The sequence below is a fragment of the Streptomyces sp. NPDC005566 genome, from assembly GCF_040605575.1.
GTDB lineage: Bacteria > Actinomycetota > Actinomycetes > Streptomycetales > Streptomycetaceae > Streptomyces.
Map to the genome: position 1 here is coordinate 167,076 of NZ_JBEXDB010000016.1, position 44,698 is coordinate 211,773.

General features: G+C 72.0%; 41 protein-coding genes (1 of these 41 running past the window's edge). 21 read left to right on the plus strand and 20 right to left on the minus strand.

Annotated features, from left to right (window positions below):
- The 3 genes in view from trpC to trpA are tightly spaced (each overlapping or abutting the next) and all read left to right on the plus strand, a layout consistent with a single transcriptional unit that may run on beyond the window.
- A protein-coding gene (gene trpC / locus ABZS61_RS25070; protein ID WP_356425376.1) for an indole-3-glycerol phosphate synthase TrpC crosses the window boundary here: on the plus strand, nt 1-724 show its 3' portion. The gene continues 104 nt to the left of window position 1, outside the view; the window shows 724 of its 828 coding nt (coding positions 105-828); the start codon falls outside the window, past its left edge; it ends in the stop codon at nt 722-724.
- Nucleotides 721-1,980, plus strand: a complete 1,260-nt coding sequence (trpB, locus tag ABZS61_RS25075) for a tryptophan synthase subunit beta (RefSeq protein ID WP_356425379.1) — start codon at nt 721-723, stop codon at nt 1,978-1,980. The genes trpC and trpB overlap by 4 nt, the downstream gene beginning before the upstream one ends.
- The gene (trpA, locus tag ABZS61_RS25080) at nt 1,977-2,807 is read left to right on the plus strand and encodes a tryptophan synthase subunit alpha (protein ID WP_356425383.1); all 831 of its coding nucleotides are present in this window, start codon (nt 1,977-1,979) and stop codon (nt 2,805-2,807) included. The genes trpB and trpA overlap by 4 nt, the downstream gene beginning before the upstream one ends.
- 175 nt (nt 2,808-2,982) lie before the next feature.
- On the opposite strand, the gene thpR is transcribed toward trpA, so the two are convergent.
- The 3 genes from thpR to ABZS61_RS25095 form a co-directional block, all read right to left on the minus strand.
- Nucleotides 2,983-3,555 carry an RNA 2',3'-cyclic phosphodiesterase gene (gene thpR / locus ABZS61_RS25085; RefSeq protein ID WP_356425386.1) on the minus strand — a complete coding sequence of 191 codons (573 nt, stop codon included), beginning with the start codon at nt 3,553-3,555 and terminating at the stop codon, nt 2,983-2,985.
- 151 nt (nt 3,556-3,706) lie between these two features.
- Nucleotides 3,707-5,041, minus strand: a complete 1,335-nt coding sequence (locus ABZS61_RS25090) for an MFS transporter (protein WP_356425389.1) — start codon at nt 5,039-5,041, stop codon at nt 3,707-3,709.
- 95 nt (nt 5,042-5,136) lie between these two features.
- Nucleotides 5,137-5,577 (minus strand): MarR family transcriptional regulator, encoded by a 441-nt coding sequence (locus ABZS61_RS25095; RefSeq protein ID WP_031093273.1) that lies wholly within the window; start codon nt 5,575-5,577, stop codon nt 5,137-5,139.
- A 134-nt stretch (nt 5,578-5,711) separates the two neighbouring features.
- Between ABZS61_RS25095 and ABZS61_RS25100 the strand changes: the two genes are divergently transcribed.
- Nucleotides 5,712-5,927, plus strand: a complete 216-nt coding sequence (locus ABZS61_RS25100; protein WP_356425393.1) for a hypothetical protein — start codon at nt 5,712-5,714, stop codon at nt 5,925-5,927.
- Nucleotides 5,928-5,967: 40 nt separating this feature from the next.
- Here the strand turns inward: ABZS61_RS25100 and ABZS61_RS25105 are convergent, their stop codons facing one another.
- On the minus strand, nt 5,968-7,425 hold the full coding sequence (locus tag ABZS61_RS25105; RefSeq protein ID WP_356425396.1) for an NCS2 family permease: 1,458 nt from the start codon (nt 7,423-7,425) through the stop codon (nt 5,968-5,970).
- Between the two features lie 221 nt (nt 7,426-7,646).
- Here ABZS61_RS25105 and ABZS61_RS25110 point away from each other — a divergent pair, with 221 nt between their 5' ends.
- Nucleotides 7,647-7,943, plus strand: a complete 297-nt coding sequence (locus ABZS61_RS25110; protein WP_356425399.1) for a DUF2530 domain-containing protein — start codon at nt 7,647-7,649, stop codon at nt 7,941-7,943.
- 115 nt (nt 7,944-8,058) lie between these two features.
- The gene (locus ABZS61_RS25115) at nt 8,059-10,464 is read left to right on the plus strand and encodes an HAD-IC family P-type ATPase (protein ID WP_356425402.1); all 2,406 of its coding nucleotides are present in this window, start codon (nt 8,059-8,061) and stop codon (nt 10,462-10,464) included.
- Nucleotides 10,465-10,488: 24 nt separating this feature from the next.
- On the opposite strand, the gene ABZS61_RS25120 is transcribed toward ABZS61_RS25115, so the two are convergent.
- The 3 genes from ABZS61_RS25120 to ABZS61_RS25130 all read right to left on the minus strand — a co-directional run bounded on the left by ABZS61_RS25120 (nt 10,489) and on the right by ABZS61_RS25130 (nt 16,240).
- Entirely contained in the window at nt 10,489-11,340 is an 852-nt protein-coding gene (locus ABZS61_RS25120) for a DUF5707 domain-containing protein (RefSeq protein WP_356425405.1), read from the minus strand.
- Between the two features lie 148 nt (nt 11,341-11,488).
- Nucleotides 11,489-14,680 carry a molecular chaperone Hsp90 gene (locus tag ABZS61_RS25125; RefSeq protein WP_356425408.1) on the minus strand — a complete coding sequence of 1,064 codons (3,192 nt, stop codon included), beginning with the start codon at nt 14,678-14,680 and terminating at the stop codon, nt 11,489-11,491.
- Nucleotides 14,681-15,304: 624 nt separating this feature from the next.
- Nucleotides 15,305-16,240, minus strand: a complete 936-nt coding sequence (locus ABZS61_RS25130) for a DUF3027 domain-containing protein (RefSeq protein ID WP_356425411.1) — start codon at nt 16,238-16,240, stop codon at nt 15,305-15,307.
- Between the two features lie 448 nt (nt 16,241-16,688).
- Here ABZS61_RS25130 and ABZS61_RS25135 point away from each other — a divergent pair, with 448 nt between their 5' ends.
- Genes ABZS61_RS25135 through ABZS61_RS25150 form a run of 4 tightly spaced genes read left to right on the plus strand, consistent with a single transcriptional unit; the run spans nt 16,689 to nt 20,243 of the window.
- Nucleotides 16,689-18,113: an MFS transporter gene (locus ABZS61_RS25135; RefSeq protein ID WP_356425414.1), complete on the plus strand. Its 1,425-nt coding sequence runs from the start codon at nt 16,689-16,691 to the stop codon at nt 18,111-18,113.
- 27 nt (nt 18,114-18,140) lie between these two features.
- Nucleotides 18,141-18,623, plus strand: a complete 483-nt coding sequence (locus tag ABZS61_RS25140) for a DUF2771 domain-containing protein (protein WP_356425417.1) — start codon at nt 18,141-18,143, stop codon at nt 18,621-18,623.
- A 38-nt stretch (nt 18,624-18,661) separates the two neighbouring features.
- The gene (locus ABZS61_RS25145) at nt 18,662-19,375 is read left to right on the plus strand and encodes a futalosine hydrolase (RefSeq protein ID WP_356425419.1); all 714 of its coding nucleotides are present in this window, start codon (nt 18,662-18,664) and stop codon (nt 19,373-19,375) included.
- Entirely contained in the window at nt 19,356-20,243 is an 888-nt protein-coding gene (locus ABZS61_RS25150; RefSeq protein WP_356425422.1) for a 1,4-dihydroxy-6-naphthoate synthase, read from the plus strand. The genes ABZS61_RS25145 and ABZS61_RS25150 overlap by 20 nt, the downstream gene beginning before the upstream one ends.
- A 37-nt stretch (nt 20,244-20,280) precedes the next feature.
- Here ABZS61_RS25150 and ABZS61_RS25155 read toward each other — a convergent pair whose 3' ends face one another.
- Complete coding sequence (locus ABZS61_RS25155; protein WP_329208578.1) at nt 20,281-20,664, minus strand: cold-shock protein; 384 nt, start codon at nt 20,662-20,664, stop codon at nt 20,281-20,283.
- 167 nt (nt 20,665-20,831) lie between these two features.
- On the opposite strand from ABZS61_RS25155, the gene ABZS61_RS25160 reads away from it, so the two are divergent.
- On the plus strand, nt 20,832-21,068 hold the full coding sequence (locus ABZS61_RS25160) for a hypothetical protein (RefSeq protein WP_356425426.1): 237 nt from the start codon (nt 20,832-20,834) through the stop codon (nt 21,066-21,068).
- Here ABZS61_RS25160 and ABZS61_RS25165 read toward each other — a convergent pair.
- Together ABZS61_RS25165 and ABZS61_RS25170 are read right to left on the minus strand one after the other, a co-directional pair.
- Nucleotides 21,065-21,697 (minus strand): HAD family hydrolase, encoded by a 633-nt coding sequence (locus ABZS61_RS25165; protein ID WP_356425429.1) that lies wholly within the window; start codon nt 21,695-21,697, stop codon nt 21,065-21,067. The two genes, ABZS61_RS25160 and ABZS61_RS25165, sit on opposite strands and share 4 nt — an antisense overlap.
- Nucleotides 21,698-22,065: 368 nt before the next feature.
- Nucleotides 22,066-23,136 carry a hypothetical protein gene (locus ABZS61_RS25170; protein WP_356425432.1) on the minus strand — a complete coding sequence of 357 codons (1,071 nt, stop codon included), beginning with the start codon at nt 23,134-23,136 and terminating at the stop codon, nt 22,066-22,068.
- A gap of 64 nt (nt 23,137-23,200) precedes the next feature.
- Here ABZS61_RS25170 and ABZS61_RS25175 point away from each other — a divergent pair, with 64 nt between their 5' ends.
- Nucleotides 23,201-25,666, plus strand: a complete 2,466-nt coding sequence (locus ABZS61_RS25175) for a helicase-associated domain-containing protein (RefSeq protein WP_356425435.1) — start codon at nt 23,201-23,203, stop codon at nt 25,664-25,666.
- A gap of 168 nt (nt 25,667-25,834) precedes the next feature.
- Complete coding sequence (locus tag ABZS61_RS25180; protein ID WP_356425438.1) at nt 25,835-27,478, plus strand: DNA repair helicase XPB; 1,644 nt, start codon at nt 25,835-25,837, stop codon at nt 27,476-27,478.
- A 1-nt stretch (nt 27,479) separates the two neighbouring features.
- Here ABZS61_RS25180 and ABZS61_RS25185 read toward each other — a convergent pair whose 3' ends face one another.
- Entirely contained in the window at nt 27,480-27,668 is a 189-nt protein-coding gene (locus tag ABZS61_RS25185) for a hypothetical protein (protein WP_356425443.1), read from the minus strand.
- A 360-nt stretch (nt 27,669-28,028) separates the two neighbouring features.
- Here ABZS61_RS25185 and ABZS61_RS25190 point away from each other — a divergent pair, with 360 nt between their 5' ends.
- Entirely contained in the window at nt 28,029-30,113 is a 2,085-nt protein-coding gene (locus ABZS61_RS25190) for a UvrD-helicase domain-containing protein (protein ID WP_356425446.1), read from the plus strand.
- Nucleotides 30,114-30,132: 19 nt separating this feature from the next.
- On the opposite strand, the gene ABZS61_RS25195 is transcribed toward ABZS61_RS25190, so the two are convergent.
- From ABZS61_RS25195 to ABZS61_RS25220, 6 genes are all read right to left on the minus strand, one after another.
- A complete protein-coding gene (locus ABZS61_RS25195) occupies nt 30,133-30,795 on the minus strand; it encodes a GPP34 family phosphoprotein (protein ID WP_356425449.1) in 663 nt (220 codons plus the stop codon).
- A 73-nt stretch (nt 30,796-30,868) separates the two neighbouring features.
- Nucleotides 30,869-33,148, minus strand: a complete 2,280-nt coding sequence (locus ABZS61_RS25200; RefSeq protein WP_356425452.1) for an MMPL family transporter — start codon at nt 33,146-33,148, stop codon at nt 30,869-30,871.
- A 143-nt stretch (nt 33,149-33,291) separates the two neighbouring features.
- A complete protein-coding gene (locus tag ABZS61_RS25205; RefSeq protein WP_356425456.1) occupies nt 33,292-33,987 on the minus strand; it encodes a copper homeostasis protein CutC in 696 nt (231 codons plus the stop codon).
- A gap of 135 nt (nt 33,988-34,122) precedes the next feature.
- Nucleotides 34,123-34,983 carry a biotin-dependent carboxyltransferase family protein gene (locus ABZS61_RS25210; protein WP_356425460.1) on the minus strand — a complete coding sequence of 287 codons (861 nt, stop codon included), beginning with the start codon at nt 34,981-34,983 and terminating at the stop codon, nt 34,123-34,125.
- Nucleotides 34,980-35,615, minus strand: coding sequence for an allophanate hydrolase subunit 1 (locus ABZS61_RS25215; protein WP_356425463.1), 636 nt, complete (start codon nt 35,613-35,615; stop codon nt 34,980-34,982). Before ABZS61_RS25215 ends, ABZS61_RS25210 begins: the two co-directional genes overlap by 4 nt.
- Complete coding sequence (locus tag ABZS61_RS25220; RefSeq protein ID WP_356425506.1) at nt 35,612-36,361, minus strand: 5-oxoprolinase subunit PxpA; 750 nt, start codon at nt 36,359-36,361, stop codon at nt 35,612-35,614. The genes ABZS61_RS25215 and ABZS61_RS25220 overlap by 4 nt, the downstream gene beginning before the upstream one ends.
- Nucleotides 36,362-36,457: 96 nt before the next feature.
- Here ABZS61_RS25220 and ABZS61_RS25225 point away from each other — a divergent pair, with 96 nt between their 5' ends.
- On the plus strand, nt 36,458-37,105 hold the full coding sequence (locus tag ABZS61_RS25225) for a hypothetical protein (RefSeq protein ID WP_356425466.1): 648 nt from the start codon (nt 36,458-36,460) through the stop codon (nt 37,103-37,105).
- A gap of 72 nt (nt 37,106-37,177) precedes the next feature.
- Nucleotides 37,178-38,449: a Cmx/CmrA family chloramphenicol efflux MFS transporter gene (locus ABZS61_RS25230; RefSeq protein WP_356425509.1), complete on the plus strand. Its 1,272-nt coding sequence runs from the start codon at nt 37,178-37,180 to the stop codon at nt 38,447-38,449.
- On the opposite strand, the gene ABZS61_RS25235 is transcribed toward ABZS61_RS25230, so the two are convergent.
- The gene (locus ABZS61_RS25235) at nt 38,391-38,672 is read right to left on the minus strand and encodes a DUF4031 domain-containing protein (protein ID WP_356425469.1); all 282 of its coding nucleotides are present in this window, start codon (nt 38,670-38,672) and stop codon (nt 38,391-38,393) included. The genes ABZS61_RS25230 and ABZS61_RS25235 overlap by 59 nt on opposite strands.
- Nucleotides 38,669-39,037 (minus strand): hypothetical protein, encoded by a 369-nt coding sequence (locus ABZS61_RS25240; protein WP_329208595.1) that lies wholly within the window; start codon nt 39,035-39,037, stop codon nt 38,669-38,671. The genes ABZS61_RS25235 and ABZS61_RS25240 overlap by 4 nt, the downstream gene beginning before the upstream one ends.
- A gap of 103 nt (nt 39,038-39,140) precedes the next feature.
- Here ABZS61_RS25240 and ABZS61_RS25245 point away from each other — a divergent pair, with 103 nt between their 5' ends.
- The 3 genes from ABZS61_RS25245 to ABZS61_RS25255 are packed head-to-tail and all read left to right on the plus strand — an operon-like array spanning nt 39,141 to nt 42,657.
- Nucleotides 39,141-40,058, plus strand: a complete 918-nt coding sequence (locus ABZS61_RS25245) for a MurR/RpiR family transcriptional regulator (RefSeq protein ID WP_329208596.1) — start codon at nt 39,141-39,143, stop codon at nt 40,056-40,058.
- Between the two features lie 54 nt (nt 40,059-40,112).
- On the plus strand, nt 40,113-41,087 hold the full coding sequence (gene murQ, locus ABZS61_RS25250) for an N-acetylmuramic acid 6-phosphate etherase (RefSeq protein WP_356425512.1): 975 nt from the start codon (nt 40,113-40,115) through the stop codon (nt 41,085-41,087).
- A 46-nt stretch (nt 41,088-41,133) separates the two neighbouring features.
- Nucleotides 41,134-42,657 (plus strand): PTS transporter subunit EIIC, encoded by a 1,524-nt coding sequence (locus ABZS61_RS25255; protein ID WP_356425473.1) that lies wholly within the window; start codon nt 41,134-41,136, stop codon nt 42,655-42,657.
- 73 nt (nt 42,658-42,730) lie between these two features.
- On the opposite strand, the gene ABZS61_RS25260 is transcribed toward ABZS61_RS25255, so the two are convergent.
- Nucleotides 42,731-43,498, minus strand: coding sequence for a helix-turn-helix domain-containing protein (locus ABZS61_RS25260; protein WP_356425476.1), 768 nt, complete (start codon nt 43,496-43,498; stop codon nt 42,731-42,733).
- A 223-nt stretch (nt 43,499-43,721) separates the two neighbouring features.
- Between ABZS61_RS25260 and ABZS61_RS25265 the strand changes: the two genes are divergently transcribed.
- Together ABZS61_RS25265 and ABZS61_RS25270 are read left to right on the plus strand one after the other, a co-directional pair.
- Entirely contained in the window at nt 43,722-44,390 is a 669-nt protein-coding gene (locus ABZS61_RS25265; protein WP_356425479.1) for a DUF4097 family beta strand repeat-containing protein, read from the plus strand.
- A gap of 12 nt (nt 44,391-44,402) precedes the next feature.
- The coding region (locus tag ABZS61_RS25270) for an ATP-binding cassette domain-containing protein (protein WP_356425481.1) at nt 44,403-44,698 on the plus strand (296 nt) is incomplete at its 3' end.

Below are 44,698 nucleotides of genomic sequence, written 5' to 3' on the forward strand. Positions count from 1 at the left end.
GAGCAGGGCCCGGACCGCCCCCGCCGTACGGGACTTCGGTGCGGCCCTGCGGGCCCCGGGCCTGGGCGTCATCGCCGAGCTCAAGCCCCGCAGCCCCCTTAAGGGCCCGCTCACCGACGACTACCGGCCCGCCGAACTGGCCCGGTCCTACGAGGTCGGCGGCGCCTGCGCGCTCTCCGTCCTCGCGCACACCGAGGGCTTCGGCGGCCGGCCGGAGGACCTCGCGACCGTACGGGAGGCAGTGGACCTGCCCGTCATGCGCAAGGACTTCATCGTCGACGAGTACCAGATCGCCGAGGCCCGCGCGTACGGGGCGGACGCCGTCCTGCTCGTGGTCGCCGCCCTCACCGAGCAGCGGCTGGCCGAGCTGTACGCGTACGCGCAGGGCCAGGGCCTGCACATCCTGGTGGAGGTGCACAGCGAGGCGGAGGCGCACGCCGCGCTCGCCCTGGGCGCCCTCAACATCGGGGTCAACCACCGCGATCTGCGGGACTTCCGGATCGACCTGTCCCTCACCGGCCGGCTCCGCGCACAGGTCCCGGCGGACCGGGTGCTGGTCGCGGAGAGCGGCGTACGAAGCCCGGCGGACGCCCGGCGGTTGCGGGCCGACGGGGCGGACGCGGTGCTGGTGGGAGAGACCCTGATGCGATCGGCCGACCCGGCGGCGGCGGTGGCGGAACTGAAGAACTCGCACGCCCACGGAACCACTCAGGAGAGGTCATGACGACCACGACCGGTACGCCGGCCACCTCGTTCATCCCCGCCCCGAAGGGGCACGTCCCCAGCGACGAGGGCTACTTCGGCGCGTACGGCGGCAAGTTCATCCCCGAGGCGCTCGTCGCCGCGGTCGACGAGGTCGCCGTCGAGTACGACAAGGCCAGGTCGGACCCGGCGTTCGCCGCCGAGCTGAACGACCTGCTGGTCAACTACACGGGGCGGCCGAATCCGCTCACCGAGGTGTCGCGGTTCGCCGAACACGCGGGCGGGGCACGGATCTTCCTCAAGCGGGAGGACCTGAACCACACCGGCTCACACAAGATCAACAACGTGCTGGGCCAGGCGCTCCTCACCAGGCGCATGGGCAAGACCCGGGTCATCGCGGAGACCGGCGCCGGCCAGCACGGTGTCGCGACCGCCACCGCGTGCGCCCTCTTCGGCCTCGAATGCACCATCTACATGGGCGAGATCGACACGCAGCGCCAGGCGCTCAACGTGGCCCGGATGCGGATGCTCGGCGCCGAGGTCATCGCCGTGAAGTCGGGCAGCCGGACGCTGAAGGACGCCATCAACGAGGCGTTCCGCGACTGGGTCGCCAACGTCGACCGTACGCACTACCTCTTCGGCACGGTCGCAGGCCCGCACCCCTTCCCCGCCATGGTCCGCGACTTCCACAGGGTCATCGGGGTCGAGGCGCGCCGTCAGATCCTGCAGCACGCGGGCCGGCTGCCCGACGCGGCCGTGGCCTGCGTGGGCGGCGGGTCGAACGCCATCGGCCTCTTCCACGCCTTCATCCCGGACGCGGGCGTCCGTCTGGTCGGCTGCGAGCCGGCCGGGCACGGAATCGAGACCGGCGAACACGCGGCCACCCTGTCCGCGGGCGAGCCCGGAATCCTGCACGGCTCACGGTCGTACGTCCTCCAGGACGAGGAGGGCCAGATCACCGAGCCCTACTCGATCTCGGCGGGCCTCGACTACCCGGGCATCGGCCCCGAGCACGCGTACCTCAAGGACATCGGGCGCGGCGAGTACCGGGCGATCACCGACGACCAGGCGATGCAGGCCCTGCTCCTGCTGTCGCGCACCGAGGGCATCATCCCGGCGATCGAGTCCGCGCACGCCCTGGCCGGCGCCCTCGACCTGGGCAGGGAACTGGGCAAGGACGGCCTGATCGTGGTCAACCTGTCCGGCCGCGGCGACAAGGACATGGACACGGCCGCCCGCTACTTCGGCCTGTACGACTCCGAGGGGGAGACCAAGTGAGCACGGCCGGCACCACCACGGGACGCATCCAGCTGCTGAGCGACACACTCGCCAAGGCGAGGTCCGAGGACCGGGCAGCCCTCATCGCCTACCTCCCGGCGGGCTTCCCGACCGTCGACGGCGGTATCGAGGCGGTCAAGGCGGTCATCGCGGGCGGCGCGGACGTGGTCGAGGTCGGCCTGCCGCACAGCGACCCGGTGCTCGACGGCCCGGTCATCCAGACCGCCGACGACATCGCGCTGCGGGGTGGGGTGAAGATCGCCGACGTGATGCGTACGGTCCGCGAGGCGCACGGCGCGACGGGGGCCCCGGTACTCGTCATGACGTACTGGAACCCGATCGACCGGTACGGCGTCGAGCGCTTCACGGAGGAGCTGGCCGAGGCCGGCGGCGCAGGCTGCATCCTGCCCGACCTGCCGGTCCAGGAGTCCGCGCTGTGGCGTGCGTGCGCGGAGAAGCACGGTCTCGCGACCGTCTTCGTCGTGGCTCCCAGCAGCAAGGACGAACGTCTGGCGACCATCACCGAGGCCGGTTCCGGCTTCGTGTACGCCGCCTCGCTGATGGGCGTCACGGGCACGCGCGCGTCCGTGGGCGCGCAGGCCCAGGAGCTGGTGCGGCGCACCCGGGCCACCACCGAGCTGCCCGTCTGCGTCGGTCTCGGCGTATCCGACGCCGTCCAGGCCAAGGAGGTCGCGGGCTTCGCGGACGGAGTGATCGTCGGCTCGGCGTTCGTGAAGCTGCTGCTCGACGCGCCGGATCTGCCGTCCGGTCTGGCCGCAGTGCGGTCGCTGGCCGGCGAGCTCGCGGAAGGGGTGCGCAGGGGCTGACGCAGGTGCGTCGACGACCGGAGGGGGCGCGGCGCAGCTCCCGTACGGCCGTCCTCGCCGGGCTCAGCCCCCGAGGGCGGCCGCCGCCGCGACAACGACGAACATCAATACGAGCACGGCTGCCATGATGCGGTTTCTGGTCTTCGGGTCCACCCGAAGAGCGTAACCGGCCCGCTCACCTCCCCAGCGGCCAGGCCTGGACCACCTCGTACCTGGGCTGCTCCCCCACCACCCCGTCCACGGGCAGGTTGCTGCGTACGAGACTGAGCTCACCGGCCTCCCAGTGAACGCCCTCGAAACCGTCGAGCGCCCCGGTGAACGGAGTCAGGTCGGCCTGGACGCGGCTGCGGGCGAGGGTGAGGTGCGGGGTGTAGCGCCGGTGCTCCTCCATCGACACCCCGGCCCGACGGGCGGCGGCGTCGGCCCGTTCGGCCAGCAGCCGCAGCGTGTCGAGCCCGCCCGCGGCCCCGGCCCACAGGGCCCGCCCGTCGAACCTGCCGCCGCTGTGGATGCGCAGCGGGAAGGGCTCGGTCCGGTGCGCGGCACGCTCCAGCCGGGTGTACAGCTCCGGCAGCAGCTCCTCGTCCACGTGGCCGAGGAAGGCGAGGGTGTAGTGCCAGCCCTCCACGGCCGTCCAGCGCAGGTTCACGGCGCCGGGCAGGGCGTGCAGAGCGGCGACCGCGGTTGCCAGCTCCCGCACGGCGGGCGCGGGCGGCAGGACGGCGGCGAAGAGTCTCTGGCTGCTCATGCGGTGAGTGTCCCAGCGTCCAGGCGTGTCCCGGGTGCCGGGCCCGTCGAGGAACCGTCCGGGTACCGGCCCGTCGAGGAACGGCCCGGGTGCCGGGCCGAACGAAGAACGCCGCCCTCCCGGCAAGGGAGGGCGGCGTGTCCGGGGCGGTTCAGGCCGCCGTGGCCAACTGCTCGCGGGGGACGAACCGCACATGCGGGTGCCCAGGGCGCAGGTCGACCTTCAGGCGCAGGCCGCCGACCCGGGCCAGCATGATGCCGACCCCGATCGCGGCCGTCATCGAGAGTGCCCCGCCGGCCATCATGCCGGTCCTGACACCGTGCACGTCGCTGATCCAGCCGACGATCGGGGCGCCCACCGGCGTACCACCGGCGAAGACCATCATGTAGAGGCTCATCACCCGGCCCCGCATCTCCGGGTCGGCGGCCATCTGGACGCTGGTGTTGGCGATGATGTTGGTCGTCAGACCGATCATGCCGATCGGGACCAGCAGCAGGGCGAACAGCCAGACGGACGGCGAGAGCGCTGCCGCGATCTCCAGGAGGCCGAACGCCGTGCCCGCGGCGACCAGCATCCGCAGCCGCGAGGAGCGGCGGCGGGCGGCGAGCAGCGCCCCTGCCAGGGAGCCGGCCGCCATCAGGATGTTGAAGAACGAGTACATCCCCGCACCGCCGTGGAAGATCTCGTCCGCGAAGGCGGTCAGGAAGATCGGGAAGTTGAAACCGAACGTGCCGACGAAACCGACCAGGACGATGGGCCAGACCAGGTCGGGGCGGCCCGAGACGTAGCGCAGACCTTCGCGCAGCTGGCCCTTGGCACGCTTCACGGTCACCGACGCGTGCATCTCGCTCGTCCGCATCATCAGCAGGCCGACGAGCGGGGCGAGGAACGACAGTCCGTTGAACATGAAGGCCCAGCCGCTGCCGACCGTGGTGATCAGGACACCGGCGACGGCGGGACCGATCAGCCGGGCGGACTGGAAGTTCGCCGAGTTCAGACTGACCGCGTTGCGCAGCTGCGCGGGGCCGACCATCTCGGAGACGAACGACTGGCGCGCCGGGTTGTCGACGACGGTCACCATGCCGAGCAGGAACGCGATCAGGTAGACGTGCCAGACCTGGACGACGCCCGAGAGGGTCAGCACGGCGAGTGCGACACCGCACAGCCCGAGCGCGGCCTGGCTGATGAGCAGCAGACGCCGCTTCGGGAGCCGGTCGGCGATGACGCCGCCGTACAGGCCGAAGAGCAGCATCGGAAGGAACTGGAGGGCCGTGGTGATACCGACGGCGGCGGCGGACCCGGTGAGGCTCAGGACGAGCCAGTCCTGCGTGATGCGGGACATCCAGGTACCGGTGTTGGAGATCACGGCGCCCGTGGCGAACAGGCGGTAGTTGCGGATCTTCAGCGACGAGAAGGTCCCGCCGGTCTTGCTCTCGTGGGTGGACGTCGGTGCGGGGGCGGAGTCTGCTCCGGATCCCGTACTCAAAAGGGTTCGCCTCCTCGGGCGTATACGACGTACGGACTGACGGGGACGTGACAGCGGGCGCGCGGGACTGCCGGTCTCTGCGCGCCCGGTCGGGGTCAGAGGTGGGCGAGCTTCTCCAGCACGGGCGCGGCGGCCCGCAGCTTCTCCCACTCGTCCTCGTCCAGGCCCTCGGCGAGGTTGGCCAGCCAGGCGTTCCGCTTGGAGCGGCTCTCGGCGAGCATGGCTTCCGCCTGCTCGGTCCGGCTGACCATCTTCTGCCGACGGTCATCGGGGTGCGGTTCCAGTCTGACCAGTCCCTTCGCTTCCAGCAGGGCGACGATGCGGGTCATCGACGGCGGCTGCACGTGCTCCTTGCGGGCCAGCTCACCGGGGGTGGCCGAGCCGCAACGGGCGAGAGTGCCGAGCACCGACATCTCGGTGGGGCTCAGCGACTCGTCGACGCGCTGGTGCTTGAGGCGCCGGCCCAGCAGCATCACGGCGGAACGGAGGGAGCTCACGGCGGCGGCACTGTCGCCGTCGTGGATCAGGTCAGGCATGTTTATTAGCCTAACTCATTAGCTACACTAAAGACCACTCGGTGGTACGCGCGCGAGAAATTGATCACCCAAACGAGTGAGTATGGGGCGGAAAGCACCTCGAAAAGGCCACACGTGCCGCGACCCTGCTTGGCATGGGATCGACAGTGCTCAGCCTGCGCATAGACGGTGAGCTGCTCGACCGGCTCCGCCAGCACGCCGCCAGACGCGGAATGAGCGTCCAGGACTACGTGGTCCAGACGCTCATCCGCAACGATTTCGACGAGCGCTTCGACGCGGCCGTCGACGAGACGCAAAAGTTCTACGGGGCGGATCTCCGTCACGCGGACCCGGCCGACCGGGTCACATGACGGAGATCCGCCCCGTAGGGGTGGTCACTCCCGCTGAGGGCTACGTGAGGCCGAGCGCCGGCATCGCGTAGTAGAAGACGAAGACCGCCGAGACCACGTACATGGCCACCGGGACCTCACGGCCGCGGCCGGCCACCAGGCGCAGCACGCAGAACGTGATGAAGCCGATGCCGATGCCGTTGGTGATCGAGTAGGTGAGCGGCATCATCAGCATCGCGAGGAAGGCCGGGATCGCGAGCGTGTAGTCGTTCCAGTCGATGTCCCGGACCGAGCCCGCGAGGATCAGGAACCCGACCGCGACCAGTGCCGGGGTGGCGGCCTGCGAGGGAACCATCGTCGCCAGGGGCGTGAGGAACAGCGCCACCGTGAAGAGCAGACCGCTCACCACGCTCGCGAGTCCGGTGCGGGCTCCCTCACCGACGCCCGCCGTGGACTCCACGAAGCAGGTCGACGCGGAGGAGGAGCTCACACCGCCCGCGGCGACGGCGACGCCGTCGATGAACAGCACCTTGTTGATGCCCGGGAAGTGGCCGTCCTTGTCCATCAGCTTCGCCTCGTCGCCGACGCCGAGGATGGTGCCCATCGCGTCGAAGAAGCAGGACAGCAGCACGGTGAAGACGAAGAGGATGCCGGTCAGGTAGCCGACCTTCTCGAAGCCGCCGAACAGGCTGACCTCACCGATCAGCCCGAAGTCCGGGGAAGCCACCGGATTGCCCGGCCACTCCGGGACGGTCAGCCCCCACGCACCGGCCGGCAGGCCGGCCACGGCGTCGATGAACAGCGCGACGAGGGTCATGGCGACGATCGAGATCAGGATCGCGCCCGGCACCTTGCGGACGATCAGCGCGAGGGTCAGCAGCGTGCCGAGGACGAAGACCAGGACCGGCCAGCCGTTGAGGTGGCCGTCGTTGCCGAGCTGGAGCGGCACGGTGGTGTGCGCGGCGTCCGGGATGCGGGAGACGAAGCCCGAGTCGACCAGGCCGATCAGCAGGATGAACAGGCCGATGCCGATCGCGATGCCCTTGCGGAGCGACTTCGGTACGGCGTTCATGACGCGTTCGCGCAGACCGGTCGCGACGAGCAGCATCACGACGATGCCCGCGAGGACGACCATGCCCATCGCGTCCGCCCAGCTCATCCGGGGGGCGAGCTGGAGGGCGACGACGGTGTTGACGCCGAGACCTGCCGCGAGCGCGATCGGCACATTGCCGATGACGCCCATCAGGAGCGTGGAGAACGCGGCGGTGAGGACGGTGGCGGTGACGAGCTGGCCGCCGTCGAGCTGGTGCCCGTACATGTCCTTCGCGCTGCCGAGGATGATCGGGTTGAGCACGATGATGTACGCCATCGCGAAGAACGTGGCGAATCCGCCACGGATCTCGCGCGCGACCGACGACCCCCGCTCGGAGATCTTGAAATAGCGGTCCAGGCCGCCGTGCGGCTGCTGCGGAGCCGGAGGCTGCTCGGGGTCGACCTGAGCGGTGGCCGAGGGGGACATGTGTGACCTTCAGTCGTGCATCGGGGGATGAGAACCAGGGGGGAAACCAGCCAGACTTGGATGTTCACACGAATAATTCGAGACACCCACAAGCAGATTCAGTATGAATACATAAACGGAATATCGCTATCTCCGCGCGTAGACCCTTGGGCCGACTGCCCGGCCGACTGTCCGGCCGACCGCTCCGACGGGTACGGACGGCTGGGCCCTAGACTGTGGCCATGGCGAAGTGGACACCGAAGCACGAGGCACCCGAACCCCTTGAGGGGCCCGTCGTCGCCACCGTCACCGGGGGCACGATCCTCTGGTTCGTCCTCTTCCTCGTACAGCTCCCCTTCTACGGGTGGTTCGACGACCACGGCACCACCTGGTGGGTGTGGACCTGCCTCGCCGGGGCCGGTCTCGGACTCATCGGCATCTGGTACGTCCGGGGACGGGACGCCGCGATCAGGCGGGCAGCGGCGGAGGCGTCCTCGCCGGCCGCCGGGGACACCCCGGACAGCGGCGTCCAGCACTGACGCACTCCGGCGTTCCGCGCCGGCGTACGACCGGGGGACCATCCGTCTCGTACCCCGGTCGGATCTTCCCGCCCCCGGCGGGTGAATCGCTCCTTCCGCCCGTACGGTCGGAACCATGACTCAGCGGGCACTCGAACCCTCCGGGGAGCAGCCGGAACCCGGCCCCGTACAGCAGCCCCCGCGCCCCGGCGGACTGAGCACCGCCGAGGTCGCCGAACGGGTCGCGCGCGGCGAGGTCAACGACGTGCCGGTGCGCTCGTCCCGCTCCGTCACCGAAATCGTCCGGGCCAACGTCCTCACCCGGTTCAACCTGATCATCGGCGTGCTCTGGGTGATCATGCTGATGGTCGCGCCGATCCAGGACAGCCTCTTCGGCTTCGTGATCATCGCCAACACCGGTATCGGCATCGTCCAGGAATGGCGCGCCAAGAAGACCCTGGACAGCCTCGCCGTCATCGGCGAGGCGAAACCCACGGTCCGGCGGGACGGAGTCGCCGCCGAGGTCTCCGTCTCCGAGATCGTCCTCGGCGACCTGGTCGAGCTGGGCCCCGGGGACAAGGCCGTCGTGGACGGCGTGGTCGCCGAGGCCGACAGCCTGGAGATCGACGAGTCGCTCCTGACGGGCGAGGCCGACCCCGTCGTCAAGCGCCCCGGTGACCCCGTGATGTCCGGCAGCTTCGTCGTCGCGGGCGGCGGGGCCTTCACCGCCACCAAGGTCGGCCGGGAGGCGTACGCCGCGCAGCTCGCCGAGGAGGCGTCCCGCTTCACCCTCGTCCAGTCCGAGCTCCGCAGCGGCATCAGCACCATCCTCAAGTACGTGACCTGGATGATGGTGCCGACCGCGATCGGGCTGATCATCAGCCAGCTCGTCGTGAAGGACAACAACTTCAAGGACTCCGTCGCCCGGACCGTCGGCGGCATCGTCCCGATGATTCCCGAGGGTCTCGTCCTGCTCACGTCGGTGGCCTTCGCCATCGGCGTCATCCGGCTCGGCCGCAAGCAGTGCCTCGTGCAGGAGCTCCCCGCCATCGAAGGGCTGGCCCGCGTCGACGTCGTCTGCCTCGACAAGACCGGCACCCTCACCGAAGGCGGCATGGACGTCACCGGGGTGCGGCCGCTGAACGGCTCCGACGAAGGGTACGTCCACCGCGTCCTCGGCGCCCTGGGCGCCTCCGATCCACGGCCCAACGCGAGCCTCCAGGCGATCATCGACGCGTACCCGGACGGCGAGGGCTGGAAGGTCACCCAGGCGATGCCGTTCTCCTCCGCCCGCAAGTACAGCGGCGCCTCGTTCGCCGAAGGCAACGGGGACGCCTCCGCCTGGCTCCTCGGCGCCCCCGACGTGCTGCTCCCCGCCGACGACCCCGCGCTCGCCGAGACCGGACACCTCAACGAACAGGGCCTGCGCGTCCTGCTCCTGGCCCGGGTGCCCGGCGGGCTGGACGCGGCGGGCGCGGCCGCCGGCGCCGTACCCACCGCGCTGGTCGTCCTGGAACAGCGGCTGCGGCCCGACGCCGGGGAGACCCTCGCCTACTTCGCCGACCAGAGCGTCGCGGCGAAGGTCATCTCCGGCGACAACGCGGTGTCCGTCGGCGCGGTCGCGAAGAAGCTGGGCCTGCCGGGCGCCGAACACGCCCTGGACGCCCGCAGGCTGCCCGCCGACCGGGACGACATGGCCTCCGCCATCGAGCAGAACGCGGTCTTCGGCCGGGTCACCCCGCAGCAGAAGCGGGACATGGTCGCGGCCCTCCAGTCGCGCGGCCACACGGTCGCGATGACGGGCGACGGCGTCAACGACGTCCTCGCGCTGAAGGACGCCGACATCGGGGTCGCCATGGGCTCGGGCTCGGAAGCGACCCGTGCCGTGGCCCAGATCGTGCTGCTCGACAACAGCTTCGCGACCCTGCCGTCCGTGGTGGCCGAGGGCCGCCGGGTCATCGGCAACATCACCCGGGTCGCCACGCTGTTCCTGACGAAGACCGTCTACTCGGTGCTGCTGGCGATCCTGGTGGTCTGCTTCCAGGTGGAGTACCCGTTCCTGCCGCGCCACCTCACGCTGCTCTCCACGCTGACGATCGGCGTCCCGGCGTTCTTCCTGGCGCTCGCGCCCAACAAGGAGCGGGCCCGGCCCCACTTCGTCCGCCGTGTCATGCGGTACGCGATTCCGTCCGGGACCATCGCCGCGGCGGCCACCTTCACCACGTACCTGGTGGCCCGGCACGCGTACACCGGCCAGGGCGCGCTGGACGCCGAGACGAGCGCGGCGACGCTCACGCTGTTCCTCGTCTCGATGTGGGTCCTGGTGATCATCGCCCGCCCCTACACCTGGTGGCGGGTCGCCCTGGTCGCGACGATGGGGCTCTGCTTCCTGATCGTGCTGGTGGTGCCGTGGCTCCAGGACTTCTTCGCGCTGAAGCTGGTGGGAGCGTCGATGCCGTGGACGGCGGTGGGGATCGCGGCGGTGGCGGCGGCCGCCCTGGAGCTGGCCTGGAGGCTGGTCGGCCGCCGCTTCCCCGCGTAGATCCGCGAGGGTGTCGCCCCTCGACTACTTCACGTCGACGAAGTCACCCGCGGCCGTGACGGTCGGGGTGGTGGACGTACCGGCGAAGCTGTAGCGCCAGTAGCCGTCCACGGACGCCTTGACGGTGGTCTTCAGCTCACCGGTGCTGCTCGACTTGATGGTCTTGACGGTGGTGTAGGTGCTGCTGGTCTTCTTGCGGAACTGCAGCTTGACGGCCTGGCCGGCGTAGCCCTTGTACGTTCCGGTCTCCCAGTTGGCGCGCGACAGCTTGCCCGTGACCGTGATGGTGTAGCCCTTCTTGACGGGCTCCGGGGCGGCGTTGACGGTCACCTTGGAGAAGCGCTGGAGATTCGTCCTGCCGAAGGCGTCGTTCTGGACGACCTGGCCGTCCTTGCTGAGTACCGCGGCGCCGACCTTCCAGGTGGTCGAGTCGGAGTTGATCAGCCATGCCGGGTCGACCGTGACCGTGAGCGTGCAGGTGGACGTCGTGGCGTTGGCCGCCACGCACTTGGCGGTCTCCTCGTTCTGCGAGAAGCCGAAGCTGTCCTCGGACTCCAGGTCGGTGCCGATCCACAGGATCGTGCCGGCGTCCGCGATGCCCGAGTCGTCCGTGGCCGTGATGGCGACGGTGACCTTCTTCGGTGCGGTGGTGCCCACGACGATGGGCTTGCCACCGTTCACGACCGCCTTGGTGATCTTGAGGTCGTCGTCGGCGGTGACCGCACGGGCGGCCATGCGCCCGGAGGGCTGCGCCGGGGCGGAGAGCCCGAAGTCGGGCGTCCAGGCGCGGCCGTCGTCGGCCGTCGCGGCCGGGACACCGAGAGCGGACAGGGCCAGGGCGCCGGAGGCAACGGCAACAGTGGCACGAATACGCATGTGTTCCCCAGTGGAGAAGGGGGCCCGTGGCGTGTGTGAGGCCGACGGTCCCCATGTGGTCTGCGAGTCAGGTGACTCAGCAGACCAGACGGGCTCCGCATGTGAATGGTTGTACGACAAGACGACTATTTGGTGAAGATCACATGGCTCAGTCGAACCAGCGGTCCCGGGCCAGCTCCTCCGTGCGGGACGGGTCCTCGATCAGCGCGGCCACCTCGAAGCGTCGCGGCCACTGTCCGGCCGCCCAGGCGAGACCGGCAGCCACGCCCTCCAGCGTCGAGGCGTGGACCACCCCGTCCGGGGTGTGGCGCCAGTCCAGCTCGACGCCGCCCGCACGCAGTTCGCCGTGCTCGACGTACGTGTCCGGAGTCCCCGCACCGAGCAGGATCCGCACCGACTCGGGCACCTGGTGCTCCTCGCCCTCCGTCGTCACCTCCGCCTCGATGCTCTCGCCGAGCCGCCGCACCTGCAGCAGCTCCGCCAGCTCGGCCGCCCGGGCGGGAGCAACCGGGAGCAGCGGAAGCCCCTCGGTCAGCGGCAGCACATCGGGTGCGTCGGCGATCACGGCGTCCGCCGCGTCGACCACCCGCACCTCGTCGTCGACGACGGCCCTCAACTCGTCGGGCAGCGTCACCTGTTCGGGGTCCAGCTCGGCAAGGGCCGTGTAGAGCGAATGCAGCTGTACGGGGCCGACGGGACGCTCCTCCTCCGCCAACCGGCCCAGCAGCTCGGCCGCACCGCCCGGCTCGTCCAGGAGCGCGGCCACCGAGGTCCGTACGCCCAGCGCGCGCAGTACCTGCGCGTCGTCGAAGCCCGTCGCGTCGACGGCGTCGTACAGGCCCGCGAGGCGCGGGTCACCGCCCGCCGCGCGCAGACCCGCCGGCCGACGGCCACCGAGCACGGGGTGGTCGCGCAGCCACCACGCGGTGTAGGGGCGCACGGACTGCGTCGTACCGTCCGGGAGCAGGACGCGCACCGGCTGGGTCAGCGCGTCGCGCAGCGGCGGGCGAGCGAGCATCGCGAGCGCCTGCGGCCAGGCGTCGTCGTCCACGAGGTCCAGATCGCGTACGGCGACGAGTTCGGTGGCGACGGGCGGCACCGGGGTGTCGGGCAGCTGGTCCAGGACGTCCTCGCACCACACGTCGACGGCGTCGAGGAGCCCGGCGTCGTCCGGCTCCGCGAAGTCGCTGTCGCGGGGTTCGAGTTCGTCGGGGTCCAGGACGACGTCGGCGGCCCGTACGAGGGCGAAGGTCGCCAGCACCCCGCAGGCAGTGAGGGGCTGCTCGCCCCAGCGTTCGGCCAGCTCTCCGTCGCACAGGGCCAGTTCACCCTCGCGCATGACCTGGGCGAACGGGCTGCCGGGCAGCACGAGCTCACCGGCGGGCGAGGTCTCGCCGTCCTCGTCGGGCAGGGCGAGAGCCCCCAGCCACGGCTCGTCACCGGGTTCGAGGTCCGCGTCGCGCACCAGCGTGAGGACCGTCTCGACGAGCTCGTCGCCGTCCAGGGCGTCCTCGTCCCAGATCTCGCCCGCGTCCAGCGAACCGGCCACGGCGGCCCGGACCTGCGGGGTCGTCAGGACGGCTCGGGGGGTGGCGGGCAGAGCACCCAGCTTCTCCAGCAGCGGATGGGCGGCGTCCGGGTGGGCGACCTTCAGCCCGAGCCTGGCCAGCCGGGCGAGGACGGGGGCGGTCAGCGCGTCGGGGAGCGGGAGGAGGACCTGGCGGGGGCCGATGGTCGTGCGGGGCGCGTCATCGGTCGAGCCCGCCCCGGCGAGCGGTACCGGAAGGCCGGAGAGCCGGTCGGGGTCCACCCCGGCCAGGCTGTCGTACAGCCGCCGCCACCAGTCCGGGGCGCGTTCCAGCCCGGCCAGGCGGTCGATGGCCTCGGTCAGCGGGACGCGGGCGACACCGAGCGTACGGAGCTCGACGCGGCGCTCGAGCCCGGCGGGCAGCAGACAGGGCAGTACCTCGGCGAGGACCTTCACGGTCTCGGCGCCCACCCCTTCGACCACCTCGGCCTCCATGGGCCGCAGCGCGGTCGTCGCCCTGCCGGGCGCATCCGTGCCGGCGGCCTCCCAGTCCGCCCACCGGTCGGGCTCGGCGGCCGGGTCCCGGGGCGCGGCGGGCTCCAGGAACGCGATCCGGGGCAGCCGCTCCAGAATCGCGGCCCGCAGCGCACCGTCCAGCTGCCCCTTGCCGAGCGGGCCGGGCACCAGGGCGATCGTGGTGACCGACACGGGCTCCCACGCGGCGAGCAGCTCCGCGTACGCGTCGGCCGCGCGCTGCACCAGGAAGTCCGTCAGCGGACCCGGCGCGGGATGCCTGCGGGTGGTGTCGAGCGGCAGCGAGGCGATGAGCAGCGCGGGCACACCCAGGGGCTCGTCCGTGGGCGTCGGCGCGTGCACGACGGGGGCGGTACGGGGGTTCTCCGGCGCCCCGTCCTCACCGACCGGCACCGCCCAGGTGACCGACCAGTGCGGGCGCAGACGCTCCTCGACGGGGCGGTCGGCGAGCAGGGCGGGCTCGACCGGGCCGTGGTGGACGACGGTGCGCCAGCGGTGGGTGCCGTGCACGGAGTCGTCGACGTGGGTGTACGGGCCGTGCTGCGAGCGGCGCAACGTCCGTACGCCGTCCGGGACTTCGATGACGATCTCGTCGAGTCCGGGAAGGGTGAGCAGGAGCGCGTCGTCGACGCCGGTGAGCAGCCGAGCGACGAGGTCCTCGGCGACGCCGTCGCGCAGCGGCAGGACGACGACGGTGTCGTACCCGTCAGGGGCGGCACCCTCGGCGGGCAGCGGCAGCCGGAGCAGCGGTACGTGGCCGTCGCGGCGGCGCAGCTCGTCCCCGAGGCCGGGGCTTCCCACGGCGGCCTGCCGTGCGAGGTCGCGGGCCTCGGCGAGGGACCAGCGGATGCCGCCGTGCCGGCCGATGACCGCGGGCTCGTCGCTGACGGCGAGCACGGCCGCGAACCCCACACCGAACCGCCCGACGGACGACTCGTGGCCCTCGCGCTTGGCGGAGGCCCGCAGCGTGCTCAGGGACTCGACGCCGGTGGCGTCCAGCGGCGCGCCCGTGTTGGCGGCGGCCAGGACGGCCGGGGTGTCCCCACCGGCCGCATGCAGGGTGAGACGGAGCCGGCCGGGCACGCCCGCGCGGGCGGCGGCATCGGCGGCGTTCTGGGCCAGCTCGATGACGAGACGGTCGCGGTAGCCGCCGAGGACGAGGTCCTCCTCGGCGTTGGCGTCCTCCCGGAAGCGGGCGGGGCCCGCCCCCCAGGCGTCGAGCACGCCGCGCCGCAGCCGTGCCGTCCCGAACGGATCGGCCCCCTCGGTCGCATTCATGCCCACGCTCGTAACTCCGCTCTTCCGGTGACCCGTGACGCCCAGTGTGCGCCCGAAGGTACCGCGAGCGGAGCCGCCTCCACGGGCAAGGGTTCCGTCCTCGGACGCCGGACCGGCGGGTTTGCCCACGTGAGCGCGCCGGCCGCGCGGGCCCGCCCCGGAGCAGAGGTTCCGTCCTCGGACGCCGGGCGGGCTGAAATGCGCAGCCCAGGACGTCACTTTCGAGCCGAAGATCCCCACGCCCCGAAACCGCCCGGCCGACCGCACAGGCCCGCCGACCGAGGCCGCCCAACCCCGCCGACCACACGAGGCCGCCCAACCACGCAAGCCGTCCAGCCCTACCAAGCCCGTCCGGCCCACCAAGCCCGTCCGGCGATCGAGGACGAGACCGTGACCCGCACATCCAGGCCGCACGACGACCGACCCCACCGAGCCCGCCCAGCACCACCGAGCCCGTCCGGCGTTTGAGGACGGAACCCACAGCCGGCGAACCCGACGCCGCGGAGCAGGGCAGGGCAGCCACATCAAGCCCGTCCGGCGATTGAGGACAGGCCATGACCGGCACACCCCGCACCGCGCGACGCCCGGGCACCGCAGGCCCGGACCCCGAAGCGGCCCGGAGCGTCAGGAGTGGCCCAGATCCTCCGTGGCGCCGTCCGCCTGGGCCGGGACCGAGCCGGTGTCGTCCGCCGGGCGCAACGGGTAGTCGTCCACCTGCAACGTGTCCAGCGCGTGCGGCGCCGGCTTCGGCGGCTTCGGCATCACCGCGGCCTCGGAGTGGCCTCCGCAGCCGTACGACAGCGAGACCACCCGGCCGTCCGCAGGAGCGAACTCGTTGGCGCACACGCCGAAGGCCTGCCGCAGCGAGCCCGCCATCGGAACGAGGAACGCGCACGTGACACAGGACGCCGGCGCGGCCTGCGCCATCGGTGTCTTCGCGCCGAACTCCTCATCCCACCGGTCGGCGGCCATCCGCAGCCCGTAACGGGACAGCACCCGCGCCCGCCGCGTGCCGAGCTCCTCCGCGACCGAGGCGATCGAGCCGCGGCTCGTCCCCCCGGGACGCGTCATCAGCTCGGCGTCCTCCGCGTCGACGAGGGCCGCCAGCTCCTGGGACACGTCGGAGACCGGGGAGTTCGGCAGGGGCTCGTCCTCGCCGGTGTAACCCGGCTCCAGGCGCGGGTCCTCCGCCTCGGTCGGCAGCAGGTCGCCGGGGCCCATGTCGCCGGGCCGCAGCCGCTCGCTCCACGGCACCCACTCGGGGGCCAGGAGTGCGTCGGAGCCCGGCAGCAGCACCGTTTCGTCAAGGGTGACGTTCTTCGCCCGGGAGGCCCTGGCGACCGTCACCGCCCAGCGCCAGCCCCGGTAACCGGGTTCCTTGCACTCGAAGTAGTGGGTGACGACCCGGTCCCCCTCGGAGACCAGGGACACGTGTTCACCGACCACTCCGGGCGCGGCGGCCTCCTCGGCCGCGGTGCGGGCGAGGTCTACCGCCTCGGCGCACAGACGGTCAGGGGCGGGGGTACGGGCCGTACGGCTTCGCGTCGTCGCAGCACTCACAGGTCTCGCTTCTCTCCATACGCCGTCTCGAGCGCGCCAGCAGCTCCATCGATGTCCGATTTCGGCCATGACAGTTGTGGGCGGAGCGGACCTGGGGGCCGCGTCGACGTCCACACCCGTTGTGCCTGCCTCGGGCGCGCCTTCTGCCACCCATTCTGCGGGATCGCGGACAGGCGCGCGGCCAAGAACAACCGCCGGTGGCGCGTTACGCACGCTACCCTCTCCGCCGCCCCGAGCCCACCTGCCCACCCCAAACAGCACCGGATCCACAGCTGAGCAGGGGCGGAGAGGGACAGATCCCGTGCGAATCCGGCACGGATCGACCGCGACTCCCGGCCAGAATTTTCCCTCGGGGCATGCCGTGGACCACTCACCCGACAGGGCGTCCCGCGCCGCGCCCCTGTCCGATCATGGTTAGCAACGCCGGGGGGTGGGGCACTATGGCCAGGTGGCTGCCGCCAGGTCGTCCGACGGGTCCGGTCCGCTCCGCAGGGCGGGCCGGGTGATGGGTCATGCCCTGCACACCCCGTTCACCGGCACCGCCAAGGGGATCCGGAAGGCGACGCACGCCCATGGAGCCGGGGAGTCCGGTCTCGGCAAGCTGATCGAGCTGCACGCGGTCAACGGCGCGGGCGACGTGATGATCACCATCGCGCTCGCGTCCACGGTGTTCTTCTCCGTTCCCACGGACGAGGCACGCGGCCGTGTCGCCCTCTACCTCGCCGTCACGATGCTTCCTTTCACCCTGCTCGCCCCGGTGATCGGTCCGCTCCTGGACCGGCTGCCGCACGGCCGCCGCGCGGCGATGGCCGGCGCGATGTTCGCGAGGGCGGTGCTCGCGCTGACGATGTCCGGCGCCGTCGCGACGGGCGGCCTGGAGCTCTATCCCGCCGCGCTGGGAGTCCTGGTCTGCTCGAAGGCGTACGGAGTCGTGCGCAGCGCCGTCGTTCCCCGGCTCCTGCCACCCCGTTTCTCGCTGGTGAAGGCCAATTCCCGGGTCACCCTCGCCGGTCTGCTGGCCACGGGCGTGGCGGCCCCGATCGGCGCGGGACTCCAGAGCATCGGGTCCGCGTGGCCGCTCTACGGCGCCTGCACGATCTTCATCGGCGGGACCGTCCTCGCCTTCACCCTCCCGCACAAGGTCGACTCGGCGAAGGGGGAGCGCAAGGCCCGCCTCGTGATCCCTCACGATGAGGAGCGCCCGGCCGACCCGCGCCCCGGGGGGAGCACCAAGAAGAACGGCAGCACGAAGAGCGGCGCCAAGAAGGAGAAACCCCCGGGGCTGCGGTCCGTCGGGCCGTCCGTCCTGCACGGCCTCCAGGCGAACGCCTCGCACCGCGCGCTCTCCGGCTTCCTGATCTTCTTCCTGGCGTTCCTGCTGCGCGAGCAGCCGCTCGCCGGGCAGAGCGCCGCCGTGTCGCTGGGCATCGTGGGCGTGGCGGCCGGTACCGGCAACGCCTGCGGCACGGCGGTGGGCTCCTGGCTCAGGGCACGCGGCCCCGAGGTGATCGTCGCGACCGTGCTGGGGCTGGCCCTCGGAGTCGCCGTGCTCGCCGCGGTGTTCTTCAGCACCCTGATGGTCGCCGCGCTCGGAGCGGTCGCCGGATTCACCCAGGCGCTGTCGAAGCTGTCGCTGGACGCCATGATCCAGCGTGATGTTCCGGAGGAGGTGCGTACGTCGGCCTTCGCCCGGTCCGAGACCCTGCTCCAGATGGCCTGGGTGGTCGGCGGCGCCATCGGTATCGCTCTCCCCCTCAACGGAGTACTCGGCATGTCCGTCGCGGCCGGCATCCTCGCCCTCGGCGCAGGCGCCTCCGTACGGGGTCTCCTGGGCGCCGCGCGGCGCGGCTCGCCGCACCCCCGCGTGGCGTGAGCCGGGGCGACCGATAGCCTTCGGCCCATGACCGTTGCGTTCTTCTCAGGTAAGGGCCGTCGAATCGGCGTCGCTCTTGGTGCCGTGTCCGCGGGACTCCTCGTCCTGTCCGCCTGCGACAAGCCGACGCCGCTCGCGACCGTGACGGTCGGCGACAACTCGGTGAGTTCCGAGGCGGCCTGCTACAACGACGGCAAGCCCCTCAAGGAGTCCGAGATCCAGGGCTGCCTCAACAAGAAGGCGGAGAAGTCCGTCAAGGTCGCGATGGACGACAAGGTCCGCTTCGGCGTCGACCCCGAGATCGCGGACGTCGGCTGGACCCTGTTCATCAACGGCCAGCAGGCCGAGCAGGAGCCGTACAAGAAGACCTACCGGTCCATCCCGGGCAGCGCGTTCTTCGCCAGCCAGACGGGCGAGGCCCCGACGGACAAGACGCAGATCAGCATCGTGGAGGCGAAGGGTCAGAAGCTCACGGGCGTCTGGCACTTCCAGCTCGAGAAGACGTCCTGAACCGCCTGAATCCCCCTGGATCTCCGAGGACCACCGCTGTGCGGGTGCTTGTCGTGACCGCTGTCCCTGCCGAACGGGACGCGGTCACGCGCGCGTTCGGGGGTCCGGCGCAGGTACGTGAGGTGCCGGGCGCCGAGGTGCACCGCGCCGGTCCTTTCGACATCCTGGCGGGCGGTGTCGGTCCGGCCGCCGCGGCCGCCGCCGCGGCCTTCGCCCTGGCCGCCGCGCCCGAGCCGTACGGTCTCGTCGTCTCGGCGGGCATCGGCGGCGGCTTCGCTCCCGCCGCCCCCGTCGGCTCCCTCGTCGTGGCGACCGGCATCGTCGCCGCCGATCTGGGCGCCGAGACCCCGGACGGCTTCGTGCCCGTCACCGGTCTCGGCTTCGGCAGGGACGTCATCCTGCCGCCCGACACCCTGGTACGGGAGGTGGCGGCCGCGACCGGTGCCGTCCCGGGCCCCGTGCTCACCGTCTCCACCGTGACCGGCAGCGCGGACCGCACCGCCGCGCTGCTGGCCACACATCCCGGAGCCGTCGCCGAGGCCATGGAGGGCTTCGGTGTCGCGGAAGCGGCCGACAGGGCCGGCGTACCCGTGCTCGAACTCCGTGCCGTCTCGAACTCCGTGGGACCGCGCGACCGGGATGCCTGGCGCATCGGCGAGGCCCTGGCCGCGCTCACCGAGGCGTTCGGGAAGCTCGCACCCGTAGTGGAAGGTTGGACCCACCATGACCGACATGACCGAAACCGTGACTGACCCCGCCGGCGGGGGGCAGCCCTCGAAGCTGCGCATCGCCTTCTCGCCGTGCCCGAACGACACCTTCGTCTTCGACGCCTGGGCGCACGGAAGGGTCCCCGGCGCGCCCGCCCTCGATGTCACCTTCGCCGACATCGACCTCACCAACGGTATGGCGGAGCGCGGCGAACTGGACGTCCTGAAGGTCTCGTACGCCGTCCTGCCGTGGGTGCTCGAGGAATACGCGCTGCTGCCGTGCGGCGGTGCGCTGGGGCGCGGTTGCGGGCCGCTCGTCCTCACGAAGGAGCCGGGTACCGACCTGACGGGGAAGACCGTCGCCGTCCCGAGCGAGCGCTCCACCGCGTATCTGCTGTTCAGGCTCTGGGCGGCGGAGGTGGTGCCGGCCGGCGTGGGCGAGATCGTCGTGCTGCCGTTCGACGAGATCATGCCCGCGGTGCGCGACGGGCGGGTGGACGCCGGGCTCGTGATCCACGAGGCCCGGTTCACGTACCGGAACTACGGCCTCCACAGCCTGGCCGACATGGGCGAGCACTGGGAGTCGACGACCGGTCTGCCGATCCCGCTCGGCGCGATCATCGCCAAGCGGTCGCTGGGGGAGCGGGCGCTCCAGGAGCTGGCGGACGCGATCCGCACGTCGGTGCGGATGGCCTGGGACGACCCGGAGCAGTCGCGTCCCTACGTCCTGGAGCACGCCCAGGAGATGGACCCGGCCGTGGCCGACCAGCACATCGGCCTCTACGTCAACGAGTTCACGGCCGACCTCGGCGAGAACGGCTACGCGGCGATCCGCGGCCTGCTGACCCGGGCGGCGGCGGAGGGTCTCGTCCCGCCGCTGGCCCCGGACGCACTGTCGTTCGCCGCCCGTTGACGACCACGGGCGGCGCGAGTCGTCCGTCCGTGCCCGCTCAGACGTCGAGCTGGTCGGCCACCGCCCGCAGGAGGCCCGCGATCTGGGCGCCCGCGGCCTTGTCCGGGTAGCGGCCCCGCTCCAGGCTCGGCGTGATGTTCTCGAGCAGGGTCGTCAGATCCTGCACGATCGACGCCAGCTCGTCCGGCTTGCGCCGCTGTGCGGCCGCGACGGACGGGGTGGGGTCAAGGATCACGACGGAGAGCGCCTGGTCACCGCGCTGGCCTGCGACCACGCCGAACTCGACGCGCTGACCCGGCTTGAGGGCATCGACGCCGTCCGGGAGCACCGACGAGTGGACGAAGACGTCGTCGCCGTCGTCGCGCGAAAGAAAGCCGAAGCCCTTTTCCGAATTGAACCATTTGACCTTACCCGTGGGCACGTCTGTCCTCGTCCTCGTACTCGTCGGTGCGCGGGAGAGCCGTGAAAGGGCTCCGGATAGCAGTACAGCGGGTCTCCATGACCCGCCGACTCCAAGGCTAATGGCCCAGGAGCCGGAGACAAGACGTCGCCGAATGGTTCCGCCGAGCTGGGAACTACCCTGGCCGGGTGAGTACTACTCCTTCCGGCGCAGGCGACCGGCTCGTACAGGTCGGCGCGATCGTCTTCTTCATCGGCGCACTGGCCACTCTGGTCACTGTGGCCCCACTGTTCCTGGGTACCGATCCGTTCCCCTCTGTCGCTTATGCCGTGTGCATGCTGATGGGACTGGGCTTCCTGATCGCCGCGGCGGGGGTGGTCCGGTCGGTGTGGGCGAACTCGCCGAAGCGCGCCGCCGCCCGCTAGCGGGACCCCTCGCCTCGTTCCGCGTAGGCCCGCAGCCAGGCCGGGAACTCGGTGAGATTTGGCAGGATCACGTCGGCGCCCGCCCTGCGCAGCTCCTCGGCATCGCACGGGCCGGTGGTGACGCCGACCGCCAGGGCGTTCGCGGCGCGGGCCCCGCGTACGTCTCCGGTGTGGTCGCCGACGTAGATGTGCGCGCCGTGCTCCACCAGCGCCTCCGCCTTGGCCTCGGCCCAGAGCCGGCCGATCACCGCGTCCGGAGCGATCCCCAGGTGTGCGAGGTGCAGCTTGGCGCTCGGTTCGTACTTGGCGGTCACGACGATCGCCCGACCGCCGAGCGCCCGCACCGTGTCGATGGCCTCCCGCGCGCCGGGCATGGCGAACGTCGGCGTGATCGCGTACTGCGGATAGATCTCGCGGTACCGGTCGGCCGTCGCCGCGACGGCATCGGCCGGGAACCAGTGCGCGAGCTCGTCCTCGAGGGGCGGTCCGAGCCGGCTCACCACCAGATCGGCGTCTATGGGAGCCCCGGTCTCGGCCGAGAGGGCCAGGAAAGTGGCCTTGATGCCGGGGCGGGAGTCGATGAGCGTCATATCGAGGTCGAAGCCGACCGTCGGGGCGTGTGCGGGCATGAGGCCATTGTGCCGAGGGGGCCGGGCCGCCCGATGCCCGGCCCGCTCGGACTCGGCTGAGCCTCAAGGCCTCCCTGACAGGACGACCTCGCCGTCCCGCCGCGGCCTCGTGGCCGGTTCACCGGCCGTGACCGCCGCGCTCGCGCTCACCGCGTGCGGCTCCTCCGACAGCCCGGACGCGGGCCCTCCGGCGTCCACGCACACCCGACACGTCCGCCGTGAGGAACGGCAGGGTGTTCCCGGTCGACGACCGGCTGTGGTCCCAGGACATCGGCTGCACGGCGGAGAAGATCCTCGACGCACCCCGGGCCGACCTGGCGACGTAGCCGCCCCGCGACGGGTGCGGCGCGCTCGACCCGCGCCGCACCTCAGCCCGGCAGCCTCCGGGACCGCCACACCAGGTACAGCGCGGAGGCCACCGCCGCCGTACGGACGACCACCGGCCACGCGTCCGACATCGCGTCCTTCATCGCACCCTCCGCGATGGGCTGCCCCCAGCGCCCTTCCATGCGCCCCCACAGCCAGACGAGGGCCCCGGCCGCCACCGCACCCGGCAGCCCCATCGCGACCCACTTCGCCTCCGTGCGCGAGAGCTTGCGCGAGCTGTACGCGAGCAGCCAGCCGCCCGCGAGGGCCACCCAGGACCCCAGTACGGCACCGGTGACCAGCAGCGCGGCGGACAGCAGCAGGAACGGATGCGCGAGCCGGGACGCCCTCGCCGCGACGACGGGCTCCGGGGCGGGAGCCGGCGCGGTCGCCGAGCGGCGGCGGAGCCGAAGGCGCCTCGGCCGGGGTACGGCGGCGGCCTCCTCGGCCGCCTTCCCGGGCGCTTCGGCCGCCTCGGCGGCGCCGGGCTTCTCCTCCTCCGGCCGCGGGGGCCGCAGCAGTTCAGGGCTCTCCAGTCCCCCCACGAACCCCGGCACCGACGTGCCCCCGCCGAACGGTCCCGGCTCGATCCGCCACCAGTCGGGTTCGCCGCCCAGGGGCCCCGCCTCGTTCAGCCCCGTCATGTGCGGCGCGGACGCCGAGGGCCAGCCGGGCACCGGCCCCTCGTCCCCGGCCTCCTCCCGCGCCGCGGGCGCATCCGACGCGCCCTTGCGCAACGCGTCTTTCCTGAGCAGTCCCCGCCGTGGCCGGGGAACCCCGCGCGGCTCCGCGGCGGCGGGCTCCGACCCCGCCCGCGGCGAGGGCAGGGCCACCGCCCCGTCGCCCGACCCGGCTGCCGCGGCGACCAGTTCGGCCGGTGTGCCGAGCCTGCCGATGATGCGCCGCACCACCGCCGGGGAGTCCGATCCGTCCGTGCCGCGCTGCCGGTCGATCTCGCCCCGCAGTGTCGAGACGAGTCTCATCCGGGCACCCGATGGCAGCTGTTGCTGCTGTGCCAGGTCACCGACCCGGCTCAGATAGTCGTAGACAAGCTGGTCGCTCTCGATGCCCACGCGATCGTTCTCCCTCTACCCGCCCTGCCCCGACGGTAGCGTTCCAGGGGCTACCGTGGGACGGATGGGGACGACCACACCACCGCGCACGCTCGCCGAAGCTCTGCGCGCCCGGGGCGACGAATCGCTGGCGGGGCTGCTGCGTGCCCGCCCCGATCTGCTCAGCCCCGTGCCGAACGACATCACCCAGCTGGCGACGCGGGCCGGCACGCGCGCCTCCGTCGTCCGCGCGCTGGAGCACCTCGACCGGTTCGCCCTGCAGACCGCGGAGGCCCTGGCCGTGGCGCCGGACCCGGCCCCGTACGGCACGCTGCTCGCGCTCCTCACCGGTGACGGCGAGGGGGACGGCGAAGGGCGCGAGGACTCCGGCGCCGCGATCACCGCCGCGCTGCCCGCCGCCCTCGCGGCCCTGCGCGAACAGGCCCTCGTCTGGGGCGAGGAGGAGCGGCTGCACCTCGTGCGCACCGCACGCGAGCTGCTCGCCCCGTCGCCGCAGCACGCCTCCCCTACCGGTCTGGGGCCCACCGTTGCCGAGGCGACGGCCGGCATGTCGCCGGGCAGGCTGCAGGAGATCCTGACCGCCGCCGGGCTGCCCGCCACCCACGACCCGGTGTCCGCCGTCGCCTCACTGACCGGCCTGTTCACGGACCGGACCAGGATGGCCGCCCTGCTGGACACCGCCCCCGTCGAGGCGCTGTCCGTGCTGGACCGGCTGGTGTGGGGTCCGCCGTACGGTGAAGTGACCCCGAATCCCACCCCGCCCGTGCGGTGGCTGCGGGACCGGGGGCTGCTGCTGCCCGTGTCGACGCGCACCGTCGTCCTGCCGCGCGAGGCCGCGCTGCACCTGCGGGCCGGGCGCGCCCACCGGGTACCGGAACCCGTGCCCCCGGCCCTGGCCCCTGCCGCCGAGCGCGATCCCCAGGCTGTGGACAGAGCGGCGGCCGGCCAGGCGCACACGGCCCTGTCCACGATCGAGGAGCTGCTGAAGCTCTGGAACAACGGCGGTCCGGCGATCCTCCGGGCCGGTGGCCTGAGCGTGCGCGAGCTGAAGCGGGTCGCGAGCGCACTCGACGTGTCCGAGGCGATCGCCGCCTTCTGGGTCGAACTCGCTTACGCCGCAGGGCTGCTGGCCCCGGACGGTGAGGCCGACGAGCGGTACGCGGCGACACCCGCGTACGACGACTGGATCGAACTCCCTGCGCAGGACCGCTGGACGCACCTCGCCGCCGCCTGGCTAGCCGCCACCCGCACCGCGGGACTGGTCGGCGGTCAGGACGCCAAGGGCCGGGCGCTCTCCGCCCTCGGCCCCGAACTGGACCGCTCGGCCGCGCCCCAGGTACGCCACCGGGTGCTGGCCCTGTTCTCCTCGCTCCCCCCGGGCACCGCCCCCGACCCGCAGACCCTGCTGGCCCGGCTCCGGTGGGAACGGCCGCTGCGTTCGGGCGCGTCCGGCGCGGCACCGGCCCCCTCGGACACCTCCGACCTGCGCTCCCGGATCGCCCTGTGGACGGTCAACGAGGCGGAGCTGCTCGGCATCACCGGCCGCGGGGCGCTCTCCTCCCAGGCACGTGCACTGCTCGAACAGGGCCCGGACGAGGCCGCCGACCGCCTCGCGCCGCTCATCCCCGAGCCCCTCGACCACGTACTGCTCCAGGCCGACCTGACGGCCGTGGCCCCCGGCCCGCTGGAGCGCCCGCTCGCCGAGATGCTCTCGGTGCTCGCGGACATCGAGTCGAAGGGCGGGGCGACGGTCTACCGCTTCACGCCCGGTTCCGTACGCCGCGCCCTGGACGCCGGCCAGGCCGCGTCCGACCTGCACGCCTTCCTCACCACGCACAGCCGCACCCCCGTACCGCAGCCGCTCAGCTATCTCATCGACGACGTGGCCCGCCGCCACGGCCACCTGCGGATCGGCGCCGCCTCCGCGTACGTACGCTGCGACGACGAGGCCGTGCTCAACGAGATCCTCGCCGACAAGCGCTCGGCCACCCTGCGGCTGCGCCGCCTCGCACCGACGGTCCTGGCCGCGCAGACCGATCCGGGCTCGCTGCTGGAGGGACTGCGCGAGATGGGGTACGCCCCGGCCGCCGAATCCGCCGAGGGCGACGTCCTGATCACCCGCGCGGGCGCCCGCCGCACCCCGCCCCGCACCGCACCCGCCCCCGTCCCGGAGGGGCCGCCGGTGCCGGACGCGACCCTGCTGACCGCGGCGGTACGGGCCATCAGGGCCGGTGACTCGGCTGCGCGGGCCGTCCACAAGGACGCCACGGACACCTCCGCGGCCGGTTCCCTCCCCCGCACGACCTCCGCCGAGACCCTCGCCACGGTGCAGGCCGCCGCGATGACCGGGTCCGCGGTCTGGATCGGCTACGTCAACGCGGACGGCGCGGCCAGCCAGCGCGTGATCGCGCCCGTCAAGGTCGAGGGCGGCTTCGTCACGGCGTACGACCACACGGCCGACGAGGTCCGCACGTATCCGCTGCACCGCATCACGGGCGTCGCGGAACTGGCCGACGACGCGACGCCGTAGCCGTCGGGCCCGGTGTGTCGGGCCCGGTGCGGAGGGCGCCCGACTGATCGGTCACACGACTCACCCGCTCACGCCCCGATGCGGCACACTGGACGTTTGGCCGTTCGCGGCCGCCCCGCCGCAGATTCCAGCAGCAGGGCAGAAGCAGAACAGAAAGGGCCGACGCGCGTGACCGGACCCCTCATCGTCCAGAGCGACAAGACGCTGCTCCTCGAAGTCGACCACGACCAGTCCGACGCCTGCCGTCGTGCGATCGCCCCGTTCGCGGAGCTGGAGCGTGCACCCGAGCACATCCACACCTACCGGCTCACCCCGCTCGGCCTGTGGAACGCCCGCGCCGCCGGGCACGACGCCGAGCAGGTCGTCGACGCCCTCGTGGAGTACTCGCGCTACCCCGTGCCGCACGCGCTCCTCGTCGACATCGCCGAGACGATGGCGCGGTACGGCCGCCTCACCCTGTCCAAGCACCCGGTCCACGGGCTGGTGCTGACCTGCAACGACCGGCCGGTCCTGGAGGAGATCCTCCGCTCGAAGAAGGTCCAGCCGCTGGTCGGGGCGCGTCTCGACCCGGACACCGTGGCCGTGCACCCCTCCGAGCGCGGGCAGATCAAGCAGACGCTGCTGAAGCTGGGCTGGCCCGCCGAGGACCTCGCCGGGTACGTCGACGGCGAGGCGCACCCCATCGAGCTCGACCAGAACGGCTGGGCGCTCCGCCCGTACCAGAGGCAGGCCGTCGAAGGGTTCTGGCACGGCGGCTCCGGTGTCGTCGTCCTCCCCTGCGGCGCCGGGAAGACGCTGGTCGGAGCGGGTGCGATGGCGGAGGCCAAGGCGACCACGCTGATCCTCGTCACGAACACCGTCTCGGCCAGGCAGTGGAAGCACGAGCTGGTGAAGCGGACCTCGCTGACCGAGGACGAGATCGGCGAGTACAGCGGTACGCGCAAGGAGATCCGGCCGGTCACCATCGCCACGTACCAGGTGCTGACGACCCGCCGTAAGGGCATCTACCCGCACCTGGAGCTGTTCGACTCCCGCGACTGGGGTCTGGTCATCTACGACGAGGTGCACCTGCTGCCCGCACCCGTCTTCAAGTTCACCGCCGACCTCCAGGCCCGGCGGCGCCTCGGGCTCACCGCGACGCTGGTGCGCGAGGACGGCCGCGAGTCGGACGTCTTCTCGCTCATCGGGCCCAAGCGGTTCGACGCGCCGTGGAAGGAGATCGAGGCACAGGGCTACATCGCGCCCGCCGACTGTGTCGAGGTCCGCGTCAATCTGACGGACACGGAACGTCTCGCGTACGCGACGGCCGAGACCGAGGAGAAGTACCGGTTCTGCGCGACGACCGCGACGAAGCGGAAGGTCACCGAGGCGCTCGTCCGCAAGCACCAGGGCGAGCAGACCCTCGTCATCGGGCAGTACATCGACCAGCTCGACGAGCTCGGTGAGCACCTGAACGCCCCGGTGATCAAGGGCGAGACCAGTAACGCACAGCGCGAGAAGCTGTTCGGAGCGTTCCGCGAGGGCGAGATCAGCGTGCTGGTCGTGTCGAAGGTCGCGAACTTCTCGATCGACCTGCCGGAGGCGACGGTCGCCATCCAGGTGTCGGGAACGTTCGGATCGCGCCAGGAGGAGGCGCAGCGGCTCGGCCGGGTGCTGCGGCCGAAGGCGGACGGGCACGAGGCCCGGTTCTACTCGGTGGTCGCCCGCGACACGATCGACCAGGACTTCGCGGCGCACCGCCAGCGGTTCCTGGCCGAGCAGGGGTACGCGTACCGGATCGTCGACGCGGACGAACTGCTGGCCGGCAACTGACTCAGCGGTGGCGGCGGACGATGCCCGCCTCCTCGGCGTACTCACCGAGGACGACCACCCCGAAGGCGGTGCGCGCGAAGACGGAGACGGCGCGCACCGCGTCGCCCAGGCGGTGTCGGGTGTGACCGGTGGCCGCGGTCGCGCCGTGCGCGGGCCCGGTCCTGCGTGGATTCAGATAAACGGTGCTCATGTCTTCCATGGTGCGCCGCCCCCGCCCGTAGCGGCATCGGCCTGCGGACGGAAGCGCGCGAGGGCCCGGGTAGGCCGCAGGTCGCATGCCGTCCCCTACGGGACGGACGGACGCCGCCTTTAATCGTTCGACGCTGCGGACCGTGATCGCTACAATCTCCGGTCTGCCCGCCTCCCGCACCGTGGTACCGGTCCGCCTCCCTGAGCGGCCGGCAGCCGGGGGAGCGCCGCCGACCGGACGGAAACCGGCCGACAACAGCCGCACGCGTCCCTCTGTGTGCGCACCTGTGAACGTCCTTGAGCGGACCCGGCCCTCTGAGCCGGGTCCGCCGTCCTGCGTCGAAAAGCCGGAGGCAACACCGTGCCCGCGCACGAAGAGACAAGCGAAGACACCAGCGAAGCGACCAGCAGTCCACTGGACGGGGAACGAGCCCACCTCGCCGGTTCCCGCGCCGCACTGCGCGCCATGCGCGAGGACGTACAGGCCCTCGACATCCGCGATGTCACGGCGAACTGGGTCAACGCCGCCGTCCTGCAGGCCCAGATCGACGACCGCATCAAAGCGCTCGCCGACCTCTCCCACACCCCGCTCTTCTTCGGCCGCCTCGACTACCGGCACGCGGTCGGCGCGCAGGAGGCGGAGGGCGCCGAGGGCGAGCAGTTCTACATCGGGCGCCGCCACGTCCACGACGCCCAGGGCGACCCGATGGTCATCGACTGGCGCGCCCCGGTCTCCCAGCCCTTCTACCAGGCGTCCAGGAACAACCCGCTGGACGTCGACCGCCGCCGCCGCTTCGGCTACACCGGCGGCGAGCTGACCGCGTACGAGGACGAGCACCTCACGGACCCGGCGGAGACCGAGCAGACCAGCAAGCTCCTCCAGGCGGAGATCGAGCGGCCCCGCGTCGGGCCGATGCGCGACATCGTGGCGACGATCCAGCCGGAGCAGGACGAGATCGTCCGCAGCGGGCTCGGCGGGACGGTCTGCGTCCAGGGAGGCCCCGGTACGGGAAAGACGGCCGTCGGCCTGCACCGTGTCGCCTACCTCCTGTACGCGCACCGCGAGCGGCTCGCCCGCACGGGCACCCTCGTCATCGGCCCGAACCGGTCGTTCCTGCACTACATCGAGCAGGTCCTGCCCGCGCTGGGGGAGCTGGAGGTGAAGCAGGCGACGGTCGAGGACCTCGTGACGGCGCAGGTCGAGGTGCGCGGCACGGACGAGGCCGCCGCCGCCGTGATCAAGGGCGACGCCCGGATGGCGGAGGTCCTGCGGCGCGCGCTCCGCTCGCACGTCACCCTGCCGAGCGAGGGCGTCGTGGTGGTGCGCGGCTCACGTCGCTGGCGGGTACCGGCGTACGAGATCGAGGAGATGGTCGGCGAGTTGCTGGCGCGCGACATGCGGTACGGCGCCGCCCACGAGGCGCTCCCGCAGCGCATCGCGCACGCCGTCCTCGTACGGATGGAGGAGGCGGGCGAGGCGCCGGACGACCGGGTGCAGAACGCGGTGGCGCGGACCCCCGCGGTGAAGGCGGCCGTGAAGGCGGTCTGGCCGGCGGTGGATCCGTCGAAGCTGGTGCTGCGGCTCCTGACGGACCCCGAGTTCCTGGCCGCGCACGCGGAGGGGATCCTCACCGGGGACGAGCAGAAGCAGATCCTCATGACCAGGCCCGCCCGCAGCGTGAAGTCGGCGAAGTGGTCAGCGGCGGACGCGGTCCTCATCGACGAGGCGGGCGACCTGGTGGCCCGTACGCACTCGCTGGGCCATGTCGTCATCGACGAGGCCCAGGACCTGTCCCCGATGCAGTACCGGGCGGTGGGACGGCGCTGCTCGACCGGTTCGGCGACGGTGCTCGGCGACCTGGCGCAGGGGACGACGCCGTGGTCGACGGAGAGCTGGGCGCAGGCGCTGTTCCACCTCGGCAAGGCGGACGCGGTGGTGGAGGAGCTGACCGCGGGCTTCCGTGTGCCGCGCGAGGTGATCGCGTACGCCTCCCGGCTGCTCCCCGCGATCTCGCCCGGCCTGGCCGCCGTGGAGTCGGTGCGTGAATCGCCCGGCTCGCTGGCCGTACGGGAGGTGCCCGGCGCGGACGTCCTGGACGCGGCGGTGGTCGCTGCCTGCGAGGAGTCGCTGCTCCACGAGGGCTCGATCGGCCTGATCGCCGCCGACGCCCGCATCCCGGCGCTGGCCGACGCTCTGACGGCGGCGGGCCACGCGTACCTCTCCCCCGGCGAGGAGACGACGGCCGCCTCCCGCCTGACCCTGGTACCGGCGTCGCTGGCCAAGGGCCTGGAGTACGACTACGTGGTGCTGGACGAACCGTCCGCGGTGGTCGACGGTGAACCCGACGAACGCACGGGCCTGCGGCGGCTGTACGTGGCGCTGACCCGTGCGGTGTCGGGTCTGATCGTGCTGCACGCGGCTCCGCTGCCGGAGGACCTCGGGTAGCTCCGGAGGTGCTTCCGGGTCAGATCACGGTCACCACTGTCGCCACGGTGACCGCCATCATCGCCGCCTGCATGGTGCGGATCGCGGTCCGGACGCTCTCGCCGGCCCACTGGCCTTCCGCGATCTCCTCCATCCGCGGCGACACCTTGGCCTGCGGCAGGTCGGGGAAGGCCAGGCGGTGCAGCTTCGCAGCGTGGATCAGCGCGATCAGGCCGGCGGAGCGGTCGTCCGGCTCCTCCCCGTTCAGCACGAGCCGGGAGAGCCGGTCGCGCAGTTCGCGCTCGGCCGCACCGTCCGCCTCGGGGAAGCGGCGCACGGGGAAGACGCCGAGCACCTTGTGCTGCTCCTCGCTCACCAGCCCCCGTGCGCGCAGGCTCTCGATCGTGGCGCGCACGGCCTTGCTCTGATCCCTCGTCAGCCACTCGGTGACCTTCGGCGGTTTGCTCCGCTTGGCCGCCCAGGCCGCGATCAGTCCCAGCTGTTCGTCGAGCAGCCCGGTGCCGGTGGACGCCGTGCCGGTCACGGTGATCCGCCCGCCGTCGACCGAGACGCGGCCGGCCATGACGAGCTCGAGCAGGGTCCCGCCCGCGACGGCCCATCCGGCGGACTGCCGCTCCTTCGCCACCCCGGACTCGTCGTCCAGCGACAACAGCATGATCTCTTCGCCCAACGTGACCGACATGTGCCGGATCCCCCTTCGGTCGCCTACCCGTAATGACGCCCGGAGAGGTCGGTACGTTCCCTCCTCCGAACTGTCACCCGGCCCCGGATCCCTCCGCGTCCACCTTCGGGAGAATCCGGACCAGCCAGCGCGGCGACCACCAGGCGGCACGGCCGAGCAGGGTCATCACGGCGGGCACCAGGAGCAGCCGGACGACGGTGGCGTCGATGAGCACGCTCGCCGCGAGCCCGAGGCCCAGCATCTTCACGACGATGTTGTCGCTGATCAGGAACGCCGCGAAGACGCTGACCATGATCAGGGCCGCGCAGGTGATGACCCGCGCGGTGATCTCCAGCGCCTGCGCGACACTCGCCTTGGGGTCCTGGGTGCGCAGCCAGGCCTCGTGGATCCGGGACAGCAGGAAGATCTCGTAGTCCATGCTGAGGCCGAAGACGATGGCGAACATCATCATCGGTACGTAGCTCTCGATCGGCACGTCGCCCGACACCCCCAGCGCGGGCCCGCCCCAGCCCCACTGGAAGACGGCCACCACGACTCCGTACGAGGCGGCGATCGACAGCACGTTGAGGACCGCCGCCTTGACCGCGACGAGCAGCCCACGGAACACGGCCAGGATCACGAGGAAGGCGAGGCCGACCACCACCGCGATGATCAGGGGCAGTCTGCTGGAGACGATGTCCAGGAAGTCGACCTGGGCGGCGGTCGTGCCCGTGACGTACGTGTTCGCGGCGGTGCCGGAGACCGCGTCGGGCAGGACGTCGTCCGTCAGCCGGTTGGTCAGGTCCGTGGTCTTCTCGTCCTGCGGTGCGGCCACGGAGTACGCGGTGGCCGTGAGGACGTCCCCGTCCGAGGTGGGCGTGAGCGGGGTGATGAGGACGGCGTCCGGCACCTTCGTCAGGGCTTGCTGGGCCTGGGACTCCAGAGCGGACCGGTCGCTCTGCGACACCGCGCTCTGGTCGATCACGAGCGTCAGCGGGCCGTTCGAACCCGGCCCGAACGCCGAGGACATCAGGTCGTAGGCACGCCGGTCGGTGAAGGACTTGGGGTCGGCGCCGTCCCCGATGTGGCCGAGCTGGATGAAGAAGAGCGGGATGGCGAGGACGGCGAGGATCACGACACCGCAGGCCAGGAACCACCAGGGCTTGCGCTCGACGCGTTGCGCGTAGCGGTGCCAGGTGCCGCCGTTGCCGTGCACCGCCTTCCCTGCGTCCGCCCCCGTCTCCTTCGCCGGCTCCGGATCAGCCTTCACCTCCGTCTCGGCGATCGGCTTGCGTACGTGGATCCGGTCGATGTGCCGCCCGATCAGTCCGAGCATGGCCGGCACCAGGGTGAGGGCGCCGATCACGGCGGTGACCACGGTGACGGCCGCGGCCAGGCCGAGCTTGCCGATGAAGCCGATCCCGGAGACCCACAGTCCGCAGAGGGCGATGATCACCGTGCACCCGGAGAGCAGCACGGCATGCCCGCTGGTGGCGGCGGCCATCCCGGCGGCGGTCACCGGGTTCCTGCCGTCCATGAGGTTCTGGCGGTGTCGGGTGACCAGGAACAGCGCGTAGTCGATCCCGACCCCGATCCCGATCATCGTGGCCAGCGTCGGTGAGACGGTGGCGAAGGTCATCGTGGCGGCCAGCAGACCCAGCAGGCCCAGACCGAAGATGACGCAGATGAGGGCGGTCACCAGCGGCAGCAGAGCGGCCACGAGGCTGCCGAAGCCGATCAGCAGCACCAGGACGGCCACCCCGAACCCGATGGCCTCACTCGTCCGGTCGTCCGCCTCGGGCCGGGCCAGCTCTCCCAGCGGGCCGCCGTACTCCACGTCGACGCCCTCGGCGCGCAGCGGCTGGACGGCTGCGTCCACACCGTCGAGATAGCCGGCGCCGAGGGTGGAGGGCTGCACGCTGAAGCGGACGGTGATGTAGGCCGTCTTCCCGTCGGTGGAGAGCGGCCCGACGTTCGGCGTGGTGGTGGGGGTGTCCGACGACAGGGGGTTCTGGACCGACAGCACGTCCGGCAGCTTCTGGAGGCCGGCCACCACGGTCGAGACCTCGCTGCTGACCGCGCTGAGCGGCCCGCCCGGATCGTGCACCACCACCTGGCTGCTGTAGCCGCCCGCCGAGGGGGCGTGCGCCTTCAGCACGTCCAGGCCGTCCTGCGACTGGGTTCCGGGGATCGAGAAGTTGTCGGAGTAGTCGCCCCCGTACGCGTGCTGCAGGACCTGGGCCCCGGCGAGCGCGGCCAGCCACAGGACGATGACGATCACGAAGTGGCGTGCGCACCATTCCCCGGTCCGGCGCAGCACGCCCGCACGGCTCGGCCGCGCGCCGCGGCCGTGGACGGACTGGGACAGTGGCATGTGGACTCCGGGGGTGGAGCGGCGCACCAGGGACACTCAGCATTCAAGTTCCGTTACGGGGCCCCGGCACTCCCGGAGTGACGGACGGGTGACGGGCCCGGCGCCTGTCGGAGTTCACGGCCAGGACGCCGGGTGCCCGCACCTCATGCGTCGAGCACGGCGCGCCACTCCCGTACGGCCGCCACGTCGACGGGCTCCGACCAGCCGCCCGGCCGTGCCGCCCCGCCGATGTGGAAGGCGTCGATGCCCGCGGCGAGCAGCCGCGGCAGGTGTTCCAGGCGCAGTCCGCCGCCCACCAGGATCTGCGGTTCGTAGCCGGGCTGTCCCGAGGCCGCTCGTGCCGCTTCGGCCAGCAGCGTCGGGATGCCCTCGTCGACGCCGTCCGCCGAGCCCGCCGTCAGGTACGTGTCCAGGCCGGGCAGTTCCGCGAGGTGCTTGCGCAGGGCGTCCCGGTCCACGGCCCGGTCGATCGCACGGTGGAAGGTCCAGTGGCAGCCGTTCAGTTCGGCGACGATGCGCTCGACGGCGACGAGGTCGACGTGGCCGTCGCGGTCGAGGAAGCCGAGGACGAATTCCTCGGCTCCCGCGGCCCGCATCTCGCGCGCCTTCTCCACGAGGACGTCGATGTCGCCGACCGCGAACCCGTCCGCGACCCGGAGCATCACGCGCAACGGGATGTCCACGGCTGACCGGATCTCCTCGACGGTCTTCGGGGACGGTGTCAGGCCGTCCGCGGCCATGTCGGTGACCACTTCGAGGCGGTCCGCACCACCGGCCTGAGCTGCGACCGCGTCCTCCGCGTCGAGAGCGATCACCTCCAGGACTGCACGGTTGCTCATGGGGGTTCCATTCCTTCGGAGCGGCTGCAGGTCTAGTCCAATGACCAGCCTACGGGGCGGTCACCCGGGGGCGCAGCTCCCCATGAGAACGCATGGCTCCTGAACATAACGCGCGGCGGCGACGGTTCCCCGGCGCTACGCCCGCACGAACCTCACTCGCGTCCCCGGAACCGCCTGCGCGGCCCCCGCCAGCGCCGACGCGGCGACCACGCCGACGACCGGGTAGCCGCCCGTCGTCGGATGGTCGTTGAGGAACACCACGGGCCGCCCGTCCGGCGGCACCTGGACGGCGCCGAGCACCATGCCCTCGCTCGGCAGTTCCCCGTCGCGGGCGCGTTCCAGGGCGGGCCCCTCCGTACGCAGTCCGATGCGGTTGCTCTGCGCCGAGACCCGGTACGCGGCGGTCGTCAGCGTACGGAGCGCGGCCTCGGTGAACCACGCGTGGCGGGGGCCGAGGTACAGCGGCAGGACCAGCTCGGCGGGCGGGCCCGGCCACGGCACCGCGTCGACGGGCGGGCTGCCGTGCCCATGGCCCAGGGGCAGTACGTCACCGTCGCGCAGGACCGGCGGGCCGAGCCCCGAGAGCAGGTCTGCGGACCGGCTCCCGAGCACCGGTTCCGGTATCAGGCCGCCCCCGAACGCCAGGTAGCTGCGCAGGCCGTGCACCGCGGGCCCGGCCTCCAGCACGGCCCCTTCCGGTACGCGCACGGGCGCCCCCCAAGCCACCGGCCGCCCGTCGACGGTCACCCGGCAGCCCGCGCCGCCGACGACGGCGGCCACGGACCGGGCACCGGACAGGCGGACCGCGCAGCCCGTGAGCGTGGTCTCCAGGACCGCCGCGTCCGGGGCGTTGCCGACGAGCCGGTTGGCCAGTCGTCCGGCGGGCGCGTCCAGTGCCCCCGCCCGGGGCACCCCGAGGTGTGCCCACCCGGTCCGCCCTTCGTCCTGCACCGTCGTCAGTGCCCCGGCCCGGACCACATGGAGGGCGGGGCTCATCCGCGTACCCCTGCCGCCACGAAGCGCACCCGTGCCCCCGGGCCGAGCAGCGCCGCCGGTTCGCGGGCCGGGTCCCACAGGGCGCCCGGTTCCGGCATCCGGCCGATGAGCTGCCAGCCGCCGGGCGAGGGCCGGGGGTACACCCCGGTGTACGGCCCGGCGAGGGCCAGCGCGCCGGCCGGTACCCGGGTCCGCGGAGTGGCACGGCGCGGTACGTGCAGATGCTCCGGCAGCCCCGTGAGGTACCCGAACCCCGGTGCGAATCCGCAGAAGGCCACCCGGAACTCCGTACCGGCGTGGATGAGCGGTACGTCGGCGACGGCGACGCCCCAGGCCTCGGCGACGTCGCCGAGGTCCGGGCCGTCGTAGACGACGGGGATCTCGACGGCTTCCCCGGCGCCCCGGTGCAACGGCGGTATCTCCCAGGTCGGCAGCCGACCGGCCAGCGAGCGGTCCTCCACCCCGTCCAGCAGGACCGTTCTGGCCCCCGGGACGATCTCGCGCACCGCGGGCAGGGCGCCGTCCGCCCGGCGGCGCAGCAGCTCCGCGTGGAAGGCCTCCGCGTCCTCCGAGGAGGGGAACTCCACCAGCAGGGCACCGGGGCCGGCGGAGAGGACCCGTATCGCGCTCATGCGAACGCCCGCACGGACACGCCCGCGTCCTCCAGCGCCGCACGGACCCGCCGGGCGAGCGCCGCCGCCCCGGGAGTGTCCCCGTGGACGCACAGGGAGCGCGCACCGACCGGTATACGGCTGCCGTCCGCGGCCGTCACGGCCCGCTCCACGGCCATGCCGACACTGCGGCGTACGACCTCGTCCGCGTCGTGCACCACCGCACCCTCCTCGCCGCGCGGCACGAGCGTGCCCCGCGGGGTGTACGCACGGTCGGCGAAGGCCTCCTCGACGGCTGTCAGGCCCGCCGCCTCCGCACGGTCGAGGAGACGCGATCCGGGCAGGCCGAGGACTGCCGGACGGCCGCCCGCGAGCAGCACGCCCTCGATGACGGCCGCGGCCTGCTCGTCGTCCCGGACGGTGCGGTTGTACAGGGCGCCGTGCGGTTTGACGTACGAGACCGTGGAGCCCGCCGCCTCGGCGAAGACCCGGAGCGCGCCTATCTGGTACGCGATCTCGGCGGTGAGTTCGGCGGACGGCACGTCCATGGCCCGGCGCCCGAACCCGGCGAGGTCGCGGTAGGAGACCTGCGCCCCGATCCGTACCCCGCGGGCGGCCGCCGTGTCGCAGACCCGCCGCATCACGGAGGCGTCGCCCGCGTGGAAGCCGCAGGCCACGTTCGCGCTGGTGACACAGGTCAAAAGCGCCTCGTCCTCGGTGAGTGTCCAGCGCCCGAACCCCTCACCGAGGTCCGCGTTGAGGTCCATCAGGATGTGCGTGGGGTCCACCGGTTCGTTCACGGCCGCACGCTAACCACCGGCCGGCCCGCACGACAAGGCCGGGCCGGGTCCTACAGTCGCCCCATGACCGACACCGCCGACACCCTCCGCAGCCGCTGGCAGGACGCCCTCGTCGCCGCCCGGGGCGGAGCCCCCGGCCCCGACCCGCTGCCGTACGCCGACAACCTCCTGGCCCGCTGGGCCGAACCGCAGCGGCGCTACCACACCACCGCCCACCTGGCCCAGGTCCTGGAACGCGTCGACACCCTCGCCGGCCATGCCGCCGACCCGGACCTGGTGCGCCTCGCCGTCTGGTTCCACGACGCCGTCTACCGTCCCGACCGCACCGAGAACGAGGAACGCAGCGCCGTCCTCGCCGAGCGCGCCCTCACCGAAGCGGGCGTCCCCCGGGCCGCCACGGCCGAGGTCGCCCGGCTGGTCCGGCTGACCGTCACCCACGACCCGGTGGACGGCGACACCAACGGCGAGGTGCTGTGCGACGCGGACCTGGCGATCCTCGCGGCGGCCCCGAAGGAGTACGCGACCTACGCGGCCGAGGTGCGCGAGGAGTACGGCTTCGTGCCGGACGACGCGTTCCGTGACGGCCGGGCCGCCGTCCTGCGGCAGCTGCTCGGACTGCCGCGGCTGTTCCGTACGCCCCACGGGGTCGCCGCCTGGGAACCGCGGGCCCGGCAGAACCTCACGACGGAGCTGGAGCTGCTCACCCACTGAGACGCGGGAATTCCGAGGTCGGGGGCACTGTTGGTGACTGTCATGCCCGACTCCGCTTCCAGCCGTCCCCGCATGCCACTGGCCGTGTACATCCTCGGCCTCTCGGTCTTCGCTCTCGGTACCAGCGAGTTCATGCTGTCCGGGCTGCTGCCACCCATCGCCGACGACATGGACGTGTCGATTCCGCAGGCCGGACTCCTCATATCCGCGTTCGCCATCGGCATGGTGGTCGGCGCCCCGCTGCTGGCCGTGGCCACGCTCCGGCTGCCACGCCGCACGACACTCATCGCCCTCATCGCGGTCTTCGGCCTGGGCCAGATCGCGGGCGCGCTGGCTCCGACGTACGAGGTGCTCTTCGTCTCCCGGGTGGTGAGCGCCTTCGCCTGCGCGGGCTTCTGGGCGGTCGGGGCGGCGGTCGCCATCGCGATGGTGCCCATGAACGCGCGGGCCAGGGCGATGGCCGTCATGATCGGCGGTCTGTCGATCGCGAACGTGCTGGGGGTGCCGCTGGGGGCGTTCCTCGGGGAGCACCTCGGCTGGCGTTCGGCGTTCTGGGCGGTGGGCGCGGCGTCCGCCGTGGCCCTGGTCGGGGTCGCCACCCGGATTCCGCGCATCCCGCTGCCGGACGAGAAGCCGCAGCTCAAGCGCGAGGTAGCGATCTTCCGGGACCGCCAGGTGTGGCTGTCGATCGTGATCACCGCGCTCGCGGCGGGCGGTGTCTTCTGCGCGTTCAGCTATCTCGCACCGCTGCTGACGGACGTCGCGGGGCTGAGCTCGGGCTGGGTGCCGTGGGTCCTCGCACTGTTCGGGGTCGGTGCGGTGATCGGTACGACGATCGGCGGCCGGGTCGCGGACGCGCACCTCTTCGGGGTGCTGCTGAGCGGCATCACGGCGTCGACGGTCTTCCTGGTGGCGCTGGCCCTGTTCGCGTCGAACCCGGTCGCGGTGGTCGTCCTGGCGTTCCTGCTGGGCCTGTCCGCGTTCTACACGGCCCCGGCGCTCAACGCCCGGATGTTCAACGTCGCGGGCGTCGCCCCGACGCTGGCCGGTGCGACGACGACGGCCGCGTTCAACCTCGGCAACACGAGCGGCCCGTGGCTGGGCGGCACGGTCATCGACGGGGGCTTCGGTTTCCCGGCCACGGCCTGGGCGGGTGCCGGGATGATGGTGCTCGGCCTGGCGGCCGTGGTGGTCTCGCTGCGGCTCGGCGGCAGCGGCAGGCCGTCGCGGCGGATCGCGGGCGGGGACAGCAGGAAGAACACGGGCGCGGGGGTGCCCGCGCAGGTCACTGCGGGTCGGACGGCGCAGGGCGCCCCTTCGGCCGCCGGAGTCCCGCGGCAGTGATCCGGCGCACGATCTCCTTCGAGCCGACCTCCTTCGCCCCGGCGCGGACCGCGTCCGCGTAATGCGCCTCGGGTACGTCGTAGTGGTCGCGCTCGAAGGCACGCGGCGGGCAGCCGATCGTGGCGGCGAAGTCGTGCAGCTCCTCGAAGGACACGTCGCTGACCAGGTGCGACCACAGGCGTCCGTGCCCCGGCCAGGTGGGCGGGTCGATGTAGACGGTCACCGGCCCAGCACCCCGGCGAGCGCCCCCACGGGTGCGACGGACACGGTCGCCTTCGTGCAGACCCAGTGCGGATCGGGGCCGAGCTCCGGCTCCACGTCGAGTGCGTGCGGCCCGTCCTCCGTGCACACCGGGCACAGCGGCCAGCGGCCGTAGCGCTCCAGCAGCGCGTCCTGGACGTCCTGCGCTATCAGTCCGGTGACGAAGGACACGCCCTCGGGCCACTGCTCGACCCACCACCGCCGGTGGGTCACCGCGTCCTCGACCAGCGAGACGATTTCGGCCTCGGCGACGTCGCCCGCGACGAGGTCGGCCATGACCAGCGCACGCGCCGTGTGCAGCTCCTGCTCCAGGGTGTTCAACTCCATGGCCCCATTGTCACCCGGGCGCCGCAGGCTCCGGCCTTGATCCTTCAGAGGTAGGGACCAAAGGGGGGTTGACGGCCTTCCGTCTTGAAAATATCTTTCAAATGTGACCAATGACGTGAAGGAAAGTTTCAGCGCCGATTCCCCGCCCGCACCGGCGGCCCTCGCGGCCAAGGTGCGGACCCTCGCCCCGTCCATGACCCGCTCCATGCAGCGGGTCGCCGAAGCGGTCGCGGGCGACCCCGCCGGGTGCGCCGCCCTCACCGTCACCGGTCTCGCCGAACTCACCGGCACCAGCGAGGCCACCGTGGTCCGCACCGCCCGTCTCCTCGGCTACCCCGGCTACCGGGACCTGCGCCTGGCACTCGCGGGCCTCGCCGCCCACCAGCTGTCCGGCCGCGCACCGGCCGTCACCGCCGACATCGCGGTCGACGACCCGATCGCCGACGTCGTGACGAAGCTCGCCTACGACGAGCAGCAGACGCTCGCCGACACCGCTGCCGGTCTGGACACCGTCCAGCTCGGCGCCGCCGTCGCCGCCGCCGCGACCGCCCGCCGCATCGACATCTACGGCGTCGGCGCCTCCTCCCTCGTCGGCCAGGACCTGGCGCAGAAGCTGCTCCGCATCGGACTGATCGCCCATGCGCACATGGACCCGCACCTCGCCGTGACCAACGCCGTGCAGCTCCGCTCCGGCGACGTGGCCATCGCGATCACGCACTCCGGTTCGACCGGTGACGTCATCGAGCCGCTCCGGGTCGCCTTCGACCGCGGTGCGACGACCATCGCGATCACCGGCCGCCCGGACGGACCGGTCTCGCAGTACGCCGACCACGTGCTGACCACGTCCACCGCCCGCGAGAGCGAGCTGCGGCCGGCCGCCATGTCGAGCCGTACGAGCCAGCTCCTCGTCGTCGACTGCCTGTTCATAGGTGTCGCCCAGCGCACGTACGAAACGGCCGCCCCCGCACTGGCCGCGTCGTACGAGGCACTCGCCCACCGCCGTACCCCTCGCACCCGCTGATCCACGCCCGCACCCGCTGAACCGCACATGAACGAGAAAGCAGAGCCGCTGTCCATGACCTCCACCGCCGACACCGACGCCACGAACGCCGACTCCGCCGCCGACGGCTACGGCGAGCTGCGCGCCCAGCTCGCCACGCTCACCACCGAGGCGTTCCGCCCCGAGCTCGCCGAGATCGACCAGCTCCCCACGCAGGACATAGCGCGGATCATGAATGGCGAGGACAGCACCGTCCCCGCGGCCATCGCCGACAAGCTGCCGCAGATCTCCGCCGCGATCGACGCCACCGCCGAGCGCATGGCGCGCGGCGGCCGGCTGATCTACGCGGGTGCCGGCACCGCGGGCCGCCTCGGCGTCCTCGACGCCAGCGAGTGCCCGCCCACCTTCAACACCGACCCGTCCGAGGTCGTCGGGCTGATCGCGGGCGGTCCCTCCGCCATGGTCAAGGCCGTCGAAGGCGCGGAGGACAGCAAGGAGCTGGCAGCCGCGGACCTGGAGGAGCTGGGCCTCACGGCCGACGACACGGTGGTCGGCATCTCCGCCTCCGGCCGTACGCCGTACGCCATCGGGGCCGTCGAGCACGCCCGTGCCAAGGGCGCCCTCACCATCGGCCTCTCCTGCAACGCGGACTCCGGGCTCGCGGCGGCCGCCGAACACGGCCTGGAGATCGTCGTCGGCCCCGAGCTGCTCACGGGCTCGACGCGCCTCAAGGCGGGCACGGCCCAGAAGCTCGTCCTCAACATGCTCTCGACGATCACGATGATCCGGCTCGGCAAGACGTACGGGAATCTGATGGTCGACGTGCGCGCTTCCAACGAGAAGCTGCGCGCCCGCTCCCGCCGGATCGTCTCCCTCGCGACCGGCGCCTCCGACCAGGAGATCGAGGCGGCACTCGCCGCCACGGACGGCGAGGTCAAGAACGCCATCCTCACGATCCTGGGCGAGGTCGACGGCCCGACCGCCGCCACGCTCCTGGCCGACTCCCACGGCCACCTCCGCGCCGCCCTCGCGGCCGTCCGCACCACCTGATCCACCGCACCGTCCCCACCCCCCGCACAGCAAGGCACCACGCACCATGGCTACTGAAGACAAGAACCGCGCCACCGCCGCCGCGATCCTTCCGCTTGTCGGTGGCGCAGCGAACGTCGGCTCGATCGCCCACTGCATGACCCGGCTCCGGCTGGGCCTGCACGACCGTTCGCTCGTCGACGACGACGCCCTGAAGGCCCTCCCGGCCGTCATGGGCGTGGTCGACGACGACACGTACCAGATCGTCCTCGGCCCGGGCACCGTCGCCCGGGTGACCCCGGAGTTCGAGCAGCTGGTCGAGGAGGAGCGCGCCTCGGCCGCCCCCGTCGTCCACACCTCCGAGGAGCTGGCGGCGCAGGGCGCGGCCATCAAGGCGCAGCAGAAGGCGAAGAACGCCACCCCGTTCAAGCTGTTCCTGCGCAAGATCGCGAACATCTTCGTCCCGCTGATCCCGGCCCTCATCGGCTGCGGCATCATCGCCGGCCTCAACGGCCTGCTGGTGAACCTCGGCTGGCTGCCCTCGGTCACGCCCGCCCTGGCCGCGATGGCCTCCGGTTTCATGGCCCTGATCGCGGTCTTCGTCGGCTACAACACGGCGAAGGAGTTCGGCGGTACGCCGATCCTGGGCGGTGCGGTCGCGGCGATCATCGTCTTCCCCGGCGTCGCGAACATCGATGCCTTCGGCCAGACCCTCTCCCCCGGCCAGGGCGGCGTCCTCGGCGCGCTCGGTGCCGCGGTCCTCGCGGTGTACGTGGAGAAGTGGTGCCGCCGCTGGGTGCCCGAGGCCCTGGACGTCCTGGTCACCCCGACCCTGACGGTCCTGATCTCCGGCCTGGTCACGATCTTCGGTCTGATGTACGTGGCCGGCGAGGTCTCCACCGCCATCGGTTCGTTCGCCGACTGGCTGCTCTCCACGGGCGGCGCGGGCGCCGGCTTCCTGCTCGGCGGCTTCTTCCTCCCGCTGGTGATGCTGGGCCTGCACCAGGCCCTGATCCCGATCCACACCACGCTCATCGAGCAGCAGGGATTCACCGTCCTGCTCCCGATCCTCGCCATGGCCGGCGCGGGCCAGGTCGGCGCGGCCGCCGCGGTCTACCTGCGCCTTCCCCGTAACGAGTCGATCCGCAGGACCATCAAGTCCGCCCTCCCCGCAGGCCTTCTGGGTGTCGGCGAGCCCCTGATCTACGGCGTCTCCCTCCCCCTGGGCCGCCCGTTCATCACGGCCTGTGTCGGCGGCGCGTTCGGCGGCGGCTTCGTGGGCCTGTTCAACCAGCTCGGCGACTCGGTCGGTTCCACGGCCATCGGCCCGTCCGGCTGGGCCCTGTTCCCGCTCCTGGACGGCAACCACGGCCTCGGCTCGACGATCGCGATCTACGCGGGCGGCCTGGCGGTCGGCTACGTCGCCGGCTTCGTCGCCACGTACTTCTTCGGCTTCAGCCAGGCCCTGCTGACGGAGTTCAACGTCTCCCAGGAACCGGTCCCGTCAACGGTCGCCGCCACGGGCGGCCACCCCACGACGGACCCGGGCACCGCCCCCGGCGCCCCTGCGAAGGAACCTGCCGGAGTCTGATCGACCCACGCACACCCGCCTGATCCGTCGGCGGTACCCGGTCCGAAGCGACCGGGTACCGCCGACGTGCGTTTCAGGACGGCGCTCCACCGTCCGGACGCGGCTCGGCAGCGGCATTCGAGGTCGCTTCGGCCTTCGCGTAGAGGACGTCGCGGGCCTGTTCCGCGGCGCGGGTGATGCTCTCGTTGACGAAGTCCAGGAAACGGGCGATGTTCTCCAGGCGGGCGGCGGCCGGGGTGCCGGCGCCGAGGACGCCGACGCCCTGCCGTGCGGTCTCGACGAGCTGCGCGGTGGACCGGGCGCTGGCCATCATCGACTGGTACCAGATGTCGTCGTCGACGATGTAGCGCTCGCGGCGGCCTTCGTCGCGTTCCCGGCGGACGAGGCCCTGGCTCTCGAGGAACGCGATCGACTTGGAGATGGACGCCGGACTGACCTGGAGGCGCTCCACGAGCTCGGACGCGGTGAGGCTGCCCGCGTCGGTCGTGTAGAGACTGCCCAGCACCCTGGCCATCATCTTGTTGGACAGGCCCGTCTGCATGAGGACGTCGGTGAATGTCTCCTCGTACTCGCGCACGGCTTCGGCGTCGCGTCCGTGGGGCTGCGGGGATGCCTTCGGGTCCCGGGGCGCGGCCTGCCTGCGCTGGTGGGTGCGGCGTTCGGTGGCGCGGTGGGCCAGGTCGGCGCGGTAGGCGGCGGGGCCGCCGTTGCGCATCACCTCACGCGTGATCGTCGAGGTCGGACGGTCGAGCCCTCTGGCGATCTCCGCGTAGGCGAGCCCGTCGGCCAGTCCCAGCGCGATCTGCTGGCGTTCCTGCTGAGTGAGCCTGCCACCCGGCATCGCGATCTCCTTCGTTGTGCCTCTGGTGCCGTCAGCATAGCGTTCACATTCATCTCATTGCAACGGTGAGGCAATGGTTGTTGCATTAAAGTGCACGCCGTTGCAACGATTTATTGGCCCTGACCAGTACTTATGGTGATCGCAAGCAACGATTACGTTGCCAGATCCATGAACGCAACGTAGCGTTTCACTCATCAGAAACACGGAGCCGAAGGAGAGAACGATGCAGAAGTTCGACACCCCCGACCAGGTCTCGACCGTCCTCGACATCCCCGCAGGGCGCCTCCTGTTCATCGCCGCCGACCGGGCCGACACCACCGTCGAGGTCCTTCCCGCCGACGCCTCGAACAGTCGCGACATCAAGGCTGCGGAGCGCATCACCGTCGAATACGTCGACGGCGTCCTGCGGATCGGGGCCGCACCGGCGAAGAACCGGATCCTCGGCAGCTCCGGATCCGTCGAGGTCACCGTCCAGCTGCCCGCCGGCTCCCACATCGAGGCGAAGGCAGCCGACTCCGAGCTCCGGGGCGTCGGACGGCTCGGCAACGTCGCCTTCGAGGGCGCGCAGGGCTCGGTCAAGCTCGACGAAACCGCGAGCGCCCGCCTCGCCCTCCTCGCCGGCGACGTCTCGGTCGGACGCCTGGGCGGACCCGCGGAGATCAGCACCCAGAAGGGCGACCTCCACATCGCCGAGGCCATGGGCGGCACGGTCACGCTGCGCACCGAGTCCGGCGGGATCTCGGTCGGCGCCGCCCGCGGAGTCTCCGCCTCCCTGGACGCCGGTACCGCCTACGGCCGGATCCACAACGCGCTCAAGAACACCGACGGCACCGCAGGCCTGAACATCCACGCAACCACTTCCTACGGCGACATCACCGCCCGCAGCCTCTGAGGAGCACGCATCATGACCGACCTGGCCATCGCGGCGAACGGGCTGCGCAAGTCCTACGGCGACAAGCTCGTACTCGACGGCATCGACCTGACCGTCCCCGAAGGAACGGTCTTCGCCCTGCTCGGCCCGAACGGCGCCGGCAAGACCACCGCCGTCAAGATCCTCTCCACCCTCATCACCCCCGGCCCCGCCTCCGGCGAGATCCGCGTCGGCGGCCACGACGTCGCCGCCGACCCGCAGGCGGTCCGTGCCGCGATCGGTGTCACCGGGCAGTTCTCCGCCGTCGACGGGCTGATCACCGGCGAGGA

Excerpts from the sequence above, each read along its gene's own strand:
- ABZS61_RS25110 (WP_356425399.1), top strand. The coding sequence starts at position 7,647 with ATGGCGAAGTGGACACCGAAGCACGAGGCACCCGAACCCCTTGAGGGG.
- ABZS61_RS25230 (WP_356425509.1), top strand. The coding sequence starts at position 37,178 with ATGCCACTGGCCGTGTACATCCTCGGCCTCTCGGTCTTCGCTCTCGGT.
- ABZS61_RS25205 (WP_356425456.1), bottom strand. The coding sequence starts at position 33,987 with ATGAGCAACCGTGCAGTCCTGGAGGTGATCGCTCTCGACGCGGAGGAC.
- ABZS61_RS25240 (WP_329208595.1), bottom strand. The coding sequence starts at position 39,037 with ATGGAGTTGAACACCCTGGAGCAGGAGCTGCACACGGCGCGTGCGCTG.
- ABZS61_RS25185 (WP_356425443.1), bottom strand. The coding sequence starts at position 27,668 with ATGAGCACCGTTTATCTGAATCCACGCAGGACCGGGCCCGCGCACGGC.
- ABZS61_RS25265 (WP_356425479.1), top strand. The coding sequence starts at position 43,722 with ATGCAGAAGTTCGACACCCCCGACCAGGTCTCGACCGTCCTCGACATC.
- ABZS61_RS25115 (WP_356425402.1), top strand. The coding sequence starts at position 8,059 with ATGACTCAGCGGGCACTCGAACCCTCCGGGGAGCAGCCGGAACCCGGC.
- ABZS61_RS25125 (WP_356425408.1), bottom strand. The coding sequence starts at position 14,680 with ATGAATGCGACCGAGGGGGCCGATCCGTTCGGGACGGCACGGCTGCGG.
- ABZS61_RS25260 (WP_356425476.1), bottom strand. The coding sequence starts at position 43,498 with ATGCCGGGTGGCAGGCTCACTCAGCAGGAACGCCAGCAGATCGCGCTG.
- ABZS61_RS25200 (WP_356425452.1), bottom strand. The coding sequence starts at position 33,148 with ATGCCACTGTCCCAGTCCGTCCACGGCCGCGGCGCGCGGCCGAGCCGT.
- ABZS61_RS25120 (WP_356425405.1), bottom strand. The coding sequence starts at position 11,340 with ATGCGTATTCGTGCCACTGTTGCCGTTGCCTCCGGCGCCCTGGCCCTG.
- ABZS61_RS25105 (WP_356425396.1), bottom strand. The coding sequence starts at position 7,425 with ATGTCCCCCTCGGCCACCGCTCAGGTCGACCCCGAGCAGCCTCCGGCT.
- ABZS61_RS25255 (WP_356425473.1), top strand. The coding sequence starts at position 41,134 with ATGGCTACTGAAGACAAGAACCGCGCCACCGCCGCCGCGATCCTTCCG.
- ABZS61_RS25195 (WP_356425449.1), bottom strand. The coding sequence starts at position 30,795 with ATGTCGGTCACGTTGGGCGAAGAGATCATGCTGTTGTCGCTGGACGAC.
- ABZS61_RS25220 (WP_356425506.1), bottom strand. The coding sequence starts at position 36,361 with ATGGACCTCAACGCGGACCTCGGTGAGGGGTTCGGGCGCTGGACACTC.
- ABZS61_RS25165 (WP_356425429.1), bottom strand. The coding sequence starts at position 21,697 with ATGCCCGCACACGCCCCGACGGTCGGCTTCGACCTCGATATGACGCTC.
- ABZS61_RS25215 (WP_356425463.1), bottom strand. The coding sequence starts at position 35,615 with ATGAGCGCGATACGGGTCCTCTCCGCCGGCCCCGGTGCCCTGCTGGTG.
- ABZS61_RS25175 (WP_356425435.1), top strand. The coding sequence starts at position 23,201 with ATGGGGACGACCACACCACCGCGCACGCTCGCCGAAGCTCTGCGCGCC.
- ABZS61_RS25140 (WP_356425417.1), top strand. The coding sequence starts at position 18,141 with ATGACCGTTGCGTTCTTCTCAGGTAAGGGCCGTCGAATCGGCGTCGCT.
- murQ (WP_356425512.1), top strand. The coding sequence starts at position 40,113 with ATGACCTCCACCGCCGACACCGACGCCACGAACGCCGACTCCGCCGCC.
- trpB (WP_356425379.1), top strand. The coding sequence starts at position 721 with ATGACGACCACGACCGGTACGCCGGCCACCTCGTTCATCCCCGCCCCG.
- ABZS61_RS25100 (WP_356425393.1), top strand. The coding sequence starts at position 5,712 with ATGGGATCGACAGTGCTCAGCCTGCGCATAGACGGTGAGCTGCTCGAC.
- ABZS61_RS25095 (WP_031093273.1), bottom strand. The coding sequence starts at position 5,577 with ATGCCTGACCTGATCCACGACGGCGACAGTGCCGCCGCCGTGAGCTCC.
- ABZS61_RS25150 (WP_356425422.1), top strand. The coding sequence starts at position 19,356 with ATGACCGAAACCGTGACTGACCCCGCCGGCGGGGGGCAGCCCTCGAAG.
- thpR (WP_356425386.1), bottom strand. The coding sequence starts at position 3,555 with ATGAGCAGCCAGAGACTCTTCGCCGCCGTCCTGCCGCCCGCGCCCGCC.
- ABZS61_RS25210 (WP_356425460.1), bottom strand. The coding sequence starts at position 34,983 with ATGAGCCCCGCCCTCCATGTGGTCCGGGCCGGGGCACTGACGACGGTG.
- ABZS61_RS25225 (WP_356425466.1), top strand. The coding sequence starts at position 36,458 with ATGACCGACACCGCCGACACCCTCCGCAGCCGCTGGCAGGACGCCCTC.